Genomic DNA, 56,073 nt, shown 5'->3' on the forward strand with positions numbered 1-56,073 from the left:
CGGGCGGTCGCGATCGCCTTCGCCCGGGAGGGCGCCGACGTCGTGCTGGCCTACCTCGACGACGAGGACGCGGACGGGCGGCGGACCGCCGAACTCGTCGAGCGCGCCGGCCGACGGGCGGTGCGTATGCCCGGGGACATCCGGGAGGAGGAATTCTGCCGGCGGCTCGTGGACACGACGGTGTCCGAACTCGGCGGCATCGACATCCTCGTCAACAACGCGGCCTACCAGCATCTCGAACCCGGCGGCATCGGCGACATCTCCACCGAGCAGTTCGACCGCGTGATGAAGACGAACCTCTACGCTCTGTTCTGGTTGTCGAAGTTCGCGGTCGCCGCGATGCAGCCGGGTTCGACGATCGTCAACACCACGTCCATCCAGGCGGTGAGCCCGTCGCCCGGACTGCTCGACTACGCGACCACGAAGGCCGGCATCGTCGACTTCACCAAGGGCCTCGCCTCGGACGTGGCGAGCAAGGGAATCCGTGTCAATGCCGTTGCACCCGGACCGATCTGGACCCCCCTCATCCCTGCGACGATGCCGAAGGACGCCTACGGGCAGTTCGGCAAGGACACCCCGCTCGGACGTCCCGGCCAGCCCGCCGAACTCGCGCCCGCCTACGTCTTCCTCGCCTCCCAGGAGTCGAGTTACATCACCGGCGAGACCATCGCCGTCACCGGGGGCGTTCCGTTCACCTGAGGAGCGCTCGGGAGTTCACGGGTAGACGAATCCGGAAGTGCCGGACCATCCGGTCGGCCCGGACCCGGTGACAGGGTCCGAGCCGACGAGCCGGGACGGCGAGACTCGGCCGGTCGCGGAGGTCGCCTCGTGGGAGGACTCGGGCGAGTGCCGGCGCTGCAGGAGACCGACGTCGACGACGACGACGAGGAAGGCGAGCAGGCTCAGTCCGAGCAGCGGTACGTCACAGTGGGGATCACTTACGACTTCGCCGGGGCCCTTGGGTAACCCGCAGTGGCGGTGTCACCCGTACTCGGGTGCCGCCGAGTCGCCGGGGTCGCTAGGGCAACTCACTTCGCAGAAGTTCGGTCCCAGCAGCGAGCGCGATCATCTTGTCTCGTGCGACGCGTCGGCCCAGCGGCGCCATACCACAATTGGTACTCGGGTAGAGCTTCTCGGGGTCAACGAACGGGAGTGCGCGACGAAGGGTTGCGGCGACCTCTTCGGGCGTTTCGATGGTGTCGTTCGCCACATCGATCGCTCCCAGCATGACCTTCTTGCCCCGAAGCAGTTCGATCAGGTCGACAGGTACCCGCGAATTGTGACTCTCCAGCGACACGATGTCGATCGACGACTGTCGCAGCAGTGGAAACGACTCTTCGTACTGGCGCCACTCGGCCCCGAGCGTTGCCTTCCAGTCGGTGTTGGCCTTGATCCCATAGCCGTAACAGATGTGAACGGCGGTTTCGCAGCTCAGCCCTTCGGTTGCACGTTCGAGCGCCGCCACACCCCAGTCTTTCAGTTCGTCGAAGAACACATTGAATGCGGGCTCATCGATCTGGATGATGTCGACGCCGGCCGCTTCCAAGTCCTTTGCTTCCTGGTTCAGGATGGTCGCGAACTCCCATGCGAGTTTTTCGCGACTCTTGTAGTGGTCGTCGTAGAGCGTGTCGATCATTGTCATCGGTCCAGGCAGGGCCCATTTGATCGGCTGGTCGGTCGCCGCTCGAAGGCGCGTCGCATCCGCTGCGAACACTGACTTTTCGCGGCTCACCGTGCCGACAACCGTCGGGACACTCGCGTCGTAGCGGTTACGAATTCGCACGGTCTCGCGCCGGTCGAAGTCGACGCCACTGAGGTGCTCGATGAACGTGGTCACGAAATGCTGCCGCGTCTGTTCACCATCGCTGATGATGTCGAGCCCGGCACGACGCTGCTCATATGCTGCGAGCGTCTGGGCGTCGAGTTTCCCTTCGCGCAGTTCGTCGTCTCGCAACTTCCACGGCGACCAGAGCTTTTCTGGCTCCGAAAGCCACGAGGGCTTGGGCAGGCTACCGACGATCGAGGTGGGCAGGAGTGTGTTCATCTCTGGTACCTTTCGGTCTCGTATGGTCAGGCGTATTGCTTGGTAGCCCACTGTTCAAGAACAGCGCCATACGGTTTCATGAGATTCACCTCGGTGAACTTTCCCTGGGTGGTCGCGAGCCGAGCGCGCTCGACACGGTCGTAGCTCACTTGCGGAAATGAATAGTTGCCGTTGTCGAGACTCGGCCGGTACACCTCCGAGGCCGCGGTGTTCGCGTTGTAGATCTCGGGACGATAGATCTTCTGAAAGGTCTCCATCGTCGCGATCGTTCCCGCGAGTGCGAGAAACGAATAGTCGTTGAGCAGGTCACCGCGGTGGTAGAAGGCCAAGGGAGCGGCGGCCCCCTGAGGCATGAAGTAGCGAACCCGAAGCCTCATCTTCCCGAAGTACCGATCAGTGAGAGACTGCCCATCCGCTACGTACTCCACTCCGAGAATCGGGTGGTAGTTGGTGAGCCGGCGGTATGTCCTGGAGGTCGAAACGCTGATGCAGATGACCGGTGGCTGCGAGAACCGTTCGCGATACTCGTCCGATTCGAGAAAGCGCTGAAAGACCTGCCCGTGCAGATCGCCGAAGTCGCTGGGGATTCCCGTGTTCCCCGGGAGCCGAACGCTGAAATCGTAGTCGCGAATGTACGAGGAGAAGTTGTTTCCCACGATGCCTTCCGTGCGGCCACCGGTGGTGGTATCGACGATGTCGACGTCGAGCATTTCGATCACCGGAAATGTGGCGTCATCTTCGGCCGATGCGAGATGCAGGTCCACCGAGACGATGTCGAGTTCGAGTGCGTAACGGTCACCACGCGGATTGTCCCAGTGCACCAACTCGTTGACACGGGTGTTCATCATCGTCACCGCGTTGCGCAGATTCTGCCGACGACCCTCGCCGCGTGCGAGATTCGCGAAGTTCGTCGTGCTGCGCGAGTCGGTCGCCGGGGTGTAGTCCTCATCGAAGCGTGTCGTGTCGATGCTGAAGACACAGTCGTTCGTCATGCCGACCAGATGCCCCTAACCATGTGCGGTGAGTGCAGCGACAAGTGCGTCACCGCACAGTTCACTGCCTGAGATTTCGCAGCACTCCACACGAACACCCGATGGGCCAGGGCCGACCTTTCAGGTCGAGAACACCCGGGAGGCGTTCGTCCGAAGTGGCGTGGAAGTCAGTGTAAGTAGACCTGCTGCCATAGGGTAATTGCCGGACATGATGTCTGGGCATAGGTATTCCCTATGTCAGCAGATCGACTCCGAACCCCGAAACCACGTCGCGCATCTCCGCCACGAATCGCTGAGCCTGGGCGGTCAAAGACACCGAGGCGTGACCGATCCAACCGATCTCGATACGCTCGTCCACGTCGAGCGGCACGGCGACGATGGACGGATCGAGATCGTCCGAGACGATGCCGGTGGAGATGGTGTACCCACCCAGGCCGATCATGAGGTTGAAGATGGTCGCTCGATCACTCACCCGGATGTCCTGCTTCGATGAACGGGTGGAGAGGATCTCTTCTGCGAGGTAGAAGGAATTGTTCACACCCTGGTCGAACGTGAGCCGGGGCAGATCTTCGAGATCACTGAGCGTCACGCTCTTTCGCCCTGCGAGGGGGTTCGTGCGGGCGATGAAGATGTGCGGCGACGCCAGAAACAGTGGCGTGAACACCAGTCCTGCTTCGCGAATCAGCTTGTTGATCACGTTTTCGTTGAACTCGTTGCGATAGAGCACACCGAGCTCACTTCGCAGCGTGCGGACATCCTCGATGATGTCCCACGTGCGGGTCTCCCGAAGGCTGAACGCGTACTCCGCAGCCTCGGACGCTTTCACCATGCGGGCGAAGGCGTCGACGACGAATGAATAGTGCTGAGTCGATACGGCAAGGAGCCGGCGCGAGGGCCCGCGGCCCAGATATCGTTGTTCCAGAAGCTCCGCTTGCTCGACCACCTGGCGCGCGTAGCCGAGAAACTCCACCCCGTCTTCGGTGAGCGTCACCCCACGGGTCGAGCGAACGAAGAGCGTACGCCCCAAGCGACTTTCGAGGTCTTTCAGCGCGGCCGACAGGGTCGGTTGCGCGACGTAAAGAAGGTCCGCCGCAGCACTGATGGATCCTTCGGCGGCCACCTCTACGAAGTACCGCAACTGCTGAAGGGTGATTCCCCGCACCGTTCCCGCGATCTCCCGTGCCATTGCAAAAACCTATCGCACCTGTACACGTCGTCGACACGGCGGATGACCGGTGTGCCGTCCATGTGCGTGGCAGCGGCGACCTGCTCGAGGTCGCCCCGACGAGGACAGGACCCGCTCCGACTTTCGGTCGATCCGAGGGGCCGACCGCGGACGTGCCCATCCATGAAGTCCCCTTGGAGATGCAGCGAGGGCACGCGACCCGAGAGCCGGATGTCAGAGCATCTTGCGTTCGTGCTCGGTCGCTCCGCCCCACACGCCATGGTGCTCACCGGTGGCCAGTGCGTGGCTCAGACATTCGTGGCGCACCGGGCACGGTCGGCATATGAGCTTGGCGGCGTGTTCACGTCGTGCGCGTTGCCCACGGGTTTCGTCATCGGGCGCGAAGAACGGAGCAGGCCCGAAGAATCTGCATGCGGCGGCGTCCCACCAGTGCTCCGATGTCGTGTCTACCGACCCGACGGCGTCGATTTGCAGGGGCATGGTCGAGGTCCGGTTCGTCACTGCGGTGTTTCGGGCGTGTAGGGGACGGTAGTGGCGCGGTTCTCGTCGATGTCCAGGGCCCGGCCGGCTTGCGGGAAGGCGCGCTGGGCGCAGTCGCTGCGGTCGCAGACCTTGCAGCCTGCGCCGATCGGAACGGTCGTAGCGACGTCGTCGAGATTCAATCCTCGGGAATAGACGAGCTTGTGGGCGTGGGTCAGATCGCAGCCGAGTCCGATGGCGAAACTGCGCGGCTGCGACAGATGTCCTCCGGTCGGGTGTTCGTCTGTGGTGCGCGCGATCCACAGATACTTCCGCCCGTCGGGCATCTGCGCGACCTGGGTGCGGATCTTCCCGGGTGTGGAGAAGGTGTCGTGCACGATCCACAGCGGGCAGCTTCCACCCACTCGGGAGAAGTGGAATGCGGTGGCGGACTGTCGTTTCGAAATATTCCCGGCTTTGTCGGTGCGGACGAAGAAGAACGGCACCCCGCGTTGTCCGGGGCGTTGGAGGGTGGACAGGCGGTGGCAGACGGTTTCGAATCCGACCTCGAATGCGTTCCCGATCAGATCGATGTCGTAGTGCAGGCTTTCGGCCGTGCGCAAGAACTGCTTGTAGGGCAGGATGAGCGCACCGGCGAAGTAGTTGGCCAAACCGATTCGTGCGAGCGCTTTCGACTCCGCCGACAGATCGGAGGCCGCGGCGACGAGCGCATCGATCGTCCTCTTCTGGGTCAGGAAGGCCAGCTGGGTGGCCAGGTGGAAGGCGCGCTGGCCGTGGGTCAGTCGACGGGCCAGGGCGAGGGTCCTCGTGGTCGCGTCATAGCTGCGTTTCGGGCCGGGTGTGCCCGGAGCGTCGGTGCGGATCCGCACGGTGACGGAATGCTCGTCGCGAAGCAGACGCGCGAGTTGCAGGTCGAGGCCACCGAGGGACAGCTCCCGAGAGACGAACATCTCCTCGGCGGCATCGTCGAGTTCGGGGATGTGATTGCGGCGGTCGTAGAAGAAGTCCCGCACGTCCTCGTAGGGCATGGCGAGTTGCGATTCGGTGGCGGTGCCGTCGTGTGCCGGTGACAGTCTTTCGACCTGTTCGGTGGCGCCGCGCAGCCTCCGGTGCATCGCGACCAGGATCCGGGCTGCGGCCGGATGGCGGGTGACCAGGTCGTCGATCTCGGTCGCGGTGGTATCGACGGCGTCGGCATGGTCGGCGAACACGTCCTGCAGATCGGCGACCAGGCGGGCGTCGCTGTCGACGGCGAAGAAACCCATATCGAGGTCGAACGTCGAGTTCAGGCGCAACAGGACGGGGACGGTGAGCGGTCGCTGGTCGTTCTCGAGTTGGTTGACGTAACTGGTGGACAACTGCAGCATCCGCGCCAACGTGGTCTGGGTCAGTCCCCGTTCCTCACGCAGCCGGCGCAGTCGGGCGCCCGCATACAGCTTCTGCATGGGCCGAACCTAACAGGAACAATTTTCGCAACTTACACAGATTCGATGGTCGGCTTACACACAAATACTCCTGTGCAAGGCATTTCCACGCCGGGGCAGTGTGCATAGCGTGCGAATAGACAGCCGAGATCCTGTGGAAGGTCGTGTAGTGAAAACCCATCTCGTCCGTACCCATCGCTCCGCCGAAGAGTTCCCGAAGCACGAACACCTCGCCTGGAAGATCGCCGAGGTCGCCACCGATGCGGTCGACGTGCCGGGCGACACCGAGGAAATGATCGTCAACCGGATCATCGACAATGCCGCGGTCGCGGCGGCGTCGGTGACACGCCGTCCGGTCGCCAACGCCCGCGCCCAGGCGCTGGCCCATCCGTATACGCAGGGTTCCAGGGTGTTCGGCGTGGACGGTTCCTTCTCGCCGGAATGGGCGGCGTGGGCCAACGGAGTCGCCGTGCGAGAACTCGATTTCCACGACACCTTCCTCGCGGCGGAGTACTCGCACCCGGGCGACAACATCCCGTCGATCCTGGCGGTCGCGCAGCACACCGGCCGCAGTGGCGCGGACCTGATCCGCGGCCTGGCCACTGGCTACGAGATCCAGGTCGATCTCGTGCGTGCGATCTGCCTGCACGAGCACAAGATCGACCACGTCGCCCATCTCGGACCGTCGGCCGCTGCCGGCATCGGCACGCTCCTCGGCCTCGACACCGAGACCATCTACCAGGCGATCGGGCAGGCACTGCACACCACGACCGCGACGCGTCAGTCCCGCAAGGGCGAGATCTCGAGCTGGAAGGCGTACGCACCGGCCTTCGCAGGAAAGATGGCCGTCGAGGCCGTGGATCGAGCGTTGCGCGGCGAGGGCGCACCGTCGCCCATCTGGGAGGGCGAGGACGGGGTCATCGCCTGGCTGCTCGGCGGACCCGATGCGGAGTACCACGTGCCGCTGCCCGCCCCGGGGGAGGCCAAGCGCGCCATCCTCGATACCTATACCAAGGAGCACTCGGCCGAATATCAGAGCCAGGCACCGATCGATCTGGCCCGGCGCATGCGCGAGCGCATCGGAGATCTCGAGCAGATCGCGTCGATCGTGCTGCACACCAGTCACCACACCCACGTGGTGATCGGCACCGGCTCGAACGATCCGCAGAAGTTCGATCCGCAGGCCAGCCGGGAGACGCTCGACCACTCGGTCATGTACATCTTCGCGGTCGCGCTGCAGGACGGCACCTGGCATCACGAGCGGTCCTACGCCCCCGAGCGTGCGCAACGGCCGGACACCGTCGAACTGTGGCGCAAGATTTCCACCGCGGAGGATCCCGAGTGGACCCGCCGCTACCACTCGACCGATCCCGACGAGAAGGCGTTCGGCGCGCGCGCGGAGATCACCTTGAAGAGCGGCGAGGTGATCGTCGACGAACTGGCCATTGCCGATGCGCATCCGCTGGGCGCGCGTCCGTTCTCCCGCGAGCAGTACATCGCCAAGTTCCGCACCCTCGCCGAGGGCGTCGTGGACCCGGCCGAGCAGGACCGCTTCCTCGACGTCGCGCAACGCACCCCCGAACTGGCCGCCGGTGAGTTGAACCAGCTGACCTTCACCGTCTCGGGCGAGGTTCTCGCCCGCGCTCCGAAGTCGCCGAAGGGACTGTTCTGACATGACAGGTCTCATCGCCGCTGTCACTTCCGCAGCCGACAAGCGTGTCGCCCTCCGCGCCTCGCTGGCCTCCGAATCGATCACCAGACTCCCGGGTGCGATCAATCCGCTGACCGCCAAGCTGATCCAGGAGATCGGCTTCGAAGGGATCTACATCTCGGGAGGCGCGTTCTCGGCTGCACTCGGTCTACCGGACATCGGCCTGACCACCCTCACCGAGGTCGCTTCCCACAGCGCCCCGATCGCGCGCTGCACCGATCTACCGGTGCTGGTCGATGCGGACACCGGATTCGGCGAGCCGATGTCGGCAGCTCGCACCGTGACCGTCCTCGAAGACGCCGGGGTTGCCGGCCTGCACCTCGAGGACCAGGTCAACCCGAAGCGTTGCGGGCACCTCGACGGGAAGGCCATCGTGCCGACCGACGAGATGGTTCGCAGGGTGCGCGCCGCCGTCTCCGCGCGGCGGGACCCGAACTTCGTGATCTGTGCTCGCACGGACGCCGCCGGCATCGACGGTATCGATGCCGCGATCGAGCGTGCGAAGGCCTACGCGGACGCCGGAGCGGACCTGATCTTCACCGAGGCACTGCACACTCGTACCGACTTCGAGAAGTTCCGCGGCGCGGTGGACATCCCGCTGCTGGCGAACATGACCGAGTTCGGCAAGTCCCCACTCGTCCCGGCACAAGCGCTCGAGTCCATCGGTTACAACGCGGTGATCTACCCGGTCACCACTCTGCGGTTGGCGATGGGCGCGATCGAACGCGGACTGCGTGTCATCCACGAAGAAGGCACTCAGGAAACCCTGCTCGACGAGATGCAGACGCGTTCACGGCTGTACGAGTTGCTCGAGTACGAGCGCTACAACGAGTTCGATTCCGGAATCTTCGATTTCACTCTGTCGAGGAGCCAGTGATGATCGCTGCCCATCGCGGTTCGGGGACGACCGATTCTGCTGTCCCCACCATCTACAAGGGCCTGGCCGGTGTCGTTGTCGACACCACCGCCATTTCCGAGGTGGTACCCGAAACCAATTCGCTCACCTACCGCGGCTATGCGGTCCAGGACCTCGCGGCACACTGCTGCTTCGAGCAGGTCGCCTACCTGCTGTGGAACGGGGAACTTCCCGACGATCGGCAGCTCGAGCTGTTCTGCCAGCGTGAGCGGGCGAATCGGCGCGCCGACCGGTCGCTGCTGTCCCTGGTGGCGAAGATGCCCGAGAGCTGCCATCCGATGGATGTGGTGCGCACCGCGATCAGCTATCTCGGCGCCGAGGATCCCCAGGAATGGGACACCGATCCGAAGTCCAAGCGTGAGAAGGCTCTTCGTATGATGGCGTTGTTGCCGACGATCATCGCGGCCGACCACCGTCGGCGACGCGGCCTGGATCCGATCCCGCCGCACCATTCCCTCGGATTCGCCGAGAACTTCCTGAGCATGTGCTTCGGGGAGATTCCGCACCCGCAGATCGTCAAGGCATTCGAGGTTTCGCTGATCCTGTACGCGGAGCACAGCTTCAACGCCTCCACGTTCGCTGCGCGCGTGGTCACCTCCACGCTGTCGGATATCTACAGCGCCGTCACCGCCGCGATCGGCACTCTCAAGGGGCCGCTGCACGGTGGCGCCAACGAGGCCGTGATGCACGACATGCTCCAGATCGGGGAACCGGAACGGGCCGAGGAATGGTTGCGGGACAAGCTCACCCGCAAGGAGAAAGTGATGGGATTCGGGCACCGGGTGTACAAGAACGGCGACTCCCGGGTGCCGGCCATGAAGACGGCGTTCCTCGAGGTTGCCGCGCTCACCGGCGGCGAGAAGTGGGTGCAGATGTACGAGATCCTCGAGAAGACCATGGCCGAGGCCACCGGCATCGAGCCGAATCTGGACTTTCCCACCGGGCCGGCCTACCACCTGATGGGCTTCGACATCGAGGTGTTCACCCCGATCTTCGTCATGAGCCGTATCACCGGGTGGGCCGCGCACATCATCGAGCAGGGTGAGTCCAACGCACTCATCCGTCCGCTGAGCGAATACACAGGGGTGCCGCAGCGGCCGATCGTGGCCTGACACCCGCTCGAACGGCATCCCGGGGCATTTCCGTCACCGTCTCCTGTCCCCGGGATGCATTCGATCATGGCCCGCAGCACGAAAGCTGCGGGCCATGATCGTTCGTGGTGATGTCATCCGCAGCGTGTGTGCGCCAGTTCTGCTCCCTGGTCAAGGGATTCGAGTGTGCGATGGGCGGACATCGTCGAGGACCTCCTTCGTGGTGCGGTAGCTATCTGTTCAGCTCGGCACGCACGGTGGCGGCAGCGGCGACGAGATTCGCCAGTGAGGCCGTGACCTCCGTCGTACCGCGGGTCTTGAGCCCACAGTCCGGGTTGACCCACAGTCGGTCGGCGGGCACTGCCTGCAGAGCCGTGCGCAGCAGTGCTGTGATCTCGTCCTCGGTCGGCACCCGCGGCGAATGGATGTCGTACACGCCGGGGCCCACACCGAGGTCGAACCCGACGGTGTCGAGATCGTCGAGGACCTCCATGTGCGAGCGGGCCGCCTCGATGGACGTGACATCGGCGTCGAGTCCGGCGATCGCCTCGATCACCTCTCCGAACTCCGAATAGCACAGGTGGGTGTGGATCTGCGTGGAGTCGGCGACACCGGATGTCGCCAACCGGAATGCACCGACCGCCCACTTCAGGTAGTCGGGCTGTTCCGACGCGCGCAGCGGCAGGAGTTCACGAAGTGCAGGTTCGTCGACCTGGATGATGCGCACCCCGGCGGCCTGCAGGTCCACGGTCTCGTCGCGAATGGCGAGCGCGATCTGGTCGGCGGTCTCGGCGAGCGGCTGATCGTCGCGGACGAACGACCACGCCAGGATCGTGACGGGGCCCGTGAGCATGCCTTTGACCGGCTTGTCGGTGAGGGATTGGGCGTAGACGATCCACTCGACGGTCATCGGCGCGCGGCGTGCGACGTCACCGTAGAGGATCGGCGGCCGCACACACCGCGTGCCGTAGGACTGCACCCAGCCGTTGGCGGTGGCGAAGAACCCGTCGAGCTGCTCGGCGAAGTACTGCACCATGTCGTTGCGCTCCGGTTCGCCGTGCACCACAACGTCGAGTCCCAGTTCCTCCTGCAGCGCAACCACTTCGGAAATCTCGTCCCGCATCCGCCGCACATACTCGTCGTGGTCGATCTCGCCTGCGCGCAGCGCTGCGCGGGTCACCCGGATGCGGGTCGTCTGCGGGTACGAGCCGATCGTGGTCGTCGGCAACAACGGCAGATCGAGATGGCGACGCTGGATCTCGCGCCGACGGTCGGCGGGTGTGCGGGTGCGATCGGTGGAGATCGATGCGAGGACACCGCGCACCCGATCGTTGCGCAGGCGCGGATCCGAGGTCCGCACCTGTGCGGCGGTACGGGCAGCGTCGAGTTCGTCGGTGACGGCGTCGCGTCCCGTACGCAGAGCGGTGGCGAGAGTGACGATCTCCGAGACCTTCTCGTTGCCGAAGGCCAACCACGTGCGCAGCGACTCGTCGAGATCCGGTTCCGTATCGATCGTGTACGGCACGTGCAGTAGTGAGCACGACGACGACACCGCCACGGTCGCTGCGGAACCGAGAAGTGTGGCCAGCGTCGACAAGGCCTGTTCGAGGTCGGTGCGCCATACGTTCCTGCCGTCGACGACACCGGCGACCACGAGCTTGTCGGCGAGTTCGGGCAGACCTGCGATTCCGGTGGTGGTACCGGCGACCAGGTCGACGGCGAGGCCTTCGACTCCGGTGTGTGCGAGTCGCTCCAGCGCCGGCCCGAGGCTGCCGAAGTACGACGCGACCAGAATCGCCGGCCGCTTCTGTGCTTGCGCCAGGGCGTCGTACACCCGTCCGATCGCATCGAGAGCAGGTCTGTCGAGGTCGCGGACCAACGCCGGTTCGTCGAGCTGCACCCAGTCGACCCCTGTGTCGGCGATCTGCGCCAACAGGTCCAGATAGTGGGGAACGAGCTCGTCGACCCGATCGAGCAGCGGTCCTTGCCCGTCGACGGGCTTCGACAACAGTAGGAAGGTCAGTGGGCCCAGGACGACGGGGCGGGCCGGCACACCGAGCTCGCGTGCCTCCGCAATCTCACCCAGAATCTTTGTGGCGTCGAGTTCGAAGACGGTGCCGGGTCCGATCTCGGGGACGAGGTAGTGGTAGTTGGTGTCGAACCACTTGGTCATCTCGAGCGGGGCGATATCGTCGGTCCCGCGCGCTGCGGCGAAACAGCGGTCGAGGTCGTCGGCGATACCCGCGACCCGGGGAGGCAACGCCCCGAGCATGATTGCTGTGTCGAGGACGTGGTCGTAGTACGAGAACGTCCCGACCGGGATCGAGTCCAGCCCGGCCGTGTGCTGACGTGACCACGTGTCGGCGCGGAGTTGCGCGGCAACCGATTCCAGGCCGCCGCGGTCGAGGCGCCCGGCCCAGTAGGCCTCGGTGGCCTTCTTCAGTTCGCGGTTCGGTCCGATTCGCGCGGATCCGAGCACGGTGGCGGTGAACGGGGATGCTGTCGGAGCAGACATCAGGTTTTCTCCGGTGTTCGTCGTTGGTGGTCTACCGCCCGACGTACGCGCATCCCGAAACGAGCCCCGTGATCTCGACCCGTGGTCGAGGTGTTGCCGATCGGTGCACGCGCCCATTCCACGAGGCGGCATACCGCCGGGCACGGCGTGCCCGACACGATCGGCAGGTCTTCGGACTTGCAGGCACCCATCCCGACTCCGTCGAGATGGACCTAGTGGCCGTCGCTTCCCGGACTCGGTGTCCAGTGCTGGGTGACGGCGGTCGTTCCTGCATACCGCTGCGGGACAGTCCCGGATTCCCACCGGGTTCCCTCTCACACCCGATACCTGTCGGCATCGGGTGCTTCGGCGCGCACACGAGGTCTTCGGGGCTCCTCACGACGACATGCGGCGAACCGATCGCAGCGCCGACTATACAAGGGTCGTCCCCACTGTCGGGACGTGTGGACTCGACGACGACCTCCGAGACCGGAATGCAGTCTTCCGTGAATGAATCCGGAAGAGTCGGACCGCCGGGTCGGCTCGGACCCCGTGGCAGGGTCCGAGCCGACGAGCCGGGACGACGAGACTCAGCCGGTCGCGGAGGCCGCCTCGTGGGAGGACTCGGGCGAGCGTCGGCGCTGCAGGAGACCGACGACGACGTCGACGACGAGGAAAGCGAGCAGGCTCAGTCCGAGCAACGGGACGAACCAGCCGACGACTACTGTCGCAGTCACCACTGCGATTGCCGCGGCCGGAGGGACACGCCTCCACGCACCGCGCAGCGGGGGACGGGGGACCCGGCGCGATCCGCGCGCAGGGCGGCGCTCCCACCACATCAGATAGCCGTACACGACGACCGTGACCAAGGCGATCGCGAGACCGAGCAGCACCAGCTGATTGAGCAGGCCGAACAGAATGCCCATGTGCAGTCCGATACCCCAGGCGGTGAGTTTGGCGGCCAGGGGCCAGTCGGCGAACCGGTTCACGTCGGTCACCGCCCCGGTGGTGGGGTCGATCGCGATCGCGTCGGTGGCGAACTGCCAGGGCTGGCGTGTCTCGGTGACGGTGACGGCGGTGTGCTCATCGGCCGGGATGCTCATCTCGACTCGGCCGCCGACTTCGTTCTCGGCCGCGAGAATGAGCGCCGCGTCGAGGAAGTCGATGGTGCGGTCGAGTGTCCGAGGGTCGGCGGACGCGACGCCGTGTCCACCATGGTCGTCGTGTCCCCCCGACCCGGCGGCAGCGGAGGCACCGAGTGCGGCATCTGTGGACGGGGTGGTCCAACTCAACGTGGTGCGCAGCTCACCGATGTTCTCACCGGCGTACTTCGACCAGGTCAACCCGGTGGCGGAGAGGAAGATCAATCCGATGACGATCCACATGCCGGTAGCACCGTGCCGACCGAGAGTGCGCTTCCGTCCTTGCGCGTTGCGGTCGACGGTCAGCAGACGGGCAGATTCCATGTCCCGCATGCGCTGTGTCCGATAGCGCTGCACCCACAGATACATCCCGCCGAGGGCAACCACCCAGAGCCAGGATGCGGCGAGTTCGCTGTAGAGCCGGCCGGGCTCTCCCAGATGGAGATGCCGGTGCAGCTGGGAGATCCAGGTGCGTACCGGCAGTGCGCTGCTGCTGCCGTAGACCACCGATTCGCCCGTCGACGATGCGGTCACCGGGTCGATGAACACCGCGGTGCGTTCGGATTCCCCCAACGACGGGTCGGTGAACAACACCCGGGTCGTCTCACCGGCTTCGGAGGCCGGGCGCACCGCCGAGACGGTCAGATCCGGCCGTAGTTGTCGAGCTGCCCGTACCTGATCGGCGACCGGCAATGCCGGACCGGAGGTGTCCGCGTGCAGGAGGTCGCGGTAGAGCACCTGTTCGAGAGTCGGAGCGATCGCATAGAGGCCACCGCTGATCGTCGCGATGAGCAGGAACGGGGCGATCAGAACCCCGGCATAGAAGTGAAGTCGCATGATCAGCGGCCGCATGCTGCGAAGCGGCGGAGGGTTCTTCGTTGCAGGCCGGGCGTGTGCCGCGGCGGTGTCGTCCGCGGCGTCTGTACCGCGGTCGAGTTCGGGAACGGACATGAGTGTGTCTCGATTCGGCTGTCGTAAGGCGGTCGCCGTCTGCGCGTTTCCCGGGTGGGTTCACGTGGAAGTACGTGTGCCACGGGAGATGCGGTCGACGAAGCCGCCGTCAGGAAAGCGGGCATCGGGGGACTCGGGCAGATCGAATCCGGTGGACGCCGCTGAGGGCACGCACGCCCTGCGTTCGACCCTCCGGTGGAGGGCGGAGGCGGGACGGCGGAAAGAGAGTGAGGTCGGCCCTGCCGCCGGTGATCGCGTGTTCTCCCGCGCCGGTGACGGGCGCAGCAGAGTGATCGGGAGGGAAACCGACTACGCAGCGGTCGGCGGTCCGCGCGTACCGGCAGCGGTGCCGGCCGACAACCACAGCGACAGCGTCGCCCGATGGATCGGCGTCGCCGACCACACGACGGTCTGCACCGGCGGGACAGAAACGAGCACCAGCAGCACGCGGGTGAAGGCCGCCAGTACGTGCAGGCACGCACCTTCGACGGCGCGCACCAGAGCCGCGGAAACCGCAACAGCGGCAAGGTGGGTGGCGAACATCGCGGACGACAGTCCCAGATCGTGCGCGTGGTCGTCGACCACCGTGAGGGTGGTGTGCCCGACCACCTGTCCGGCGGTCAGCGCCGCGAGGAGAAACGTCCGGTTCCGGTCGCGCACGTCGAAGGCGGCGACCGCGGCACCGACACCCGCGCACGCGGCCAGCAGCAGCACCACTGCTGATTGGCTCGGCGGCATGCCGCCACCGGCCATGCCGTGGGCAGCGATACTCACCGCCCCCGACACCGACGCCACGGCAGCACCGCGCACCTGCGCAAGCACCGGCATCCGTGAGTCCACCCCGCGAGGATAACGGTGATGCCCCTCTGGTCTGTTCTCCGGTTCCGGACAGGGCATGGCGATGACGGCGGCCTCCCGCACCGCGGTGGTACCGACGACGAACAGGACACGACCGCTACGCCGTTCGAGTGGCGTTGCACCACCACCGACCTGCACCGCGTCCGGCTCCTACTTCGGCTACTTCGGCCGAGCCGGAAAATCGGGCATGGCCGGCTCCTGCTAGCCTCGGTGCGTCCATCGCAATGGGATTCGAGGAAGCCGGTGTGAATCCGGCGCGGTACCGCCACTGTGAGCGGCGCTTCGACAAGCGTCTGCGAGCCAGATACTCACCCCATTCGTACCTTTCGGCATCGGGGCGGCATACCCCGAGAAAGGCTGCGCGAAGCCGTGCACCCATCTCTCTCTCATTCTGTCTCCGCTGTGCCTCCTCGGCGTCCGGCTCCTGCCGGAGGGCGCGCCATCGCGAGCGCCCACGCACCGGGAATCGGTGATCGGGTCGCTGCGACCGGCCCCCTCCCTGCCTCGATGCTGCCCGAGTGCCGAGTCCCCCAGCACATCGAGAGGGAGGCCGCCGCGTGACTTCGCTGAACTGTCGGACACTGACCGTCGCCGCTGCATGTCTGACACTGATCAGCGTGAGCGCATGTAGCGCAGGCGAGAAGGAGAGCGCCGCGTCGGCCGACTCCATGACCGTCGAGAACTGCGGGATCGATGTCACCGTGGAAGCGCCACCGGAGCGCGTGTATGCCGCCTACCAGCCGGCCATCGAGATCGCGCATGCGCTGGGGATCAGCGATCGTCTGATCGAGACCGCCTTCCTCGACGCTCAGGTGCTGCCCGAGTACGCAGATGCCCAGGAGCAGGTGCCGTACGTCGAGAAGCTCCCCAGCCGTGAGGCGCTTCTGGCCACCGGGCCCGACTTCGTCCTGTCGGGCTACAACAACGTGTTCACCGAGGACGGCGCCGGCGACGAGAGCTTCGGCACGCGGGCGAGTCTGGCCCGGCTCGGCATTCAGAGCTGGATCCTCAGCCCGCTGTGCCCCAGCGCGGACGGACTGTCGGACGAGGCGATCGACCCCGCCACCGTGAGCGTCGAGACGATCTATGACGACCTGCGCGACCTCGGGGCCCTGTTCGACGTCGAGGAGCGCGCCGAGGAGGTCATTGCCGACCAACAGCAGCGCATCGCGGCGGTCGACCAGGTGCTGGCCGGGGCGGACCGCCCGAGCGTCGCGATCGTCCTGCTCGACGAGGGCGGTGGCATCCGAGTCGCCGGTGGCATCGACTTCGGTAACCGGATCATCGCGCAGGCAGGGGGTGTGAACGCCTTTGCCGACCTTGTCGAGCGACGCCACGTCGCGATCGACCTCGAAGAGCTGATCCGTCGCGACCCCGATGTCATCGTGACCAGCACCTGCTGCGATGCCTCCTATACCCGCCAGGACGGCGCCGAGGAGGCGCAGACGATCATGCAGAACCCGGCGCTCGCGGGCCTGTCGGCCGTGCGGAACGGTGCCGTGCATCCGTTCCTGTTCGCCGACCGCGCCGCCGGAGTCCGCATCGCCCATGCAATCGAGCTGCTGGCCTCGCTGCTGCATCCCGACCTGTTCCCGGCCGTCCCGGACGAGACCGGACAAGACGGGGGCGAGTGAGGTAGGCGGTGACGACGGCGGCAACGACCCCAGAGCGATCTGCGGGCGGTCCGGCCACGGCTGCCGGCGCGCCTGTCGTGCGTTCCGGCCTGCTGAGCGGCAACCGTACTCGTCTGCTCGGCCTCGCGGTGGCCACGATTGTCCTGGTGGCCGCGACCCTCGGCTCGGTCCTGTTCGGCACCCTGCCGGTCGGTGTCTCCGACGTGGCCGGGGCCGTGACAGGATCAGCGGACAGTGACGTCGAGCGTGTGGTGCGATATATCCGCATCCCGCGGACCGTGACCGGGCTGCTGGCCGGGATGGCGCTCGGTGTCGCCGGCGCGGTGATGCAAGGTCTGACCCGCAACCCCTTGGCGGGGCCCGGCCTGTTGGGCATCAACGCCGGTGCGGCACTGGCGGTGGTCTCGGCGATGGTCGGTCTCGGCATCATGAGCGCTGCCGGTTACGTGTGGTTCGCCTTCGCAGGAGCCGCGGTGGCCGCCGTGTTCGTCTACCTGCTCGGCTCGCTCGGGCCGGGTGGTGCCACACCGGTGAAGCTCGCGCTGGCCGGGTCGGCGTTCACCGCGCTCCTGGGCGCGGTCACCACGATGATCACGCTCCAGGACGCCTCCACGATGGAGGACTTCCGTTATTGGGTCGTGGGATCGTTGACCCGTTCGGACAGTGAAACTCTGGCCGCGGTGGCGCCGTTCATCGCTGCCGGCGTCGTCCTTGCCGTGGGCCTGACCCGCGCGCAGAATGCTCTGGCTCTGGGTGACGATCTCGCCCGCAGCCTCGGTGCCCGTATGTGGATCGACCGCACCGCAGGTGCTCTCGCCGTAGTCCTGCTTGCGGGTGGCGCCACCGCTATCGCGGGTCCGGTCGGGTTCATCGGGCTCGTGGTACCCCACATCGCACGGATGATCACGGGCCCGGACTACCGCTGGGTGCTCGCCTGGACCATCGTGCTCGCGCCCATGCTGCTGCTGATCGCCGACATCCTCGGACGCGTCCTGGTCCGGCCCGAACAGCTGCAGGTCGGAATCATCACCGGCCTGGTCGGCGCCCCGTTCTTCCTCTACCTGGTCCGCAACCGCAAGGTGGTCGGCACATGAGTTCGCCGGTGCGCCGCGGTCCGACCCGCGACACGCTCTCGGTGACCCCGCGAGGTACCTCGGTCTCCTTTCGGGTCAGCCGCTCCTCGGTGCTGCTCACCGTCCTCGCCGGCGTGGCCGCCGTTGCGGTCGCCACGGCTTCCTTGGTCCTCGGGGTGTACCCGATCTCGGTTTCCGACGCCCTCACCATCGTGGGCGGCGGAGGCACCCTCATCGAGCGCGAGGTCGTGCTGGGCGACCGCCTGCCCCGGGCACTGACCGGGCTCGGTGTCGGCGCGGCTTTTGCGCTCTCGGGGGCCATATTGCAGCGCATTGCCGCCAATCCGCTCGTCAGCCCCGACATCATCGGCATCAACTCCGGGGCCGCGATGGGCGCACTGACCGTGCTGCTCGTCGTGGGGGGCAGCGGTCTGCAGCTCGTGTTCGGTGCGCTGGCCGGCGCGCTTCTGGCTGCGTTGATGATCGTGCTCATCGCCTACCGTCGCGGTCTGCACGGCTTCCGGCTGGTGCTGGTCGGCATCGGTGTCGCAGCGATGCTCTCCTCGGCTGTCTCCTATCTGCTCACCCGTTCCGACATCCACCGAGCCATGAGTGCCGCCGCCTGGCTGACCGGCAGCCTGGCCGATCGCAGCGGGCTGCACGTGACCATCATCGTCATCGCGCTGGCGGCGACGGTCCCGGCCCTGATCGTGGGGTCGCGGCACCTGCGGCTGCTCGAGCTCGGCGACGACCTCACCCGTACCCTGAGCGGAGCCGGTCGAGGCCGCAAGGTGCTGTTGCTGCTGATTGCAGTAGTTCTCGCCGCGATGGCGACCGCAGCTGCCGGCCCCATCGGATTCGTCGCCCTGGTGGCGCCGCAGATCACCCGCCGCATCCTCGCCGAGCGGCAGGTCGGCCTTGCGCCCTCTGCTGCCGTCGGCGCCCTCCTGGTGGTCGGCGCCGATCTGGCCGGCCGCTCGATCTTCGCGCCGTCGGAGATGCCCGTCGGAGTCCTCACGGCGATCCTCGGAGCGCCGGTCCTGCTCTACCTCCTCGCCCGCGCCCACCGCATCGGAGCCGCCGGATGACACCGCAGCCAGCACACACGACCCGGTCGGTCTCGTTGACGACCGAGCAGCTCAGCCTTGGCTACGGCTCCTCGCTGATCGTCGACCAGGTGACCACGAGCCTGCCTGCCGGCCGTATCACAGCGATCGTCGGACCCAACGGGTGCGGCAAATCGACGCTGCTGCGGGGCCTGGCCCGTCTGCTGTCGCCGCAGCACGGCAGAGTCCTTCTGGACGGTACCGAGCTCACCGAGATGCCGGCGCGCACGCTGGCCCGCACCCTCGGTCTGCTGCCGCAGCAGCCCCTCGCCCCGGCCGGCATCACCGTCGCCGATCTCGTCGGCCGGGGCCGGCATCCCCATCAACGGTGGTTCCGTCAGTGGAGTGCCGAAGACGACCGGGCGGTGGCTGTCGCACTGGCGGCGACCGGCGTCGACCATCTGGCCGAGAGCCCGATCGACGAACTGTCGGGTGGCCAACGCCAGCGCGTGTGGATCGCGCTGGCGTTGGCCCAGGATCCCGAGATCATGCTGCTCGACGAGCCCACGACCTTCCTCGACCTGGCCCATCAGATCGAGGTGCTCGACCTGCTCGCTTCCCTCAACCACCGGCTCGGACGCACCATCGTGCTGGTGTTGCACGACCTCAACATGGCCAGTCGCTATGCCCATCACCTTGTGGCCATGCGAGCGGGGACGCTGGTGACCGCCGGACAGCCCAGCGACGTCATCACTCCCGAGATGGTGCGCGAGGTCTTCGGTGTGGAGGCCACCGTGATCACCGATCCCGTCGCAGGCACTCCGTTGGTCCTGCCCCACCGCTCGGTCGACATCGAGCCCGCCCGGTGACCGGGTGCGTTCCGGCCGGCATGTATCCGCGAGGTCGATGCCTGCGGGGAGCTGGAGGCCGCCGCAGCAGGAGCGGGCGCGCCTCTCATGTGTGCCGGAACCCCCTGCCTGTGCGGTCGCGCGGATCGGGGTCCAATCCCAGAAACTCCGCGCGGATGCGGTCCCACGCCTCGAGGTGTTCCCAGACCGGTTCCTCCGTCAGCTGCTGGGTGTTGGTGAGGAACGGGGTGGGCAGCATGATCGTGAGCATCTGCTCGTCCCGGCCGTTGAACATGCGCAGACCCCAGGAGGTGACGGTGTCGTCCCTGCCGATCCTGCGGTACAGCTCGGCGCGGCCGCAGCGGCGGATCCGGCCGAGTTCCGGCCCACTCGCGGTGTGTTCGCCGATGCACAGATGGAAATGCCACCGGCCGAAATCGACGGTGACGTACCCGTCGTACATGCCGATCTTCTTCGGCGCGTCGGGGGCCGCGACCTCCAGCGCCGAACCTTCGATGAGCAGACCGAACCACATGTCGTTCCAGTAGTTCTCGAACAACAGCCGGATCAGGCGCAGCAGGCTGTCCTCGTCGGTCGGCAGGGGCCAGCGCTGTTCGCGCCCGCCGTCCTCGGTATCGATGATCTCGGGATCGAAAACGACTGTCACGGAATCTCCTTCGAGCGGTCCTTCGGCGGGGTGGGAAAGACGCAGTCGCCGCACACCCCGCCGGTGGGCGTGCGGTAGTACAGGCAGCAGCTGCGACGTCGGCCGGTCGCCGGGTCGAGGGCTTCGGCGAGACGCGGATCGGACAGTGCAGCACCGACGAGAGGTTGTGCAGCCGAACCGATCACCCGTCCGGCGCCGATCAGGGCGGATGCCGTGTTGCCCCACAGCAGGCCGCCTGCCACCACGTCGCGCCACGCACGGACGAGGGGTTCGATCTGGCGGTCGAGGACTTCCGTCACGATGTCGTCGCCGAATCCGGGTTCGGTGATGTGCAGGTGCAGTCCGGCGTCGTTACGCCACAGGAGTTGCCCGGGATCGAGCCGGATGCATCGTCCGGAGTCGACGACGGAACCGATCGCCACCGACCACACGCGTGCGACGTATCCGAAGAAGAGGGTCGATGCGGCCACGCGCGGTTCGTCGGTGCCCATCCGCGCGGCAGTATCGGCCACCAGAGCGGCGCGGGTCGCGGGGTCGGCCAGATCTGCGGTGGGACGCCACCTGCCGTCGGCAGGTCCGGTACTCACGCGGAAGTACGGGCTCCATACGGCGATTCGCTCGAGAACCCCGATCGCATCAGACACGGCTGTCCTCCGCTTCCAGGTCGAACACCATCCTGCGAGGATCGAACCGCATGCGTCCGCGATCGAACGCCGCTCCGATACGGCCGGATTCGGCCAGGGCAACGGGGGTGCCGCATGTCAGTGTGCGGTCCGAGTCGAGCAGCCACATCCGGTCGGACACCCGTACTGCGAGTTCGAGTTCGTGGGTGGACATCACCACCGCGAGATTCTGCTCGCGCGCCAGGCGTCCGAGGACGTCGACGAGTTCGACCCGTGAGGGCACGTCGAGGAAGGAGGTGGGTTCGTCGAGCACGAGCAATGACGGATCCTGGGCCAGCGCCCGGGCGGTGAGGGCGCGTTGGCGCTGGCCGTCGGACAGTTCGGCGAACTGTCGCAAAGCCAGGGGCACGGCACCGACGGCGTCGAGGGCCCGGTCCACCGCGGCCCGGTCTTCGGGTGAGAGTCGGGCGCTGGCCGGCAGATGTGGGGTTCGGCCGAGGGCGACGAGTTCGCGCACGGTAAGCAGCCCCGGGTCGATGCGTTCGGTGAGGACCACCGAGATGCGGGTCGCCAGCTCGGCGGGGCGCACCGTCGCGAGATCGTCACCATCGATGAATACCTGCCCGCTCAACGGGGGTTGCAGTCCGCACAGGGTGCGCAGCAGAGTCGATTTGCCGGCGCCGTTGGGGCCGACGAGGGCTGTCAGTTCACCGCGGCGGGCGACGGCAGTGATGTTCGCGGCGATCGTCGTGACCGCGCTCAAGCGCAGGGCGCGGCGGCGGGTGTAGCCGATGGTCAGGTCGCGCAGTTCCACACCCGCGGGGGTCACAGCGCTGCTCCCAGTGCTCCGCGCCGGGATCGGATCAGCACCACGATCACCACGGGAGCACCCACGAGCGCCGTGACGGCGTTGAGCGGGAAGACGGTGTCGGTCCCCGGCATCTGGCTCACGATTCCGCAGATCACGGCCACCAGGCCTCCGAGCAGGGCTACCCCCGGCAGGAGTACCCGATGATCCGAGGTTCCGAATGCCATGCGGGCCAAGTGCGGAACGATGAGACCGAGAAAGCCGATCGGCCCGCAGAAGGCCGTGGTGGCCCCGGCGAGCAATGCTGCCGACACCACCGTCGTCAACCGGACGGTCCGGATGTCGATGCCCATCGAACGGGCGTATCCCTCACCGAGCAGCAACGCGTTGAGCGCACGCACCGTGAGCAGGGCGACGGCGATCCCGCCGACCACCACGGGGACCAACAGCCTCAAATCGGACCAGGTTGTAGCCGTGAAGCTGCCCAGGCCCCACACCAGGAACTGCTGGCTGCGCTGCGGATCCGCGTAGACCAGGAGGACGGACACGACGGCGGTGGTTGCCGAGCCGAGCATCACACCGATCAACAGCAAGGTCACAGCCGATTTCACCCACCGTGACAACAGCACGATCAACAGAAGTACCGCTGCCGCTCCGAGCGCGGCGGCGATCACCACCCCGGCACGTCCGAGGCCTGCCAGCCCGGCCGTGAATCCGCCGGCGCCGCCACCCCCGGCGACCACTACGACGGCGACGCCGAGGCTCGCGCCGGAGCTCGCGCCGAGGATGAACGGGTCGGCGAGGGCATTGCGGAAGAGCGTCTGCATCTGCAGGCCCGCGATCCCCAGGGCCGCACCCACCGCAAGCGCGGTGACGGTACGCGGCAGACGCAGATCACGAAGCACCATGTCCCACCGGGCGTCGGTCGCGACACCGCCGACCAGCACCCGCAGCGTCTCGTCGAGCGGAACGGTGACCGATCCGAGGATCACCGACAGCACTGCCGCGACCACGATCGCGGCCGCCAGTGCCACGAACGTGACGGTGACGCGACCCACCCGCACGGATGTTGCAGTTCGCTGATCGACCGTGACCTCCGAGGTGGTCAGCACCGACGTCATGCCGGTAGCTGCCGGTAGAACGTGAAGTCGTGGCCGGGAAGAAGATCGGGGTGCAGGATCGCGACGAGATCGGACAGGATCAGATCCGGGCGCAGCACACCGCGCTCGTAGAAGTCGTTGCCACCGTTCGGCCCGAGTGCCTTGTTGGCGTTCCAGACCCGGCCCGCAGCGGCCGCGGTCAGTGATCCGTAGCGTTCGTCGTCGGCGAGGGCATCACCGATCGAGTTCCAGCTGTTGTTCACTACGAGCCAGGTGGGGGCGTCGGAGGCCTCGGCGACCACGGCCTCGAAGTCGAGGGGAAGCGAACCGGTGGTCGTCACGTCCTGCCACGGCCACCGGGCACCGGCATCGCTGAACAGCCGGCCCATATAGCTACCGCCGGAGGACATGTACCAGGTGCCCTGCGACATTCCGCCCAGTAACACCGGCGCTGCCTCGACGTCGGCGGTCTTCGCTGCGACATCAAGGTACCGATCTCGGATGCTGTCGTAGACCTGCGTGGCCTGGGCCTCCTTACCGGTGAGCGCGGCCATCACCTTGATCCACTCGGCTCGTCCCAGCGGGGAAGCTTCGAGCCATTCGGCGTTGGCGACCACGCCGATCCCGGCCTCGCGCAGCTGCGTGTAGGCGGGGTCGTCGGTGCCGCCGGTCATCACCACGTCGGGCGCGGCCAGCACGACGGCTTCGGTGTCGATCGTGCCGCCCGCTGCGTATTCGGCGATGTCACCGGACTCGATGCGTTCGATCACAGCGGTGTCGGAGACATACGAACCGTTCGAGACGCCGGTGAGCACATCGAGCTCGTCGAGTTCGGTCACCAGTGGCAGATGGGTGGTCGAGCCGGAGTACAGGCTCGTGATCGGCACCTGGATCTGCTGGGCCGTGGCCAGATCGCCCGACAGCTCCGGGGCAGGTGCACCGCACTTGACCAGCACGTACGACTCGGGTTGTGCACCCGTGAACGGCTCGTCGACGGTAAGTACCTGGTAGCTCTTCTCGTAGGTGATCGAGAAGTTCTCGGCGTCGACGATCTCGGACTTGTCGGGAAAATAGTCGACCGAGGGGTCGAAGTCGGTGATACACCCGTCCGAGGCAGCGTTCTCGGTGTCGGATGTGGCCGGCGAACATCCGGCGAGCAGAAGACTTGCGGAGGTCAGCGCGACAAGGAGCGTCGGAAAGGCTGCGCGTATACGCATGGCGATGACACCCTCTCTCGGGGAAGTCCGCCCCGGGCAAGGAGGTACGGCGACGTGAGTATCTGGCTCCCGGAGATCGCTCTACCGGTCACAGTGGCGGGACCGCGCCGGAATCACACCGGCTTCCTCGTGCGTCGTCGCAATGACGGTGCCGAAATTAGCACACGGCACGAAGAGTCTTCACGGGCCGGTCGTCCGCACCTTCGTCCACCGCTGCGTGTCGGGGTCGAAGGAGACGAGTCCCGTCCGCTCGAATTCGTCGAGCCAGCCCCGCATCGGCCACCAGCCCCAACGCTGCTGGAACAGTGTGGCATTGACGAGAATGTCGTCGAGATGCTCGACCGGCGGAGTCGACACCGGGTGGTACTGGTGGAAGGCGTGGGCGCCCCCGACCCATGCCATGGGGACTCCGGCGCGCGCGGCCTTCTGACCGAAATCGGTGTCCTCCCCGCCGTACCCCCGGTACGCGGTGCAGAAGCCGCCGATACGGTCCCATACGAGTGGCCGGGCTGCGAACGAGAGCGACCAGAACATCTCGTGTGCGTCGTTCAGCACGATCTCGTCGTCGGGTGGAAACGGGCGGGCCGGGTGCGGATCGACGGAGTCACCGAGCCGGGCGAGGTCGTAGCCGCCGGGTCCCGGCTCGGGCAGGTAGGTGACGGGACCGCAGTGAAGCGCGGCGGGATGGCGCACGGCTGCGTCGATGTACCGTTCGAGCAGCTCGGGGGACGGGATGCAGTCGACGTCGAGAAAGACCAGCAGGTCGGACGACGCCGCGCGGGCTCCGAGATTCCGTGCTTCCGCGACCGGTAGGCGCCCGGAACCGACATCCATCGGCACCACCCGCGCCGGCGATTTCGCAGCAGCGACCACATCGGCGACCTCCTGATCACCCATCGCGACGACGATGTGCTCGTCGGGTGTTCGGGTGCTGCGCGCGAGGCCGTCGAGTTGCCGCCGCAGATGCGTGCTGCGACCGGCGGCGACGGTGACGACCGAGACGGTCACGGCGCCCCCGCGAGCTCGTCCAGGATTGCGGCGGCCCGCGCCGCAGCGCCATCGACCTGCCAGCGTTTCCACTCGATCGGGTCGAGACCGCGTGCCCATTCGATCAGTTCGGGCCAACGTCCGGGGCCGGGCCAGCCGTCGAGTCCCACTGCCAGGCCGGACTTCTCGAGAGCCTTTGCGGTGGAGTGCTGTTCGTCGAACGGACGGGGTTCGGCGATGACGACTGCAGGTCGTGCGGCGGCCGCGATGTCGGCGACGGTGTTCTGTCCCGCGTGCCCGATCACGACATCGGCTCCCGCGAGGACGGGCCACGGGTCGTCGACCCACGGACCCCCGGCGACCCCGAGACCTTCCCACGTGTACTCCGGGAAGCGGGCCGAGAAGCGGAGCAGATCATCGACCGTGATCGACGACCCGCCGCTGCCGCTCATCACGAGCACCCGCGGCTTCTCGGCGGACGGTCGGGTGGGTGCCGGACGACCGTCGAACCGGCTGATGCCCCCGACATACGATGTCCTGTCCATATACGGGCGCAGCCAGTGCGGGTCGTAGATCTCCTGTGCCCACGGCGCGACGATGTGGTCGGCGATGCGGTACGCGAGTGTGTGCGCGGTATCGGTGCGTTCGCCCGGCATCGCCAGCACCACCACGGGGATGCCGTACAGCCGGGCGAGGAGCGTCACTTCCACCGATACGTCCACCACCAGCAGGCTCGGCCGCGTCGCGGCGATCCACGAACCCAGCGCGTGCATGCGTTCGCGGAGACCGTCGTCATGGCTGGGAACCCAGTGCAGGACGTCGTGGGCCGTCGGGTCCTGTGCGGTGCCGACGGCGAGGTCGTCGCGGGGGAGCAGCACCACGTCGTCGAAGGCATCCGACGCGCTGCCGAGCGGTGCCGACGACAACGCCGTCACCGGCGCCTGCAGATGCGCGCAGATGCTGCTCGCACGGGTACGGTGCCCGTGCCCGTGATGATGGATGTAGTAGCCGATCATGCCGCTCCTGCGAGCTCCCGATACAGCGAGACGTACGCGTCGACCATCGTGCGTTCCGAACAGCGTTCCTCCGCGCGGGCCCGGGCGGAGGAACGGGAGAGGCCGACCGCGCAGGGCACCGCCGCAGCGAGGTCGTCGATGTCGTCCGGCGCGACGAGGCATCCGCTGCTCTCGTCCACCACCTCCGGGATCCCGCCGCGAGCGAAGGCCACCACGGGTGTCCCGCACGCGAGGGACTCGGCGACGACGAGCCCGTACGGCTCGTCCCACTGCGGGGTGATGAGAGACGCCGCCGAATTTCCCACCGCTGCAGCGAGATCGGGTTGGGACAGGTGACCGAGGTAGGTCACGTCGGGGCCGAGGAACGGTTCGACGTGTCGGGAGAAGTACTCGCGGTTGCTGATCGGCCCGGCGATCCGCACTCGGTAGCCGGCTCGCCGCGCGGCCTCGATCGCAAGGTGTGCACCCTTCTCCGGTACGAGGCGGCCGAACCAGATCAGGTCGTCACCCCCCGGGCCGACGGGCCATGCCCCGAGGTCGACGCCGTTGGGCACGACCGCGACCGGACCGGGGGTGGCGTGTTCCCACGCCGCCGCGGTGTGGCGGCTGACCGCGACGAATGTGCCCGGACATCCACCCGGTGTGGCCATCGCCGACTCGAGCCAGGGCGTCGGCGGCGTGTGCAGGGTGCACAGCAGCGGGGTACGCAGTGTCCGGGCCATCGCGATCGGCAGGTAGTGCAGGCTGTGGTTGTGCACGACGTCGAAGGCGTCGGCCGACGGCCCTGCGAGATCGAGCATCAGCGACAGGTAGGCGTGGTGGTCGCCGAGGAAACCGTCCGCCGGCGGCATCGACACGTCGCTTCGCGCGAGTTCGCCGACCTCGAACGAGGGCACTTCGAGGAACTCGGCCGGAAGTGTGGGGTCGGAGCCCGGTGCGGCGAAGAGCGTCACCTCGTGCCCGTCCTTGCCGAGCGCGTGCGCGAGGTGCCACACGTGTGCTTCGAGTCCGCCCGCGAAGGGCTGGCGAATCGGATATCTGTTGGACGCGATGAGGGCTACACGCAACGAGGGCGACGTCATCCGTTCCGCCCTCCCGTCGCGCGTAGGTAGATGTCGCGGTGCGCACGGGCGAGTGCACGACGCTCATCCATGCGTTGCGGCCAGGCAGCTCGCGGAAAATCCCTGGTCTCGTACAACTCACGCACGCAACGGTCGAGGGAGTCGGCGTCGAAGGTGTTCTCGTCGAAGGTGTACACGCCGCACCGGCGCTGCTCACCGTAGAAGCCGCAGCTCGGGGCGATCACCGCGGTGCCGAGGTCGTAGCACGCCTCGAGCCAGCCCGAGTGGGTGCCGAAGCGGTAGGGCAGCACCGACACCGACAGGTCCGAGAGGTACTGCCACAGTTCGTTGTCGGAGAAGTACGGATGAACACGCACGTCCACGTGGGGTTGCTCGCCGTACCGCAGGATGCGCGACCCGGCTTCCGGGTTGTACCAGTACGCGTTGTCGGGATCGAAGACCTCGTCGTGCACGTCGATCTGCAGTACGGCGCCCGGCAGGGATCGCATCGTCTCGGCGAGCGTGTCGAGTACGGGGAACAGATCCATGTTCGCCCGCAGGCTCTTCGCGTTGACCCCGACGACGAACGGTCCGTCGTTACGGCGCGGTCGCTCGAGCCAGGGCTGCTCGACGACGTGCGGGTGCGGCAGGACCGTCGCCTTCCGCCCCCAGCGCAGACGGATCTGCTCGGCGGCGCCCGGTGTGAGGGTGATCAGTTCGTCCGCAGCGGGAATCAGCACGTCGAGCTGCTTGTGGTGCTCGCCCGGCTCCGGGTGGTGCGGATTGCGCAGATCGTGGACTGTGTACACGAGTGGCTTGTGATGCTCGGCGAGTTCGGCGACGACGTCCTGCAATTGTTCCGCGCCGATCGCGTCGAAGCCGAAATGGACGTGGAAGACGTCGAATTCCTCGTGGTGGTCGCTCACCCAGCCCGGTTCGAGCATCAACGGCGGCCACCAGCCACCGGGCACCTTGCGGCCGTCGGCCGGAATCGGGTCCGCCAACCGGATCACGTCGTCACCCTCCGGGCACGCGAGGTGCCGGACGTAGACGTGCGACGCAGGTACCGACGCGACCCGAATCACCACAGCCGACCCCTCTTCTCCCTCGTGCGACATTCGCCGTACACGCCGAATGGCCGGGAACGCCGTCCCCGGCCATCGTCCGGTGCCCTGCGGCTACCCCCGCGGGATGGTCTTCACACGTCCCTGCCCGACTCGTCCGGTCTTCACTAGGGTGGCGGTTAGCAACGATCATCGAGCGAGAGGATTCGGTATGGGTGTGAGCTTGGCCAAGGGCGGCAACGTCTCGCTGTCGAAGGAGGCTCCGAACCTGACGGCGGTGACGGTGGGTCTCGGCTGGGACGTGCGCGCGACGACCGGCGCGGACTTCGATCTCGACGCCAGCGCACTGCTGACGAGCGAGAACGGCAAGGTCCTGTCCGACCAGCATTTCGTCTTCTACAACAACCTGCGTTCGCCCGACGGCTCGGTCGAGCACACCGGCGACAACCTCACCGGGGAGGGTGAGGGCGACGACGAGAGCGTGAACGTCGACCTCGTCGCCGTTCCGGCGGAGGTCAAGTCGATCGTCTTCCCGGTGTCGATCCACGATGCCGACGCGCGCGGCCAGTCGTTCGGCCAGGTGCGCAACGCGTTCATCCGCGTCGTCGACCGTGCCGACAACCGGGAGCTCGCCCGCTACGACCTCACCGAGGACGCGTCCACCGAGACCGCGATGGTCTTCGGCGAGCTGTACCGCCACGGTGGGGAGTGGAAGTTCCGCGCCATCGGCCAGGGCTACGCGTCGGGCCTGGCGGGCATCGCGCGGGATTACGGCGTGAACGTCGGCTGAGAAGGGTTCAGCGGACGAGCTTCCACTTCTTGTCGTGCCGGTAGAAGGTCGACCGCTTGAGGGCCCTGGGGTTCGCTACCCCGTCGCGGGTGACGACCGTGGCGGGGGAACCCAGCTGCATCGCCCGGCCCGTCAGCCACTTGTATCCGCCGAACCAGCGAGGCCGGTCGATCGCGGCCCGAAGACCGGGCATCGCCGGGGTGGGTTCGACGCGGATGCCGGGCACGGTGCCGGAGAACAGGCGGGTGTCGTCGACGTAGGCCTCTCCGACGAGCGCCTCGTCCTCGTCACCGCACAGCAACGCGCGGCCGACGAGGGCGATGCCGGCGTCGTCGCGGATGAGCGGCAGCGGTTTCGCGACGCCCTGGAGGGCGACGGTGGCGGCCTTGGACCCCGTCCGCAGTCCGTAGGCCTCGGTGGCGGGGGTGCGCTTCTCCGGGACGTACGCGATCTCCAGGTCGAGACGTTCGGTGCGCATCAGGCGGGTGACGGTCGCGGCGAAGGCCGCATCGTCGCCCACGAGGACCAGGCGGGGGTCCTCCACCGACTCGAGGTGGGCGAAGACGTCCTCGAAGTCGTCCTTCTCGGGGAGGGCAGGCGCAGAAAGTGCGGTCACGGGGGTCAGCGCCAACGGCAATGGCACGTCACCGCATCTGAGCACTACCGGGGTCAACGGGTCTCCTCGAGGGGTCGGGTTCGTCGGGCTCTCGGCTGCGTCCACTGTAATGGGAAGCCGGTGGCCGGGTGGGTCGGCGACCCGCCGCCGCGCGCCGCAGCTCCGGGCGGTTCTGCCGGACCGTCATCCGCGCTCGTCCGAGGGTGGACTACACTGTGGTCCCGGCTGCTGCCCGGTTGGGCAGGACCCTGCAGGCGAGACCGCCCGCACGTAGACACCTGCCTGAGGAGAGCGCGACATGCCGGCAATCGTCCTGATCGGAGCCCAGTGGGGCGACGAGGGCAAGGGCAAAGCTACCGATCTACTCGGCGGACGTCTGCAGTGGGTCGTGCGCTACCAGGGCGGCAACAACGCCGGTCATACGGTGGTGCTGCCCAACGGCGACAAGTTCGCCCTGCACCTGATCCCGTCGGGCATCCTGACGCCCGGCGTCAACAACGTCATCGGCAACGGTGTCGTGGTGGATCCGGGTGTGCTGCTCACCGAACTCGAAGGTCTCGAGAAGCGCGACGTGGACACCAGCCGTCTGCTGCTCTCGGCCGACGCGCACCTGATCATGCCGTACCACGTGGCCATCGACAAGGTCACCGAACGCTTCCTCGGCAAGAAGAAGATCGGCACCACCGGCCGCGGTATCGGCCCCTGCTACCAGGACAAGATCGCCCGTGTGGGCGTGCGGGTCGCCGACGTGCTCGACGAGAAGATCCTCACCCAGAAGGTCGAGGCCGCACTGGAATTCAAGAACCAGGTGCTCGTCAAGATCTACAACCGCAAGGCACTCGACCCGCAGCAGGTCGTCGACGAGGTGCTCGCGCAGGCGGAGAGCTTCACGCACCGCATCACCGACACCCGCCTCGAACTGAACAAGGCCCTCGATCGCGGCGACACGATCCTCCTCGAGGGTTCGCAGGGCACGCTCCTCGACGTCGACCACGGCACCTATCCGTACGTGACGTCGTCCAACCCCACCGCCGGCGGCGCCGCAGTCGGTTCGGGTATCGGCCCCGCCAGGATCACGACGGTGCTGGGCATCCTCAAGGCCTACACCACCCGCGTCGGCTCGGGCCCGTTCCCGACCGAACTGTTCGACGACCACGGCGCCTACCTCGCGAAGCAGGGCGGAGAGGTCGGTGTCACCACCGGCCGCGCACGCCGCACGGGATGGTTCGACGCCGTCATCGCCCGCTACGCGACCCGCGTCAACGGCATCACCGACTACTTCCTCACCAAGCTCGACGTGCTGTCGGGTCTCGACACCGTGCCGATCTGCGTCGGGTACGAGGTCGACGGTGTGCGTATCGACGAGATGCCGATGACGCAGACCGACGTGCACCACGCCAAGCCGATCTACGAGGAGATGCCGGGCTGGTGGGAGGACATCTCCCATGCCCGCACCTTCGAGGAGCTGCCGCAGAACGCGCAGAACTACGTGCTGCGTCTCGAGGAGCTCTCCGGCGCCTACATCTCCTGCATCGGTGTGGGGCCGGGTCGCGACGAGACCATCGTCCGGCGCGACGTCATCCGCTGACGGGGTAGCTTCACGCCGTTCCGATTTCGTCGTCGGACGGGCGCCCGGCCCTCACTGGCCGTTCACCGACGGTTCGCACGGATTGTGCACGCTCGTCCCGCACAATCCGTCGGACCCTGGAGAAGAAGCATGTACGTGTCCCGTCGAACCCTGCTGCGCACCGTCGCGCTCGGAGCCCTCGCGACTCCGGCGGTGGCATGCTCGTCGGGAAATTCCGGTGCGACGCCGAGCCTGGTCCGTGAGCGGCCGATCCTCACCCACGGTGTGGCCACCGGCGACGTGCGGGCCGACGGGGCGCTCGTGTGGGCGCGTTCGGATCGGCCTGCGCGGCTCGTCGTGGAGACTGCAGCCACCGAATCCTTTACCGACCCCGTGCGGCACGTGGGTGGTCTGCTGACCCCCGAGACGGACGGAACCGGCCGGCTGCGGCTGACGGGACTGCCGGCCGGCGAACAGGTGCATTACCGTGTCGTCCTCGAAGGTGAGGACGGTGCCACGTCCGAACCGGTGACGGGTCTGTTCCGCACCGCGCCGGCCGCCCCGGGCGACATCAGGCTGCAGTGGTCCGGCGACACCGCCGGTCAGGGCTTCGGCATCAATCCCGACCTCGGCGGGATGACGATCTTCGACACGATGGCCCGTCGCGACCCGCACCTGTTCGTACATTCCGGTGACGTCGTGTATGCCGACAATCCGCTGAAGGAGACCGTCGAACTATCGGACGGCCGGATCTGGCGCAACATCGTCACCGACGCCAAGAGTGCCGTGGCGCAGACCCTCGACGAGTACCGCGGCCAGTACGCCTACAACCTCATGGACGAGAACTACCGGCGGTTCAACTCCTCCGTCGCGCAGATCGTGCAGTGGGACGACCACGAGACCGTCAACAACTGGTACGCGGGAGAGATCCTGGATCTCGAGCAGTACACCGAGAAGAACGTGGACATCCTGGCGAAGCGGGCTTTCCGTGCGTTCCACGAGTGGCTTCCGCTCGACCCGGCGGAGGCCGTCGACGGGCGTATCCACCGGGTCGTGCGGTACGGACCGCTGCTCGACGTCTTCGTACTCGACATGCGGACCTACAAGGACGCCAACGGCACCAACGTCGGCGCGGCAGGGCAGGTACTCGGCAGCGCGCAGACGCAGTGGCTCATCGACGAACTCACCCGCTCGACCGCCACCTGAAAGATCATCGCCGCCGACCTCCCGATCGGCCTGGTCGTGCCTGACGGCGACACGGCCTTCGAAGGAATCGCGAACGGGGACAACGGCACTCCGTCGGGCCGGGAATCGGAGATCGCGCAGATCCTGTCGGCGGTCAAGGCGCGCAGCATCACCGGAACCGTGTGGTTGACCGCCGACGTGCACTACACGGCCGCGCATCACTATTCGCCGGAACGCGCATCGTTCACCGACTTCGACGAGTTCTGGGAGTTCGTCTCGGGACCGCTCAACGCGGGTGCTTTCGGACCCGACGAACTGGACGGGACGTTCGGGCCCGAGGCCGTCTTCGTGCACGCGCCTCCGGCGGCGAACACCTCACCGATGGACGGATATCAGCACTTCGGGGAGGTGTTCATCGACGGAGGGACGAGGCAGATGCGGGTCGAGTTGCTCGACTCGCGAGGGACGGTCCTGTTCCGTCAGGTGCTCGATCCACCGGCCTGATCCCGCCCGCGCGGCGCGGGGCATACTGGATCGATGATCACTCGAGCGATCGGAGCCGGTTCGCTCGTCCGCGACCTCGGCAACTGGCAGGATTCGGGGCAGTCGCATTCCCGTCGCTCCTCTCGCCCCGATCCTCGTCCTGCCTACCGGGCGCTCGCGGACAGCATCCGCCTGCTCGTGCACGACGGTCGTGTCCCGCTCGGGGTCGCCCTGCCCAGCGAGCGGGAGCTCGCCGCAGCCCTGTCGCTGAGCCGCACCACCGTCGCGTCCGCCTACGCGGCGCTACGGGAAGAGGGTTATCTGCGCAGTCGGCAGGGTGCCCGCAGCACCGTCGCGGTGCCCGCCCGCCGGGGACCCGAGAACACCGGGTCCCGGATGCCGGTCGGTCCGGCGATCGATCTGAGCAATGCCTCGCTACCCGCGCCGGCAACGGAGATCGAGGCGGCGTATGCGGCGGCGCTGCGGTCGATGTCGACCTATCTCGACTCGCACGGCATGGAACCGATCGGGGTGTCGGTGCTGCGCGAGGTCATCGCCCGTCGCTACCGCGAGCGTGGACTGCCCACCTCGCCCGATCAGATCATGGTCACCTCCGGGGCGCAGCACGCGATGCGCCTGCTGCTCGGTGTGTTCGACGATCCCGGCGACCGGGTGGTCGTCGACCACCCCACCTATCCCAATGCGCTCGAAGCGATCCGCCGATACGGCGCCCGTCCGGTGCCGGTTCCGGTGCGCCCGGAGAACGGCCCGCACGGCGGTTGGGATCTCGACGGTGTCGCCAGCGCCGTCCGGCAGACCGCCGCCCGCACCGCCTTCCTCGTCCCCGACTTCCACAACCCCACGGGCCTGTGCCTCGACGAGGACGGCCGTGCCGAACTGGCCCGCATCATGCGCGACACGCGGACCACGCTCGTCGTCGACGAGTCGATGGTCGATCTGTGGCTCGACGCCCCGCCGCCGCCGCCGGTCGCGGCGATGCCGGCCGGAGCGTCGGTGGTGACGGTGGGCTCGACGGCGAAGTCGCTGTGGGGCGGCCTGCGGGTGGGGTGGATCCGCGCCGACCGCGACACGATCGTCCGGCTGGCCGGAGCCCGGACTGCCGTCGACCTGGGCACCCCGGTGATGGAACAGCTCGCGGCCGCACATCTGCTCTCGGATGTCGACGAGCTGCTCGAACGCCGACGCGCCGGCTTGCGGGAGCGACGTCGTGCGCTGTGCGACGCCCTGGACCGGCGGTTACCCGACTGGGAGTACACACCGGGCCAGGGCGGGATGTCGCTGTGGGCGCGGATGCCCGAGCCGGTGTCGACCTCGCTGGCTGCGGCCGCACCGTCTCACGGCGTGCTGCTCTCGGCCGGCCCGCGTTTCGGCGTGCAGGGCGCGTTCGAGCACTTCGTACGCCTGCCGCATACGCAGGACGCGGAGGTCCTCGACGACGCCGTCGAGGCCATGGCCGCTGCCTACGACCAGGTGGCCTCCGGACGCACGCCCGACGAGGCGCGGCTCGTCGTCTGATCCTGTGCGCCAGGACGATCGTCGGAGCGTCGGCGGGCCCGGGCTGCCGGATCAGACCCAGAGGGTGTCGATGTCGGTGGCCTCGGCCGCCGGTGCCCCCGGCTCGCCGGCGGGTGTGCGGGAGAAGCGCGGCGCCGGTGCGTGCTGCACGGTGCCGTCGATCTCGATCAGTGATCCGCGGGCGACGAGATGCTCGTTCTTCTCCGCCTCGGCCCAGGTGAGGACCGGGGAGACGCAGGCATCGGTGCCGAGGAAGATCTCGGTCCACTCGTCGCGCGTCTTCGACAGGAACTTCTCGGTGAAGATCTTCTTCGTCTCCGCCCAGCGGGAGGTGTCGAGCTGGTGCGGCAGGTCGGCCGGATCGAGCTCGAGGCCCTGCAGCAGCAGTGCGTAGAACTGCGGTTCGATGGAGCCGACGGCCATGTACTTGCCGTCCTTGGTCTCGTAGACGTCGTAGAACGGTGCGCCGGTGTCGAGCAGGTTGACGCCGCGCTCGTCCGACCACACACCGCGGCCGCGGAACGCCCACATCATGTGCGAGAGCGCGAGGGCACCGTCGACCATCGCCGCGTCGACGACCTGGCCCTTGCCGGAGGTCTGCCGCTCGACGAGGGCGGAGAGGATGCCGAAGACGAGGAACATCGAACCGCCGCCGAAGTCGCCCACCATGTTCAGCGGCGGCACCGGACGCTCACCCTTACGGCCGATCGCGTGCAGCACACCGGTGAGCGAGATGTAGTTGATGTCGTGGCCGGCCGCGTTCGCGAGCGGGCCCTCCTGGCCCCAACCGGTCATGCGGCCGTAGACGATGCGCGGGTTGCGCTCGAGGACCACATCCGGTCCGAGGCCGAGCCGTTCGGTGACGCCGGGACGGAAACCCTCGATGAGGACGTCGGCGCGCTCGAGCAGACCCAGGACCTTCTCGATGTCGGCGGGATCCTTGAGGTCGGCCTCCACGACACGACGGTTGCGCTGAATCGGGTCGCGTTGTCCCGCCGGCGGGATCTCACCGGGGCGCTGCACGATGACGACATCGGCGCCGAGATCGGCGAGCAGCGTCGCGGCGTGCGGGCCGGGACCGAGCCCCTTGAACTCGACGACGCGGACACCCGCGAGCGGACCCTTCTTCTCAACAGCTTCAGCGGACACTCGACGAACCTCGCTCCGATGTGTAGGGACTGTCGCAACGGAGAGTACCTTAGCGAGCGTTCAGAATATGGTTCCGGTCACTGGGGTCCGGTCGTCGGGAGTGGCTCACTCCTCGTAGAGGTCGGCCTCGCTCAGTCCGGTCGCCTCGAAGGCCTCGCCGAGATCGGCGTGGCGGACGACGGTGACCACCTGGTCGTCGACCACCCGGAAGGCGATCGCCTCCTCACGAGGCCCCGGATCGGACGCCCAGGTCGCCGTCTCCTCGACCACCACGATTCCGTGGTGGACGAACAGGCGGCCCGGTTGCAGCGTGACCCCTGCCGTCGTCGCCCACTCGCGCAGTTCGTCGAGTCCTTGGTCGGGATCGTCGTCGGGGGTGGGGAGCACGATGTCGTCGCTCGACAACTGCACGAGCGTGTCGATGTCGTTGCTGTTCACAGCGTCGTGCCAGGCCAGGACCGTAGCGATCTCCGAGGTACTCATGATCGAGAGCCTAGTCGCCGGATCGCCGAGGTGGGGGCGTGAATCCGCCGAATCCGCTGTCGCACTCGGGCGCTCCGGAGCACAGTGGACGTATGACGATCACCGGCCAACTCGTGAGCTTCGTCCCGAGCACCGACCTCGACGTCTCGGAGATGTTCTACGTCGACACCCTGCGCTTCCGGAAGCTCTCCCGCGACCCCTTCGCGCTCGTCCTCGACGGAGGCGACGGCGCACCGGTCCGGGTGACCCTCGTGCAGTCGCGCGAGGAGACCGGCTACACCGTGCTGGGCTGGCGGGTATCCGATCTGGACGGCACCGTCGAACGACTGCGCGAGCACGGCGTGGAGTTCATCCGGTACAACGGCATGGATCAGGACGACCACGACGCGTGGACCGCACCCGACGGTATGCGGGTCGCGTGGTTCCGCGACCCGCACGGCAACGTCCTGTCGTTGCTCGAACACCGCACCTGACGCCGCCTCAGCTTGCGAAGGCACCCCACAGGAAGCCGGCGAACAGCACCGCGAAGCCACCCATCTCACCGACGATCAGCGCGGCCATCGCCGGACCCGTCCCGCGCACCGGATGCGCGAACTGATTCGTGGTGTCGCGCAGCGCACCGTGCACGACATAGCTCGCGATCGCACCGACGAAGAACACCACGATCACCGCGGCCGCGGCGAGGTTCACTGCGGTGGGCCACGCGCTGAGCTCGACGAACACCGCGACCAGCAGCGTCGCGAAGGAGTACATCAGGGCCGATCGGTGGGCGATGTCGACGTACGGGTGCGCGAGGTGGTCGTCGGACGTCGCCATCTGCCGGTACTTCCACACGCCGAGAGCGAGCGCGAGGAGGAAGACCGTACCTGCGGCCGTCAATGTCAGTTCGGTGTCGACTCCCAGGACCATCGCGCCAGTATGGACGCATCACCTCAGCTGCAGCCGCTGGTGTTCCCACAGGACGGGCAGGCGTGGCACGATCCGGCCCGTTGCATCTTCACCCCGCACTGCATGCAGTACGGCGCGTCCGGATTCGACGGTGACGGCGCGGCGAACCCACCCGGGGAGTCCGCATGCGTGCTGCGCCGTGCGGTCGCCGGCGGATCGGGCTCACGCACCGGCGGCGTGCTCGTGTACGGCGTGAGCGTGGGGGTGTCGGGCACCGAACGCTCGGCGACGGTCAGGATGCCCAGTTCGGCGCGCTCGTCGGGTTCGAGATAATCGACCGCCAGTCGCCGGAAGATGTAGTCGAGGATCGACGTGGCGATCCGCAGATCCGGATCGTCGGTGATCCCGGCCGGCTCGAAACGCGTACTCGTGAAGGCCCGGACGAAGGTGCGCAACGGAACCCCGTACTGCAGACCGTAACTGACCGACATCGAGAAGGCGTCCATGATGCCGGCGAGCGTCGAACCCTGTTTGGACACGCGCAGGAACATCTCGCCGGGACGCCCGTCGTCGTACTCGCCGATCGTGACGAAGCCCTTGCAGTCCGCCACCCGGAACTCGAACGTCCGCGAAGTGCGGGTGCGCGGGAGCCGCTCGCGGCGAGGCGCCGCGGACGACGCCGCCGCTTCTGCGACAGCAGGGCGCGACGACGTCGACAACGGTTGTCCCAGTTTGCAGTTGTCGCGGTAGATCGCGAGGGCCTTCACGCCCAGCCGCCACGCGTCGACATACATGTCGGCGATGTCGTCGACGGTCGCGGACTCGGGCAGGTTCACCGTCTTCGAGATCGCACCCGACAGGAAGGGCTGCACCGCGGCCATCATCGCGACGTGGCCGCGCGGCGAGATGACGTTGTCGCCCATGGAGGTCGCGAACACCGGTGCGTGCTCGCCGCGAACGTGCGGCGCGCCGGCGAGATCGTGGTGCAGATCGAGATGCGCGACGATGTCGGCGACCTCCGACGGGCCGTAACCCAGACGCGACAATGCGCGTGGCACACTGCGATTGACGATCGTGAGGCTGCCACCCCCGACGAGTTTCTTGGTCTTCACCAACGCCAGATCCGGTTCGATACCGGTGGTGTCGCAGTCCATCGCGAGTCCGATGGTGCCGGTGGGGGCGAGAACGCTGACCTGGCTGTTGCGCACGCCGTGGGCGGTGCCGTCGGTCACCGCGCGATCCCACGCCTGCCGCGCGGCTTCGAGCACGTCGGCCGGGGCGAGATCGGCGTCGATGTCGTCGAGTGCCCCTCGATGCTTGCCCAGCACGTCGAGCATCGGCGCGCGGTTCTCGTCGAACCCGTCGAACGGGCCGAGGCGCCGCGCCAGATCGGCCGAGACGGCGTAGGCGTGCCCGGTCATCAGCGCGGTGATCGCCGCCGCGGTCGCGCGGCCTCCCTCGCTGTCGTAGGGCAGGCCCGAAGCCATGAGCAGCGCACCGAGATTGGCGTAACCGAGTCCGAGCTGCCGGAACCGACGCGACGTCTCACCGATGCGCTCGGTGGGGTAGTCGGCGCGGCCGACGAGGATCTCCTGCGCGGTGAGCATCACCGCCACGGCGTGACGGAAACCGTCGACGTCGAAGGTGCCGTCCTCGCGGAGGAAGGTGAGCAGATTCAGGCTCGCGAGATTGCAGGCCGAATCGTCGAGATGCATGTACTCCGAGCAGGGATTCGACGCGTTGATCCGTCCGGTCGCGGAGGCGGTGTGCCAGGCGTTGATCGTCGTGTCGTACTGGATGCCGGGGTCGGCGCATTCCCAGGTGGCGGATGCTATGCGTTCCAACAACTCTCGCGCGCGCACCGTCCGGACGGTCTCGCCGGTCGTCACGGCGCGCAGGGGCCACTCGGCGTCGGCCACCACCGCGTGCATGAACTCGTCGGTCACGCGCACCGAATTGTTCGCGTTCTGGTACTGCACCGAATGGATGTCGGCGCCGTCGAGGTCCATGTCGAAACCGGCCTCGGCGAGCACCCGCGCCTTGCGTTCCTCGATCGCCTTGCAGTCGACGAACTCCTCGACGTCGGGATGGCCGACGTCGAGGATCACCATCTTGGCGGCCCGCCGGGTCTTGCCGCCGGACTTGATCGTGCCGGCCGACGCGTCGGCGCCGCGCATGAAGCTGACCGGACCGGATGCGCTTCCACCGCCGGTCAGCGGTTCGGCCGACGAGCGGATCCGGGAGAGGTTCACCCCGGCTCCCGACCCGCCCTTGAAGATCACCGCTTCCTGGCGGTACCACTCGAGGATCGAATCGATACTGTCGTCGACCGACAGGATGAAACACGCACTGGCCTGCTGCGGAGTGTTCGGCACCCCGATGTTGAACCAGACGGGACTGTTGAACGAGGCCCGCTGGTGGATCAGCAGACAGGTCAGTTCGGCGGCGAACGCCTCCGGGTCGTCGAGATGGCCGTCGGTGTGCCCCCAGGCGGTGATCGTGTCGACGATGCGCGCGATCACGTCGCGCAGCGAGTGTTCACGATCGGGGTGCCCGAGCTGCCCGCGGAAGTACTTCTGCGTGACGATGTCGGTGGCGTTCTGCGACCAGAAGGCAGGGAACTCCACATCCGTCTGCTCGAAGACGACGCGCCCGGTGCCGTGGTGCACGATCCGCGCGTCGCGTCGCTGCCACTCGACCGTCTCGGCGGGATCGACAGCGGGGGTCGTGAAGTACCGGACGTCGCCGCGCATCGCGGCGGAGCCGGCGTCCGATGCACTCTTCGGGCTGTGAGGCCTGGTACTGCTCATCGCGTCCTCCCGGGGGGGCGTGGACCGGTGGCACATATAGTCCCACCATGCTGCCACCGCGTCCCGGTACTCCGCTGTCTTCCGCCCGCTCGGCCCACCCGGTGGCGCCGTGAGTGCCGGGGGCGAACTGCTCGTCGGGCTGGCGATCCTCGTCGGCCTGCTCGGGATCGTGCTGCCGATCCTGCCCGGCGTCCTGCTGATCTTCGGGGCGATCGCAGTGTGGGCGTTCGTCACGGGAGGCACCACCGCGTGGGTCGTGCTCGGCGTGGCGACGGCGGCGTTGCTGGTCACCGGCATCGTGAAGTACACCTGGCCCGGGAAGCGACTGCAGCAGGCGGGCGTGCCGAACCGGTCGCTGATCCTCGCCGGGCTGCTCGGTATCGTCGGGTTCTTCGTCGTCCCCGTCGTCGGCCTGTTCCTGGGCTTCCTGCTCGGTATGTACCTGTCCGAGGTGCAGCGGCACCGCACTCATCGCGACGCGTGGGTCTCGACCGTGGCGGCCACCAAGGCCGTCGCGTTGTCGATCCTCGTCGAGTTGTTCGGCGGACTCGTCGCGGCCTCGGTGTGGCTGGGAGCGGTCCTGTTCACCTGAGCCCGGAATGCGAGGAGGGACCCGTCCGCACGGACGGGTCCCTCCTCGGTCGTCGGGCTCAGGCGCAGATCACGACTTGTGCGGCTCGCTCGCGCGGAACATGTCCTCGCGCTCGACGACCTTGACCCGCTCGCGACCCTCGGCCTCACCGAGGCTGCGCTCGTGCGCGTCGAGGCGGTACCAGCCCTGCCAGGTGGTGTACGGCAGCTGCTTGTCCTCGAGGAACTTCACGATCGCGTCCTCGGACGGATCCTCCGGGTCGTTCAGACGACCGGCGGCACGATCCTCGAGCAGGTTCGCGACGGTCTCGTTCGCGTCGCCCTTGGTGTGGCCGATCAGGCCCACGGGGCCGCGCTTGATCCAACCGGTGACGTAGGTGTACGGCAGGAACCGGTCCGGGCCCTCGGTCGCCTCGTCGGCGAGCACACGACCGGCCTCGTTGGGCACGGTGCCGGCCTGCTCGTCGAAGGGCAGCTTGGCGATGTTCTGCGACAGGTAGCCGACCGCGCGGTAGACGGCCTGGACGTCCCAATCGCGGAATTTTCCGGTGCCGCGGACGTTGCCGGTGCCGTCGAGTTCGGTGCGCTCGGTGCGCAGCCCGACGACCTTGCCGTCCTCACCGAGGATCTCGTGCGGGGACTCGAAGAAGTGCAGGAACAGTTTGTGCGGGCGGTCGCCCACGTCGCGGATCGCCCAGTCCTGCAGGGTGTTGGCGACCATGTCGACCTGCTTGGAGTTGCGGCGGGCCTGTTCGGAGGCCTCGTCGTAGTCGATGTCCTCGGGGTCGACGATGACCTCGATGGTCGGGGAGTGGTCGAGTTCGCGCAGCTCGAGCGGCGTGAACTTGGCCTGTGCCGGGCCACGGCGACCGAAGACGTGCACCTCGACGGCCTTGTTGTTCTTCAGGCCCTCGTAGACGTTCGGCGGGATCTCCGTCGGCAGCAGCTCGTCGCCGGTCTTGGCGAGCACGCGGGCGACGTCGAGAGCGACGTTGCCGACACCGAGGACGGCGACCTTCTCCGCCTCGAGCGGCCAGGTGCGCGGCACGTCGGGGTGACCGTCGTACCAGGACACGAAGTCGGCGGCGCCGTAGCTGCCGTCGAGGTCGATGCCGGGGATGTTCAGCGCGCGGTCCGCGTTCGCGCCGGTGGAGAAGATCACCGCATCGTAGAAACGCTGGAGGTCGTCGAGGGTGAAGTCGGTGCCGTAGTCGAGGTTGCCGAGCAACCGGATCTGCGGCTTGTCGAGCACCTTGTGCAGGGCGGTGATGATGCCCTTGATGCGCGGATGATCGGGAGCGACACCGTAACGGATCAGACCGAACGGTGCCGGCATGCGCTCGAACAGGTCGATGCTGACCCCGGGATCCTGCGCAGTGTCGGACTTCATGAGCGCATCGGCGGCGTAGATACCGGCGGGACCGGCACCGACGATCGCGACGCGAAGGGGACGAGTCTGATCGGTCATCAGGGGATCAACTACCTCTTCGGTGTGCGGACGGACATATCCAGCTTAAATTAAGGCTGCCCTCAGTGGGCCGGGCGCAGGTCGCGCGGGGATGACGGCGAAAGAGGATGAATCGAGCCGTCGAACGAATCGCTTCAGCGACAACACATGTGGGCACCCATACGACACAGGTCGACGGCGAGGCGTCGAACGAGCTGCGTGGTGGCCATGCCCCAATTCCTACCTCGAGAGGGTTTTCAGGGCAAATGTGGTCGTGACAGGCAGTGATCTCGTTCCCACTAGGATCGAGCGCATGGCCAAGCGCGGAGCCCCCGAACCCGATCCCGATCCCGATCCCGGTCCGGATCCCGACGGTCCCACCAGTAGCAGCACAGGGCCCTTCCTGGGAGCCCTCGCGGTCCTGGTGGTGCTCGTCCTCGTCGTCTTCGGCGCCCAGATGTTCTCCCCGCCGGGCGCCGACCTCACGGAGGACGAGATGGTGCGCCGCGCCGTCACCGACTACGTCTCCGCTCACAACGAGAACGACGGGCCGATCCTCGACCGGCTGCGGTGCAGCGAACTGTCCCCCGACGATGCGCCGCTCGCGGACGTCGAGGGGCGTGTCGAGCTGCAGGCCGCGCAGAACATCTCCGTGGACGGCGATCGGGCCACCGTGGACGTCCGGACCGGCCTCGACGGGCAGACGCAGACCGAGACGTGGCAGGTCGTCCGCATCGACGACGTGTGGAGGATCTGCCGATTCTGAATCGGTGCCCGTGCGTATACGAAGCGATGCCCGCGTGTACGTCCCAGCGCGAACTGTGAAAACATGTCCGGGTGAGCTACGCAGGTGATATAACGCCGCGGCAGGCATGGGACCTGCTGCACGGTGATCCGGATGCCGTGCTCGTCGATGTGCGGACCGAAGCCGAGTGGAAATACGTCGGGGTCCCCGAAACCTCGTCGCTCGGTCGCCGGACCGTGTTCGTCGAGTGGGTTCGTTACCCCGACGGCGCCCCGAATCCGACCTTCGTCGAGGATCTGCGGGCAGCGGGTATCGGCGGCGGGCCGGTGATCTTCCTGTGTCGCTCGGGTCAGCGCTCGATCGGTGCGGCCGAAGCCGCCACCGCCGCGGGCCTGACCCCCGCCTACAACGTTCTCGAAGGATTCGAAGGCGCTCTCGACGGCGAAGGCCATCGAGGTGCCGAGGGCTGGCGGGCCGCGGGCCTGCCGTGGAGGCAGTCGTGAGTTCCATCCCCCAGGGCGGCGCGTTCAGCAAATCGCTGCCCGACACCGTTCGTCCCGCCACACTCGGCGTGCGCGGCGGCACCCTCCGATCCGGTTTCGAGGAGACCTCCGAGGCCCTTTACCTCAACTCCGGGTTCGTCTACGAGTCGGCCGAGGCCGCCGAGGCCGCTTTCACCGGCGACGTCGACCATTTCGTCTACTCCCGCTACGGCAACCCCACGGTGAAGATGTTCGAGGAGCGCCTGCGCCTGCTCGACGGTGCCGAGGGGGCGTACGCCACCGCGTCCGGCATGTCCGCGGTGTTCACCGCGCTCGCCGCGCTGCTCGGCAAGGGCGACCGCCTCGTCGCGGCACGCAGCCTCTTCGGTTCGTGCTTCGTCGTGTGCAACGAGATCCTGCCCCGCTGGGGCGTCGAGACGGTGTTCGTCGACGGCGAGGATCTCGACCAGTGGGAGAAGGCACTGTCGGTGCCCACCACCGCGGTCTTCTTCGAGACCCCCTCGAACCCCATGCAGACCCTCGTCGACGTGCGTCGCGTCTCCGAGATGGCGCATGCGGCGGGCGCGAAGGTGGTGCTGGACAACGTCTTCGCCACCCCGCTGCTGCAGCGCAGCCTCGATCTCGGTGCCGACGTCGTCGTGTACTCCGGCACCAAGCACATCGACGGCCAGGGCCGTGTGCTCGGCGGTGCGATCCTCGGACCCGCCGACTACATCGACGGGCCGGTGCAGAAGCTCATCCGCCACACCGGGCCGTCGCTGAGCCCGTTCAACGCGTGGACGCTGCTCAAGGGTCTCGAGACCATGCCGGTGCGGTTGCGGGCCTCGGTCGATTCGACGCTGCGCATCGCGCAGTTCCTCGAATCGCAGGAGGCAGTGCGGTGGGTCAAGTACCCCTATCTCGAATCGCACCCGCAGTACGAACTCGCGAAGTCGCAGATGAGCGGCGGCGGCACGATCATCACGTTCGAACTCGACGCCCCGGAGGGCGAGGGCAAGAAACGCGCCTTCGAGCTGCTGAACAAGCTGCGTATCGTCGACATCTCGAACAATCTCGGCGACGCCAAGTCGCTCGTCACCCACCCGGCGACCACCACCCACCGGGCGATGGGACCCGAGGGCCGGGCCGCGATCGGCCTGTCCGACGGTGTGGTGCGACTGTCCGTCGGCCTCGAGGATCCCGAGGATCTTCTCGAAGATCTCCAGCAGGCGCTGTCCTGACCTGCGAAGCCGTGAGCTACGCTGCGGGTGTCCTGCCGATCCGGTAGGGCACCCGCTGCGTTTTCGGTGAAGCCGGTGAGAATCCGGCGCTGTCCCGCAACTGTGAGTCCCGATACGGGGTGAGCCAGGTCGGCCGGCGCGGAGGGTCCGTACGTACTGGTCCTCGGACGAAGGACGGTGGCGTGCCGCAACCGCCTGTTGCAGCCGTGCTGTTTTCGTCCTCCGAACAACGGAGGATGGCTGTGCCCCTCGACAACTCCCGACGGCTGTTCGCCGCCGGACTGACCGCCTTCGCTCTCCTCGCCGCGGGGTGCTCGAACAGCGACGACTCGTCGCCGGCCGGTGACACCGGCACCGCTTCCGCCGATGCTCCGCAGGCCATCGTCTCCCTGAGCCCCACCAGCACCGAGATGCTCTACGCCATCGGTGCCGGTGACCAGGTGGTCGCGGTCGACGACCGATCCGACTACCCGGCCGACGCGCCCGTCACCGACTTGTCGGGCTACACCCCGAACGTCGAGGCGATCCTCGGTTACGAACCCGACCTGGTCGTCGCCAACGCCGACACCGCCGATCTCGTCGCGGGACTCGAACAGGCCGGTGTCGAGACGTTGATCCTTCCCGCCGCCGGGAAGCTGGACGACACCTATGCCCAGATCGAGCAGCTGGGAGCCGCCACCGGACACGTCGGTGACGCCGCCGAACTCGTCGCGCAGATGAAGACGGACATCGACGGGATTCTCGCGGGCCTCCCGGAGCGTGAGACCCCGCTGACCTACTACCACGAGCTCGACAACACCTTCTACACCGTCACCGACGACACCTATATCGGCGATATCTACTCGATGCTGGGCCTGACCTCGATCGCGACCGGCGGCAACGGTTACCCGCAGCTGTCCGCCGAGTACGTCCTCGAACAGAACCCCGACGTGATCTTCCTGGCCGACGGACAGTGCTGCGGCGTCACGCCCGAGGTCGTCGCACAGCGTGCGGGTTGGAACGAGCTCAGCGCCGTCCGTGACGGTCACGTCTACGTCCTCGACGAGGACATCGCGAGTCGCTGGGGTCCGCGCGTCGTGGACCTGATGCGCGAGATCGCCCGGATCGTCGGCGCCATCCCCGCGGCCCAGCCCACGCCTTGATCTCTCTGTCGCGCCGCAGTACCCGCGCCCTGCCACCCGGTGGTGCGCGGGTACTGCCGCGCAACGCGCTCGTGCTGACCGGCGCGGTGCTCGTCCTGTTCGCCGCGATGCTGGTCGGGATCCTCGTCGGACCGGCCGGTCTCACCCCGGGAGGGGTGCTGCTCGACATCGCCGACCGCCTGCCGTTCGTCGACGTCGATTCGGGACTGAGCACGCGTCAGCAGGCCATCCTGTGGAACATCCGGATGCCGCGTGTGGTGCTCGGCGTGCTGGTCGGTGCGATGCTGGCCATCGCCGGCGCGGCCTACCAGGGTGTCTTCCGCAACCCGCTCGCCGATCCCTACCTGCTCGGGGTGTCCAGTGGCGCCGGTCTCGGCGCGACCCTCGCCATCGTCGTGGGCGGCGCGGCCGGGTTCGCCGGGGTCCCCGTCGCAGCGTTCGCGGGTGGATTGCTCGCCGTCGGCGCAACCTACTCGCTGGGCCGCACCGTCGGCGGAAGCCGCTCGGAAGTCGTCATCATCCTCGCCGGGGTCGCCGTCGCAGCCTTCGCCAACGCGATCCAGACGTTCTTCATGCAGCTGCACGACGACACGCTGCGGCAGGTGTACTCGTGGATGCTCGGCCGCCTGTCCACCGACGGATGGTCCGATGTCGTCGTGGTCCTGCCGTACGTCGTGGTCACCGTCGCGATCATCGTGCTGCACCGGCGCACACTCGATGTCATGGCGGTCGGCGACGTCGAAGCCGCGAGCCTCGGGATCGACCCGGCGCGCGTGCGGCTGTTGCTCGTGTGCGTCGCGACGCTCGGAACTGCGGCCGTCGTCTCGGCGAGCGGTCTCATCGGCTTCGTCGGCATCGTCGTGCCCCACGCGGTACGGCTGCTCGCCGGACCCGGCCACCGACTCCTGCTGCCGCTGTCCCTGCTGGTGGGCGCATCCTTCCTCGTCCTCGCGGACGTCCTGGCCCGTACCGTCATGTCGCCCGCCGAACTGCCGATCGGTGTCGTGACCGCGGCGATCGGGGCGCCCTTCTTCCTCGTCGTGCTCAGACGTAGCCGAGGTGTCCGATGAAAAGCGATGTTCTCCCCACCGGGACCGTGACGGTGTCGTGCCGGCAGCTCGGCGCCGAACGCGGCGGCATCGAGGTGCTGCACCGCGTCGACCTGAACGTCACCGCCGGCTCCTGGGTGTCGCTGGTCGGACCCAACGGGTCGGGCAAGACCACCCTGCTGCACGTCCTCGCCGGGCTCGTGCCGGCCACCGGTCACCTGCAGGTCGCCGACATCGTGCCGGGGCGCGCCGGACGTCGGGACATGGCACGCGCGGTCGCGCTGATGCCGCAACGCCCCGTGGTGCCGGAAGGTGTCACCGTCAGGGAACTGATCCACCTCGGCCGCACCCCGCACATCCCGCGCTTCGGATCCGAGACCGCGCACGACCGCGAGGTGGTGGACCGGGTCGTCGAACGGCTCGAGCTCGAAGCGTTCGCACCGCGACTCGCGACCGAACTGTCCGGTGGGGAGCTGCAGCGGGTCGTGCTCGCGCGCGCTCTCGCCCAGCAACCCCGGGTGCTGCTCCTCGACGAACCCACCAGCGCCCTCGACATCGGGCACCAACAGCAGGTGCTCGAACTCGTCGACTCGATGCGCACCGAGGGCGACCTCACCGTCATCGCCGCGATGCACGACCTGACCTCCGCCGCCCAGTACGGGGAACGGCTCGTGCTGCTCGATCGCGGGCACGTCGTCGCCGACGGAGTGCCCGACGACGTGCTCACCGCCGAACGCATCGCGCAGGTCTACGGCGCCCGCGTCGAGATCCTCGACCGCCCGGCGGGTCGTGCCGTTCTCCCGCTCCGCGACACCTCGAAGGACTGCTGATGGAGGTCGTACTCCTGGGGACCGGTGCGGCGGACGGATGGCCGAATCCGTTCTGCACGTGTGAATCCTGTGCGGACGCCGCACGTCGCGGCGAGATACGCGGGCAGACCGCGGCGCTCGTCGACGACGTGCTGCTGCTCGACTGCGGTCCGGAGGCGCCCGGTGCGGCGGTGCGGCACGGCAGGTCGCTGGCGACGGTGCGGCACATTCTCCTGACACACGCGCACGCCGATCATCTCGGGCCGCAGGCGTTGCTGTTCCGATCATGGGTCGCGGGCGGCGACGAGCTCGACGTGATCGGCCCCGCCGACGCCCTCGACACCTGCAGACCGTGGGTGGGCCCCGACGACCCGGTGCGCTTCGTGCCGGTCGAGGCCGGGGATTCGCTTGCCGTCGGTGAGTACGCGGTGCGTGTTCTCCCCGCGCGGCACACGGTGTTCCGTGACGGTGACGCAGTGCTGTACGACCTGTCGGGTCCCGGCGGGTCGCGGCTGCTGTGGGCGTGCGACACCGGGATGTGGCCTCCCGAGTGGTTCGAGGCCGTGCGCGACGCGCGGTTCGACGCGGTGTTTCTCGAGGAGACCTTCGGCGACCGCTCCGAACTGTCCGAGGGTCACCTCGGCCTTCCGGAATTCGGCACCCTGGTGGACGGCCTGCGCGGTGCCGGTGCCGTCACTCCGGACACCGATGTGGTCGCCGTGCATCTGGGCCACCACAATCCACCCGCCGACATACTTCGGAAACGTCTGCAGCAGGTGGATGCTCGTCCCGGTCGTGATGGTGAGGTGGTCCACGTGGGTGAAGGGACTCCGGTCGTGCCGCATCGAACGCTGGTTCTCGGGGGAGTGCGGTCGGGCAAGTCGCGGCACGCCGAGGAGTTGCTCGCGTCCTGCCCGTCCGTCACCTACGTCGCCACCGGCGGGACACGAGAGGGTGACGCGGAGTGGGCGGAACGTGTTGCACTGCACCGGGAAAGGCGTCCCGGTTCATGGTCGACGGTGGAGACGGTCGATGTCGCCGAGGTTCTGTGCACCGCTACGGAACCGCTGCTGATCGATTGTCTCGGAACGTGGTTGACGGCACGGCTCGATATCCACGGTGTCTGGGATGGTGGCGACCTCGACCCTGTCCACTCCGATGTGGACGAGTTGATCGCGGCGTGGCGGAAATGTGCGGTGCCGGTGGTCGCCGTGAGCAACGAGGTCGGTAGCGGAGTGGTGCCCGCGACCTCTTCGGGCCGATTGTTCCGCGATATGCTGGGCCGGCTCAATGCGCGGGTCGCGGAGGCCAGTGAAGCAGCGACTCTCGTGGTGGCAGGAATTCCTGTTTCGTTGAAGCGGAATTGATTTCGAAGCATCAGCCTTCCGATCCGTCGTCGGCCGGCTCGCCCACAGGAGCATCGTCGCTCGGGGTCGGCGCAGGTTCGGGCGGCGTCTCCTCTGGGACCGGTGAAGGAGCAGGCTCGCCGGTCGGTGCAGGTTCAGGAGCAGGAGCAGGCGGGGGAGCCGGGAGCGGATCGACCACCGCGCTCCTCACCCACGAACCCGAAGCCCTACTGATCACCCATTCCCCCGAACTTCCGGTGATGCGTAGCTCGTCCGTCTCGGCGGCCCAGGCCAGTCCATCACCCTCCGAGGCGCCGGTGCGGTACTCCTCGCTGCCCGTCGCAGCAGTGATGACGGCGTACGTTCCGGCCTCGGATCGGACGAGCCGAGCGGAGTACAGGCCGGACGGTGAGCGGAGCGCGGAGACAATTTCCGTTTCTGTCGGTGCAGACGGTGACCCGGACGTGCTGGGACTCCCCTCGGTGGTCGTCGGACCGAGGGAGGTCGATGTCCCCGGACTTGCGGTCGGGGAGGACGTCGTCGACGTCGTGGTGGTGGAAGCAGAGGATTGCGGCAGTGAGCGTGCTCCTGTCGCTGGTGCCGAGCAGGTGACGCCCGTCGTCGACGTCGTGTCGAGCCTGTACGCGACGAAACCTGTGGAATACGAATCTCCTTGGATCGAGCGGATCTCGGCGTCAGCGGTATTCGCGGTGATGAGAGCGGTGTCGAGGTTGGTCCGGGCGATCCTGGCGGTCACCGGTTGCCCCGCGGCCGTCGGGGTGGTGGTCACCGTGGTGACGTAAGCGAAATTTCCGTCCGACGGATTGCGAACGGTGACCTGGTAAGTCACACCCGTGCCGACGTGGGGCCACGTCAATGTCGCTGCGGTGGCACTTCCTGTGCCGGTCGTGGAGCATGCGACGGAAGCCGGGGGTGCCACATACGCCGGGGTCCCGTCACGTTCCCCGCTCGGGCTGCAGTTGAGGTCCTGGTTGTGGCTGATCAAGGACACTGGTTGGGAGACGAGGCGGCCCCTCCATGCTGCCGACACCGTGCCTCCCGGCAACATCGTGTGTATTTCCGCGTTGTACCGCCAGATGAGGCTGCGGCGAGGAAGACCTGTGCCGTACAGGTCGTACGAGATGGTGCCGCCCGTCGCGGCGGTGATGTCGGTGATGTCGACGGTCCGCCAGACACGACCGTCCATATCTCGCAGAATGATCCGGTATTGATAGGGCGACCCCAGATGCGTCCAGTTCAACGTGACAGGATCGGGTTGGTCGAGAATGAGTTTGCTGTTGCAGCCGACCGTTCCTGCAATTTGTGGTACGTACTCGCTCTTCGAGGCGAACGCTCCGCTTCGCGCGGTCGCGTTGTCGACGAAGGCCGCATCGGTCCCCGGCGTGTGTGAGAGGCCGACCGCAGACACGACGACGAGGACTGCCAGAGGAGTCACGGGGGCCTGGGCGTTCCGGAGGGGCGATCCGTCGGGACGCACCGCGATCCGGATGAGGGCGGCGGCGAGTATCGCCAGCACGACGAGGCCGGGAACGGTCCGGAGCCAGGCGGCAAGGTAGCCGAGGCCGTCGACATGGAAGAGCACCCGTTCGGCCGAGCTCACTCCGTAACTGCGGGGATCGGGTTCCGGATTCGCATCTCCTTGCAGCCGGAGGAGGGCCGTGTTTCCGGCGAACGACTGGACTTCCACGATCCGATGGGTGATGCGACTGCCTTGATCGTTGATCACACTCACCACGTCACCGGACCGAAGGTCGGCTGCGGGGACGGTGTGCGCTATCGCGAGGGAGCCCGAAGGAATCGCGGGTGCCATGGAACCCGAGCGGAAGATCAACGGCGTCAGGCCGAACAGGGCCGATACCGCCGCGACGAGAATGCACAGGCTGCCGAGTACTGCACCGATCGTCAGGAGGGTGTCCCACCCTCTGCGTGGGGGCCGTGCCTGGTGTGCGTGTTCGGTCATTGTCGCCTCACACCGTCGTCTGCGCCGTGAAGGTGAACACGAGGGCGGACACGCTCTGGTTCTGTGTGGGGAGCGGCGTCGACGTGGGCAACGTGACGACCATGCACAGTGTCTCCCTACCGGTCGTGGCCGCCAAGGGGCGAGCAGAAGTGACGATCGGCGCAGCGCCTCCCGCGATCAGGTTCGTCTGTCCGATCTGTGTTCCCGTGCATGTTCCCTTGCGGAGACCGCCGGCAGTGAGGTTCGACGGGGTTCCGTTGCTGAAGACCCGGAGTTGCAGGTTGTTCGCGAGGGCCGGACTTCCGGCGGGTGTCGCGACATTCACCGTGTACGTGACGTCCATCGTCGAGCGTGTGTTCTGCACCTGCAGACTCGCCGCTCGACTCTCGCCCGGCATCATGGAGGACGAGGTCAGGTCGGAGAACGTATAGGACTTCACGTCGTTCGCTCGCAGATCGACCGTGCCGGTGCTGAACGTCCCCGTCGCTACCGCCGAATTCGCCCACGCGGCGAAGGTTCCCACCGCGCCGAGTGCGAGGACCGTTCCGAGCGACAGTAGTGCGCGCACCCGGACGGTGAAGAATGAAGGCGCTTTTCGTAGGTACTTGCGAAGGTGATCGAGGACTTCATCGCCGCGCATCGCTGCCTCCGCCGGTTCGTGCTGCGTCCCGCTCACGTCTGCCATCCCTGATACCGCTGGTGAACAGCACGGTGGCGTAGCCGAACAGTGCGATCGCGATGATCCCGACGGTCCACGAACGCTGTTGCCCCGTCAGCCAGTTGTTCACGTAGCCCAGGTAGGGGATCGAATACCAGACGCGTCCCCGAATCTGTTCGTAGAGAACCGGTTTCTCGTCGGGCACAGTGTTGGCGTCGCCCTGGGTGATGTACGTGCGTTGCCCCTTCGCGGATTGGGCGGACGCGATGATCCGATGCGTCACCACAGTGGGATCCCCCGAACGCAACTGGTACGTCACGGGCATTCCGATCGCGAGTTCGTCGGGTTCGACGGGCTCGACGACGATGAGGGTGCCGGGTGGGTAGGTGGGGTCCATCGATCCGGTGAGCACGGTGAAGCGTTCGCCGCCGGCCACGGCCGGGATCAGGATGGTGACTGCCAGCAGGGTGAGCATGGCGAACAGCAGGGCCCAGGTGAGCATCGAGCCCATCCACCAGAGCAGCCCTGTCCGGTCGTCTTCTTCCCGGGATTCGGTCATATCTGTTGCTCCACTCGAAATTCGAGCGCAAGGGTGGTCGACCTGCCTTGTTCTGCCGCGGCTCCGACGGTCGCCCGGAGACACCACACCTCCGTGGTGCCCGGAGCGGCCGACCGTCCTTCCCCTGGAGCCGGAAAGGCCGTCCAAGGACCGCCGATCGTCGACGTCGGTGTAGCCACCGCTGCACCGGATGACGTCGGGCATGCGTCGGCGGAACCGACGATCCACGCTGTCACCGCGATCGGCAGCCGGGTCGAGCTCTGACGTACCGCTTGCAATCGGTAACGTGCGTGGGCGTCACCCCGAATGCTGACCGTCAACGGCTGTTGCACCACGGATCCCTGCGCCAGGTTGGTACCGCCGAAGTTCGTCCATGTGTAGTCCTGGGAGCCCTGGGCCATGATGGTCAGGCTCCCCGAGATGATCGTGCCGCCCCTGAGTTGTGTGCTGTCGCGCCACAGTGCGCCGGTCTGCTGTGTGGACCAGAGGGTCACGAGCAGAACCGACGCGACTGCGGCGATCCAGGCCCATCTCCGCTTCATGTCCTCACGCGGGAGCGGGGTTCGTGTTCTGCTGCAGATTCAGGCTCAGATTGCCGAGATCGACGGTCTCGTTCTGTCCGGTCGTCCCCGATGTGGCCGGATCGAACGTGATGGTGATGTCGACCGAAATATCCTGAGGCGCACCGCCGTTTGCCACGACCTGAACACCGTCGGCTCCACCGGTGAACGACTGGCCGGCGTACTCGCCGTCGATGGTGGTGATCAGGGCGTTTCGCAAGTCGGTATTTCCCGTGACGCCATCCAGATTCGCGGTGAGTGTGGCTTCCAGATTGTCGCCCTGGGCGGTGAGCGTGGAGGCGCAGGTGTAGCGCACCGTGTCGCCCGGGACGATTCGGAACGATGAAATGTCGCCGATCGTCGCTCCACCATTGCCGACATCGGTCCACGTGCCGCCGCCGGCGCACTCCCCGAGCGTCAGCTGACCGGATGTGATGGTACCGGCGTCACCGTCGGTCTGATCGTTCCAGAACGCGAGGCTGCCCAGTCCGCCCAGGAGCAGGATGGCTCCGGCCCCTGCGGCGATGGCCCCTTTGGTCTGCTTCTTCATACGATTGCTCCCCTCGAAGGTCGTGCTCCCGACCTTCGTCAGGTACCCGTTGTGATCGGCTCCATACCAACCATCTGGTATTTCTGTGACGGGTGTTGCCCCTGGGGCGATAGGAGACGATTTCGTTACCGCCGGGAAGAAAAGACCGGGTCAGAACAACAGCCGGTACAGCCCGATCAGGCCGACAACGACGATGACGATCCGCAACGCGACCGGCGACAGGCGCCGGCCGTAGTGGGAACCGAGATAGCCACCGATCAAGGAACCCACCGCGATCAGTGCGGCCACGGTCCAGTCGATCCGGTCGAAGGCCACCAGGATGTACGCGCAGGCGGCCACGACGTTCACGACCAGCGACAGCAGATTCTTCGCGGCGTTCTGTCGCTGGATGTGGTCGTGCAGCAACGCGCCGAACAAACCCATGAGCAGAATGCCCTGCGCCGCCGTGAAATAGCCGCCGTAGATGCCGACGGCGAAGGTTCCGACGACGAGCAGCGTCATCCGTATCGGTCCGAGACGGCCGTCGGCGTCGCCACCCGTTCTGCGCGCCACCCACGCCTGGATCTTCGGCTGCAGCACGACGAGCGTGAGTGCCAGGACGAGCAGGATCGGCACCACCGTCTCGAAGACGGTCTCCGGTAGGTGGAGCAGGAGCCATGCTCCGACCAGTGCCCCGCAGAACGACGCCGGGATCTGCCATCGCAACCGCTCCCACTGCCCACGCAGCTCGCGCCGATAGCCCCAGGTGCCCGATACGCCACCCGCAACGAGGCCGATCGCGTTCGACATCGTCGCAGTCACCGGGGGTACACCGAATGCGACGAGCGTCGGGAAGGTGATGAGAGTGCCGGATCCGACGAGGGAGTTGATCGCTCCGGCGCCGAGCCCGGCCAATGCGACGAGGAAGAGTTCGAGCGGAGTCACCGAGGCGAGTCTACGGCGTGCCGAAACCGGCCTTGTCGTCGATGCCGGGCCACCGCGTCGACATCGACATCGGTCTCGACGAGGAACGGATTTCCGTCACAGTGAGAGAAAGCCTTTCCGCGGCGTGCCGCACTCCGTAGCTTGAAGCGCGACCATCCAGAGCGACCGAGAGACCTGGCTCTACGACGTCGCAGCAACCCCCCGTACGCGGGTGCGGGTGCTACCGCCGGGATCGATGGAGGAACGAGCATGACCCGCTGGACCGAGCGCGCCTCGTGGTGCCGCCTGCACATCGACCTGTGCCGCGGTACTTCGCAGCGGTGTCACGGCGGTACTCCGCACCGGTGTCATAGCGGTACTTCGCACCGGTGTCGTCGCTGAGCCGAACCGCTCGCCGAACCTCCCGTCGTTCTTCGCCGCGTGAGTCCCGGCCCGTCCGCAGGGGGACGGGCCGGGACCCACGTCTGCACCCTCGCTTTCCCACACCCCGCATTCCCGAAAGGCCCATTCCGATGGCTCCCGCCCACAGGACGTCGCCGTGAGCACGTCCACCGATCTCCGCATTCCCGACGCCCCCGCCGACCACACCGACGACGAGAACCTGGTCGTCGCCCGGAAACGGCATCCGTGGCGCTGGGTGATCAGCGCCGCCGTGTTGATCCTCGTTGCCCAGTTCGTGCACGGCCTAGTACTGCAACGACAGTTTGTGATGTCGTCGTTTGTAGTGACTGGCGCGTGCTCTGGCTTGGCTGATGCGCCGCCAGTTCGACCAGTGCCACAGGTGGGCGAAGGCGTGCCGCACGGGACAGGCGATACGATTGAACAGTCCTCGAATCTCGTTGATGGTCAGAGGAATCGACTTACTGGGACCAGCTGAAGATCCCCCTTTTGGGCGTCTCGACGCAGGATCGTCAAGAACGCGGCCGCGGCCATCGACAAGGTGATGTGCCGGTACCAGGCGGTGTAACCCCGGACTTGGTAGTGGTCGAGTCCGGTCTCGTTCTTCGCGGTCTGGAAGCACTCCTCGATCGACCACCGGCTGCCGGCGACCCGAACGAGTTCGGCAAGCGGGGTGTCGGCCGGCCCGTAGCAGATGTAGTAGGCGATCTGCTCCGGGTCGGTGATCGAGCGGCGGGCCAGCAGCCAGTGACCCCGGCCGGCCTCGCGTAACGGCCGGATGTCCACCACCGCCCAGTCATAAACCCGCGGTCCGTGGGCGCCGTCGCCGCACGACAGCCGTTGCCACGCCGACGCGTCGAGTTCGCTGATCACGGCGTGGGCGCGTCGGCGCTGCAGCTTCATCGATACCACCATCTGCGATTTCGGCACTGCAAGTACATGGTTTACCCCGCGGGATTCGAGCCACATCCGCAGCTGGCCGACCTGCCCGTAGGCCTCGTCGGCGGTGACCCACCCGAACGGAATGCCGGCATCGAGAGCACGATCTATCATCGATTGCGCCAGTTCGGGTTTGGTCGCAAACTCGATGCTGTCGTCGATGCCGGCATCGCGACACCGATCGCGGTCCTCGGTCCACGACTTGGGTAGATACAACTCTCGATCGATCAACGCCCGACCCGTCGGCGAGGCGTAGGCCAGGAACACCCCGATCTGGGAGTTCTCGATCCGCCCGGCAGTACCGGAGTACTGCCGCGCCACGCCCGCGGATCTGTTGCCTTTCTTCAGAAAACCGGTCTCGTCGACGATCAATACCCCGGTCTGCTCGTCGCCGATCGCCTCGACGACCACGTCTCGCACGTCATTGCGCAGCCCGTCGCAGTCCCAGGTGTAGAAGTTCAGCAGTCGTTGCATGCCTTCCGGGCCGGTGTCCCCGGCGGCCTCGGCCAGCGTCCAGCCGTTCTTGCGTTCGACCTCCGCGAGCAGGCCGCGCACGTAGGCACCCATCCGCCGCCGTGACTCCACCCGCGAGAACCGGTGCGCGAACCGACTGCAGAATGCCGTAAACCCCGCTGACCATTCCAGCACCTCCGACTGCACAAATGATCAATTACCACACGTGCACCGGTGGTCACAAACTGTCGTTGCAGT

At 67.1% G+C, this 56,073-nt stretch carries 50 protein-coding genes, 3 pseudogenes and 5 riboswitches (1 of these 58 only partly in view); of the genes and pseudogenes, 23 read left to right on the forward strand and 30 right to left on the reverse strand.

The features are described 5' to 3' along the window. Both PV766_RS05925 and PV766_RS05930 read left to right on the forward strand, forming a co-directional pair. Nucleotides 1-699, forward strand: the 3' portion of a protein-coding gene (locus PV766_RS05925; RefSeq protein WP_421096637.1) for an SDR family oxidoreductase. Its footprint begins 204 nt before the window's first position; only the last 699 of its 903 coding nucleotides appear in the window; the start codon falls outside the window, past its left edge; it ends in the stop codon at nt 697-699. A 129-nt stretch (nt 700-828) separates the two neighbouring features. Then, on the forward strand, nt 829-966 hold the full coding sequence (locus tag PV766_RS05930) for a hypothetical protein (RefSeq protein WP_421096638.1): 138 nt from the start codon (nt 829-831) through the stop codon (nt 964-966). 52 nt (nt 967-1,018) lie between these two features. Here PV766_RS05930 and PV766_RS05935 read toward each other — a convergent pair whose 3' ends face one another. The 5 genes from PV766_RS05935 to PV766_RS05955 all read right to left on the reverse strand — a co-directional run bounded on the left by PV766_RS05935 (nt 1,019) and on the right by PV766_RS05955 (nt 6,147). After that, entirely contained in the window at nt 1,019-2,044 is a 1,026-nt protein-coding gene (locus PV766_RS05935; RefSeq protein WP_129977539.1) for a methionine synthase, read from the reverse strand. Between the two features lie 26 nt (nt 2,045-2,070). After that, nucleotides 2,071-3,036, reverse strand: coding sequence for a putative oxygenase MesX (locus PV766_RS05940; RefSeq protein WP_129977538.1), 966 nt, complete (start codon nt 3,034-3,036; stop codon nt 2,071-2,073). A 232-nt stretch (nt 3,037-3,268) separates the two neighbouring features. Then, nucleotides 3,269-4,222, reverse strand: a complete 954-nt coding sequence (locus PV766_RS05945; protein ID WP_421096639.1) for a LysR family transcriptional regulator — start codon at nt 4,220-4,222, stop codon at nt 3,269-3,271. 213 nt (nt 4,223-4,435) lie between these two features. Further along, on the reverse strand, nt 4,436-4,702 hold the full coding sequence (locus tag PV766_RS05950) for a WhiB family transcriptional regulator (RefSeq protein ID WP_207213572.1): 267 nt from the start codon (nt 4,700-4,702) through the stop codon (nt 4,436-4,438). A 17-nt stretch (nt 4,703-4,719) separates the two neighbouring features. Next, nucleotides 4,720-6,147: a short-chain fatty acyl-CoA regulator family protein gene (locus PV766_RS05955; protein WP_421096640.1), complete on the reverse strand. Its 1,428-nt coding sequence runs from the start codon at nt 6,145-6,147 to the stop codon at nt 4,720-4,722. Nucleotides 6,148-6,295: 148 nt separating this feature from the next. On the opposite strand from PV766_RS05955, the gene prpD reads away from it, so the two are divergent. Genes prpD through PV766_RS05970 form a run of 3 tightly spaced genes read left to right on the forward strand, consistent with a single transcriptional unit; the run spans nt 6,296 to nt 9,865 of the window. Beyond that, nucleotides 6,296-7,798 (forward strand): 2-methylcitrate dehydratase PrpD, encoded by a 1,503-nt coding sequence (gene prpD, locus PV766_RS05960; RefSeq protein WP_421096641.1) that lies wholly within the window; start codon nt 6,296-6,298, stop codon nt 7,796-7,798. A 1-nt stretch (nt 7,799) separates the two neighbouring features. Continuing rightward, nucleotides 7,800-8,714, forward strand: a complete 915-nt coding sequence (gene prpB, locus PV766_RS05965) for a methylisocitrate lyase (RefSeq protein WP_421096642.1) — start codon at nt 7,800-7,802, stop codon at nt 8,712-8,714. After that, complete coding sequence (locus PV766_RS05970) at nt 8,714-9,865, forward strand: bifunctional 2-methylcitrate synthase/citrate synthase (RefSeq protein ID WP_421096643.1); 1,152 nt, start codon at nt 8,714-8,716, stop codon at nt 9,863-9,865. Before prpB ends, PV766_RS05970 begins: the two co-directional genes overlap by 1 nt. A gap of 211 nt (nt 9,866-10,076) precedes the next feature. Here the strand turns inward: PV766_RS05970 and metE are convergent, their stop codons facing one another. The 3 genes from metE to PV766_RS05985 all read right to left on the reverse strand — a co-directional run bounded on the left by metE (nt 10,077) and on the right by PV766_RS05985 (nt 15,259). Then, on the reverse strand, nt 10,077-12,359 hold the full coding sequence (gene metE, locus PV766_RS05975; RefSeq protein WP_421096644.1) for a 5-methyltetrahydropteroyltriglutamate--homocysteine S-methyltransferase: 2,283 nt from the start codon (nt 12,357-12,359) through the stop codon (nt 10,077-10,079). Nucleotides 12,360-12,503: 144 nt separating this feature from the next. After that, a riboswitch (cobalamin riboswitch) is annotated at nt 12,504-12,705 on the reverse strand. 223 nt (nt 12,706-12,928) lie between these two features. After that, nucleotides 12,929-14,431 (reverse strand): PepSY-associated TM helix domain-containing protein, encoded by a 1,503-nt coding sequence (locus PV766_RS05980; RefSeq protein WP_421096645.1) that lies wholly within the window; start codon nt 14,429-14,431, stop codon nt 12,929-12,931. Nucleotides 14,432-14,740: 309 nt separating this feature from the next. Further along, nucleotides 14,741-15,259: a hypothetical protein gene (locus PV766_RS05985; protein ID WP_084421442.1), complete on the reverse strand. Its 519-nt coding sequence runs from the start codon at nt 15,257-15,259 to the stop codon at nt 14,741-14,743. A gap of 221 nt (nt 15,260-15,480) precedes the next feature. Beyond that, nucleotides 15,481-15,620: riboswitch (cobalamin riboswitch) on the forward strand. Between the two features lie 286 nt (nt 15,621-15,906). Here PV766_RS05985 and PV766_RS05990 point away from each other — a divergent pair. Genes PV766_RS05990 through PV766_RS06005 form a run of 4 tightly spaced genes read left to right on the forward strand, consistent with a single transcriptional unit; the run spans nt 15,907 to nt 19,911 of the window. After that, nucleotides 15,907-16,923 (forward strand): ABC transporter substrate-binding protein, encoded by a 1,017-nt coding sequence (locus PV766_RS05990; RefSeq protein WP_242496789.1) that lies wholly within the window; start codon nt 15,907-15,909, stop codon nt 16,921-16,923. 8 nt (nt 16,924-16,931) lie between these two features. Next, nucleotides 16,932-18,017 carry a FecCD family ABC transporter permease gene (locus PV766_RS05995; RefSeq protein WP_421096646.1) on the forward strand — a complete coding sequence of 362 codons (1,086 nt, stop codon included), beginning with the start codon at nt 16,932-16,934 and terminating at the stop codon, nt 18,015-18,017. Next, entirely contained in the window at nt 18,014-19,084 is a 1,071-nt protein-coding gene (locus tag PV766_RS06000) for a FecCD family ABC transporter permease (RefSeq protein ID WP_421096647.1), read from the forward strand. Before PV766_RS05995 ends, PV766_RS06000 begins: the two co-directional genes overlap by 4 nt. Beyond that, on the forward strand, nt 19,081-19,911 hold the full coding sequence (locus tag PV766_RS06005; RefSeq protein WP_421096648.1) for an ABC transporter ATP-binding protein: 831 nt from the start codon (nt 19,081-19,083) through the stop codon (nt 19,909-19,911). The genes PV766_RS06000 and PV766_RS06005 overlap by 4 nt, the downstream gene beginning before the upstream one ends. Before the next feature lie 85 nt (nt 19,912-19,996). On the opposite strand, the gene PV766_RS06010 is transcribed toward PV766_RS06005, so the two are convergent. From PV766_RS06010 to PV766_RS06050, 9 genes are all read right to left on the reverse strand, one after another. Next, on the reverse strand, nt 19,997-20,557 hold the full coding sequence (locus PV766_RS06010) for a DUF7676 family protein (RefSeq protein WP_129977526.1): 561 nt from the start codon (nt 20,555-20,557) through the stop codon (nt 19,997-19,999). Next, nucleotides 20,554-21,201 carry a (2Fe-2S)-binding protein gene (locus PV766_RS06015; protein ID WP_421096649.1) on the reverse strand — a complete coding sequence of 216 codons (648 nt, stop codon included), beginning with the start codon at nt 21,199-21,201 and terminating at the stop codon, nt 20,554-20,556. The genes PV766_RS06010 and PV766_RS06015 overlap by 4 nt, the downstream gene beginning before the upstream one ends. Further along, nucleotides 21,194-22,009, reverse strand: a complete 816-nt coding sequence (locus tag PV766_RS06020) for an ABC transporter ATP-binding protein (protein ID WP_421096650.1) — start codon at nt 22,007-22,009, stop codon at nt 21,194-21,196. The genes PV766_RS06015 and PV766_RS06020 overlap by 8 nt, the downstream gene beginning before the upstream one ends. Beyond that, complete coding sequence (locus PV766_RS06025; RefSeq protein ID WP_138844189.1) at nt 22,006-23,109, reverse strand: FecCD family ABC transporter permease; 1,104 nt, start codon at nt 23,107-23,109, stop codon at nt 22,006-22,008. Before PV766_RS06025 ends, PV766_RS06020 begins: the two co-directional genes overlap by 4 nt. After that, nucleotides 23,106-24,305, reverse strand: coding sequence for an ABC transporter substrate-binding protein (locus PV766_RS06030; protein WP_421096651.1), 1,200 nt, complete (start codon nt 24,303-24,305; stop codon nt 23,106-23,108). The genes PV766_RS06025 and PV766_RS06030 overlap by 4 nt, the downstream gene beginning before the upstream one ends. A gap of 35 nt (nt 24,306-24,340) precedes the next feature. Next, nucleotides 24,341-24,468: riboswitch (cobalamin riboswitch) on the reverse strand. A gap of 17 nt (nt 24,469-24,485) precedes the next feature. Further along, nucleotides 24,486-25,313: a glycosyltransferase family 2 protein gene (locus tag PV766_RS06035; protein WP_421096652.1), complete on the reverse strand. Its 828-nt coding sequence runs from the start codon at nt 25,311-25,313 to the stop codon at nt 24,486-24,488. Then, nucleotides 25,310-26,308: a glycosyltransferase gene (locus PV766_RS06040; protein ID WP_421096653.1), complete on the reverse strand. Its 999-nt coding sequence runs from the start codon at nt 26,306-26,308 to the stop codon at nt 25,310-25,312. Before PV766_RS06040 ends, PV766_RS06035 begins: the two co-directional genes overlap by 4 nt. Further along, on the reverse strand, nt 26,305-27,390 hold the full coding sequence (locus PV766_RS06045) for a glycosyltransferase family 4 protein (RefSeq protein WP_129977519.1): 1,086 nt from the start codon (nt 27,388-27,390) through the stop codon (nt 26,305-26,307). Before PV766_RS06045 ends, PV766_RS06040 begins: the two co-directional genes overlap by 4 nt. Next, nucleotides 27,387-28,454, reverse strand: coding sequence for a glycosyltransferase family 1 protein (locus PV766_RS06050; RefSeq protein ID WP_421096664.1), 1,068 nt, complete (start codon nt 28,452-28,454; stop codon nt 27,387-27,389). Before PV766_RS06050 ends, PV766_RS06045 begins: the two co-directional genes overlap by 4 nt. Before the next feature lie 190 nt (nt 28,455-28,644). Here PV766_RS06050 and PV766_RS06055 point away from each other — a divergent pair, with 190 nt between their 5' ends. Further along, complete coding sequence (locus PV766_RS06055) at nt 28,645-29,223, forward strand: TerD family protein (RefSeq protein ID WP_255161556.1); 579 nt, start codon at nt 28,645-28,647, stop codon at nt 29,221-29,223. A gap of 7 nt (nt 29,224-29,230) precedes the next feature. Here PV766_RS06055 and PV766_RS06060 read toward each other — a convergent pair whose 3' ends face one another. After that, complete coding sequence (locus PV766_RS06060) at nt 29,231-29,884, reverse strand: hypothetical protein (RefSeq protein ID WP_026003325.1); 654 nt, start codon at nt 29,882-29,884, stop codon at nt 29,231-29,233. Nucleotides 29,885-30,137: 253 nt separating this feature from the next. Here PV766_RS06060 and PV766_RS06065 point away from each other — a divergent pair, with 253 nt between their 5' ends. From PV766_RS06065 to PV766_RS06075, 3 genes and pseudogenes are all read left to right on the forward strand, one after another. Further along, nucleotides 30,138-31,427: an adenylosuccinate synthase gene (locus tag PV766_RS06065; protein WP_016934311.1), complete on the forward strand. Its 1,290-nt coding sequence runs from the start codon at nt 30,138-30,140 to the stop codon at nt 31,425-31,427. A 129-nt stretch (nt 31,428-31,556) separates the two neighbouring features. Next, nucleotides 31,557-33,095: pseudogene (locus PV766_RS06070) on the forward strand (alkaline phosphatase D family protein). Between the two features lie 33 nt (nt 33,096-33,128). Next, entirely contained in the window at nt 33,129-34,610 is a 1,482-nt protein-coding gene (locus tag PV766_RS06075) for a PLP-dependent aminotransferase family protein (RefSeq protein WP_421096654.1), read from the forward strand. 51 nt (nt 34,611-34,661) lie between these two features. On the opposite strand, the gene PV766_RS06080 is transcribed toward PV766_RS06075, so the two are convergent. Then, complete coding sequence (locus PV766_RS06080; RefSeq protein WP_129977516.1) at nt 34,662-35,759, reverse strand: CaiB/BaiF CoA transferase family protein; 1,098 nt, start codon at nt 35,757-35,759, stop codon at nt 34,662-34,664. 105 nt (nt 35,760-35,864) lie between these two features. Then, nucleotides 35,865-36,242 (reverse strand): nuclear transport factor 2 family protein, encoded by a 378-nt coding sequence (locus tag PV766_RS06085; RefSeq protein ID WP_016933751.1) that lies wholly within the window; start codon nt 36,240-36,242, stop codon nt 35,865-35,867. Between the two features lie 92 nt (nt 36,243-36,334). Between PV766_RS06085 and PV766_RS06090 the strand changes: the two genes are divergently transcribed. Beyond that, nucleotides 36,335-36,715: a VOC family protein gene (locus PV766_RS06090; protein ID WP_026003201.1), complete on the forward strand. Its 381-nt coding sequence runs from the start codon at nt 36,335-36,337 to the stop codon at nt 36,713-36,715. A 7-nt stretch (nt 36,716-36,722) separates the two neighbouring features. Here PV766_RS06090 and PV766_RS06095 read toward each other — a convergent pair whose 3' ends face one another. Beyond that, nucleotides 36,723-37,151, reverse strand: a complete 429-nt coding sequence (locus PV766_RS06095) for a hypothetical protein (protein ID WP_255161552.1) — start codon at nt 37,149-37,151, stop codon at nt 36,723-36,725. Between the two features lie 23 nt (nt 37,152-37,174). Continuing rightward, nucleotides 37,175-39,883: a vitamin B12-dependent ribonucleotide reductase gene (locus PV766_RS06100; RefSeq protein ID WP_421096665.1), complete on the reverse strand. Its 2,709-nt coding sequence runs from the start codon at nt 39,881-39,883 to the stop codon at nt 37,175-37,177. A 166-nt stretch (nt 39,884-40,049) separates the two neighbouring features. Here PV766_RS06100 and PV766_RS06105 point away from each other — a divergent pair, with 166 nt between their 5' ends. After that, nucleotides 40,050-40,532, forward strand: a complete 483-nt coding sequence (locus PV766_RS06105) for a DUF456 domain-containing protein (RefSeq protein WP_129977514.1) — start codon at nt 40,050-40,052, stop codon at nt 40,530-40,532. A 69-nt stretch (nt 40,533-40,601) separates the two neighbouring features. Here the strand turns inward: PV766_RS06105 and PV766_RS06110 are convergent, their stop codons facing one another. Beyond that, a complete protein-coding gene (locus PV766_RS06110; protein WP_016935369.1) occupies nt 40,602-41,999 on the reverse strand; it encodes an FAD-dependent oxidoreductase in 1,398 nt (465 codons plus the stop codon). Between the two features lie 292 nt (nt 42,000-42,291). Between PV766_RS06110 and PV766_RS06115 the strand changes: the two genes are divergently transcribed. From PV766_RS06115 to cobU, 7 genes are all read left to right on the forward strand, one after another. Then, a complete protein-coding gene (locus tag PV766_RS06115) occupies nt 42,292-42,744 on the forward strand; it encodes a hypothetical protein (protein ID WP_421096655.1) in 453 nt (150 codons plus the stop codon). A gap of 71 nt (nt 42,745-42,815) precedes the next feature. Continuing rightward, entirely contained in the window at nt 42,816-43,226 is a 411-nt protein-coding gene (locus PV766_RS06120; RefSeq protein ID WP_026003257.1) for a rhodanese-like domain-containing protein, read from the forward strand. Further along, the gene (locus tag PV766_RS06125) at nt 43,223-44,446 is read left to right on the forward strand and encodes an O-succinylhomoserine sulfhydrylase (protein ID WP_026003258.1); all 1,224 of its coding nucleotides are present in this window, start codon (nt 43,223-43,225) and stop codon (nt 44,444-44,446) included. Before PV766_RS06120 ends, PV766_RS06125 begins: the two co-directional genes overlap by 4 nt. 19 nt (nt 44,447-44,465) lie before the next feature. Continuing rightward, nucleotides 44,466-44,595, forward strand: a riboswitch (cobalamin riboswitch). Nucleotides 44,596-44,682: 87 nt separating this feature from the next. Next, a complete protein-coding gene (locus PV766_RS06130) occupies nt 44,683-45,588 on the forward strand; it encodes an ABC transporter substrate-binding protein (RefSeq protein ID WP_172506058.1) in 906 nt (301 codons plus the stop codon). 107 nt (nt 45,589-45,695) lie between these two features. Continuing rightward, nucleotides 45,696-46,658 (forward strand): FecCD family ABC transporter permease, encoded by a 963-nt coding sequence (locus PV766_RS06135; protein ID WP_242496795.1) that lies wholly within the window; start codon nt 45,696-45,698, stop codon nt 46,656-46,658. Beyond that, nucleotides 46,655-47,467 (forward strand): ABC transporter ATP-binding protein, encoded by an 813-nt coding sequence (locus tag PV766_RS06140; RefSeq protein ID WP_064062689.1) that lies wholly within the window; start codon nt 46,655-46,657, stop codon nt 47,465-47,467. Before PV766_RS06135 ends, PV766_RS06140 begins: the two co-directional genes overlap by 4 nt. Next, nucleotides 47,467-48,813: a bifunctional adenosylcobinamide kinase/adenosylcobinamide-phosphate guanylyltransferase gene (gene cobU, locus PV766_RS06145; RefSeq protein ID WP_421096656.1), complete on the forward strand. Its 1,347-nt coding sequence runs from the start codon at nt 47,467-47,469 to the stop codon at nt 48,811-48,813. Before PV766_RS06140 ends, cobU begins: the two co-directional genes overlap by 1 nt. A 10-nt stretch (nt 48,814-48,823) precedes the next feature. On the opposite strand, the gene PV766_RS06150 is transcribed toward cobU, so the two are convergent. The 6 genes from PV766_RS06150 to PV766_RS06175 all read right to left on the reverse strand — a co-directional run bounded on the left by PV766_RS06150 (nt 48,824) and on the right by PV766_RS06175 (nt 54,024). Beyond that, on the reverse strand, nt 48,824-50,773 hold the full coding sequence (locus tag PV766_RS06150) for a signal peptidase I (RefSeq protein ID WP_421096657.1): 1,950 nt from the start codon (nt 50,771-50,773) through the stop codon (nt 48,824-48,826). A gap of 7 nt (nt 50,774-50,780) precedes the next feature. Next, entirely contained in the window at nt 50,781-51,413 is a 633-nt protein-coding gene (locus tag PV766_RS06155; RefSeq protein WP_129977593.1) for a SipW-dependent-type signal peptide-containing protein, read from the reverse strand. Then, the gene (locus PV766_RS06160) at nt 51,400-51,990 is read right to left on the reverse strand and encodes a signal peptidase I (RefSeq protein WP_129977509.1); all 591 of its coding nucleotides are present in this window, start codon (nt 51,988-51,990) and stop codon (nt 51,400-51,402) included. The genes PV766_RS06155 and PV766_RS06160 overlap by 14 nt, the downstream gene beginning before the upstream one ends. After that, entirely contained in the window at nt 51,987-52,532 is a 546-nt protein-coding gene (locus PV766_RS06165) for a hypothetical protein (protein WP_064062684.1), read from the reverse strand. The genes PV766_RS06160 and PV766_RS06165 overlap by 4 nt, the downstream gene beginning before the upstream one ends. Nucleotides 52,533-52,536: 4 nt before the next feature. Then, entirely contained in the window at nt 52,537-53,100 is a 564-nt protein-coding gene (locus tag PV766_RS06170) for an alternate-type signal peptide domain-containing protein (RefSeq protein ID WP_064062683.1), read from the reverse strand. A gap of 150 nt (nt 53,101-53,250) precedes the next feature. Beyond that, a complete protein-coding gene (locus tag PV766_RS06175) occupies nt 53,251-54,024 on the reverse strand; it encodes a sulfite exporter TauE/SafE family protein (protein ID WP_413766930.1) in 774 nt (257 codons plus the stop codon). A 149-nt stretch (nt 54,025-54,173) separates the two neighbouring features. Beyond that, nucleotides 54,174-54,266, forward strand: a riboswitch (SAM riboswitch). A 296-nt stretch (nt 54,267-54,562) separates the two neighbouring features. Between PV766_RS06175 and PV766_RS06180 the strand changes: the two are divergent. Then, a pseudogene (locus PV766_RS06180) lies at nt 54,563-54,712 on the forward strand (amino acid ABC transporter permease); the annotation flags it as partial. A gap of 176 nt (nt 54,713-54,888) precedes the next feature. On the opposite strand, the pseudogene PV766_RS06185 reads toward PV766_RS06180, so the two are convergent. Next, nucleotides 54,889-56,022: pseudogene (locus tag PV766_RS06185) on the reverse strand (IS701 family transposase); the annotation flags it as partial. Nucleotides 56,023-56,073 lie beyond the last annotated feature (51 nt).

The sequence above is a fragment of the Rhodococcus sp. As11 genome, assembly GCF_048957735.1.
In the GTDB taxonomy this organism is placed as follows: Bacteria; Actinomycetota; Actinomycetes; order Mycobacteriales; family Mycobacteriaceae; genus Rhodococcus; species Rhodococcus gordoniae.

Bases quoted from the DNA above. Each gene is read 5' to 3' on its own strand.
- PV766_RS05935 (WP_129977539.1), bottom strand. From the start codon at position 2,044: ATGAACACACTCCTGCCCACCTCGATCGTCGGTAGCCTGCCCAAGCCC.
- PV766_RS05940 (WP_129977538.1), bottom strand. From the start codon at position 3,036: ATGACGAACGACTGTGTCTTCAGCATCGACACGACACGCTTCGATGAG.
- PV766_RS05945 (WP_421096639.1), bottom strand. From the start codon at position 4,222: ATGGCACGGGAGATCGCGGGAACGGTGCGGGGAATCACCCTTCAGCAG.
- PV766_RS05950 (WP_207213572.1), bottom strand. From the start codon at position 4,702: ATGCCCCTGCAAATCGACGCCGTCGGGTCGGTAGACACGACATCGGAG.
- PV766_RS05955 (WP_421096640.1), bottom strand. From the start codon at position 6,147: ATGCAGAAGCTGTATGCGGGCGCCCGACTGCGCCGGCTGCGTGAGGAA.
- prpB (WP_421096642.1), top strand. From the start codon at position 7,800: ATGACAGGTCTCATCGCCGCTGTCACTTCCGCAGCCGACAAGCGTGTC.
- PV766_RS05970 (WP_421096643.1), top strand. From the start codon at position 8,714: ATGATCGCTGCCCATCGCGGTTCGGGGACGACCGATTCTGCTGTCCCC.
- metE (WP_421096644.1), bottom strand. From the start codon at position 12,359: ATGTCTGCTCCGACAGCATCCCCGTTCACCGCCACCGTGCTCGGATCC.
- PV766_RS05980 (WP_421096645.1), bottom strand. From the start codon at position 14,431: ATGTCCGTTCCCGAACTCGACCGCGGTACAGACGCCGCGGACGACACC.
- PV766_RS05985 (WP_084421442.1), bottom strand. From the start codon at position 15,259: ATGCCGGTGCTTGCGCAGGTGCGCGGTGCTGCCGTGGCGTCGGTGTCG.
- PV766_RS06000 (WP_421096647.1), top strand. From the start codon at position 18,014: ATGAGTTCGCCGGTGCGCCGCGGTCCGACCCGCGACACGCTCTCGGTG.
- PV766_RS06005 (WP_421096648.1), top strand. From the start codon at position 19,081: ATGACACCGCAGCCAGCACACACGACCCGGTCGGTCTCGTTGACGACC.
- PV766_RS06025 (WP_138844189.1), bottom strand. From the start codon at position 23,109: ATGACGTCGGTGCTGACCACCTCGGAGGTCACGGTCGATCAGCGAACT.
- PV766_RS06030 (WP_421096651.1), bottom strand. From the start codon at position 24,305: ATGCGTATACGCGCAGCCTTTCCGACGCTCCTTGTCGCGCTGACCTCC.
- PV766_RS06040 (WP_421096653.1), bottom strand. From the start codon at position 26,308: ATGATCGGCTACTACATCCATCATCACGGGCACGGGCACCGTACCCGT.
- PV766_RS06045 (WP_129977519.1), bottom strand. From the start codon at position 27,390: ATGACGTCGCCCTCGTTGCGTGTAGCCCTCATCGCGTCCAACAGATAT.
- PV766_RS06055 (WP_255161556.1), top strand. From the start codon at position 28,645: ATGGGTGTGAGCTTGGCCAAGGGCGGCAACGTCTCGCTGTCGAAGGAG.
- PV766_RS06065 (WP_016934311.1), top strand. From the start codon at position 30,138: ATGCCGGCAATCGTCCTGATCGGAGCCCAGTGGGGCGACGAGGGCAAG.
- PV766_RS06075 (WP_421096654.1), top strand. From the start codon at position 33,129: ATGATCACTCGAGCGATCGGAGCCGGTTCGCTCGTCCGCGACCTCGGC.
- PV766_RS06085 (WP_016933751.1), bottom strand. From the start codon at position 36,242: ATGAGTACCTCGGAGATCGCTACGGTCCTGGCCTGGCACGACGCTGTG.
- PV766_RS06090 (WP_026003201.1), top strand. From the start codon at position 36,335: ATGACGATCACCGGCCAACTCGTGAGCTTCGTCCCGAGCACCGACCTC.
- PV766_RS06095 (WP_255161552.1), bottom strand. From the start codon at position 37,151: ATGGTCCTGGGAGTCGACACCGAACTGACATTGACGGCCGCAGGTACG.
- PV766_RS06100 (WP_421096665.1), bottom strand. From the start codon at position 39,883: ATGCGCGGCGACGTCCGGTACTTCACGACCCCCGCTGTCGATCCCGCC.
- PV766_RS06110 (WP_016935369.1), bottom strand. From the start codon at position 41,999: ATGACCGATCAGACTCGTCCCCTTCGCGTCGCGATCGTCGGTGCCGGT.
- PV766_RS06115 (WP_421096655.1), top strand. From the start codon at position 42,292: ATGGCCAAGCGCGGAGCCCCCGAACCCGATCCCGATCCCGATCCCGGT.
- PV766_RS06130 (WP_172506058.1), top strand. From the start codon at position 44,683: ATGGCTGTGCCCCTCGACAACTCCCGACGGCTGTTCGCCGCCGGACTG.
- PV766_RS06135 (WP_242496795.1), top strand. From the start codon at position 45,696: ATGCTGGTCGGGATCCTCGTCGGACCGGCCGGTCTCACCCCGGGAGGG.
- PV766_RS06140 (WP_064062689.1), top strand. From the start codon at position 46,655: ATGAAAAGCGATGTTCTCCCCACCGGGACCGTGACGGTGTCGTGCCGG.
- cobU (WP_421096656.1), top strand. From the start codon at position 47,467: ATGGAGGTCGTACTCCTGGGGACCGGTGCGGCGGACGGATGGCCGAAT.
- PV766_RS06150 (WP_421096657.1), bottom strand. From the start codon at position 50,773: ATGACCGAACACGCACACCAGGCACGGCCCCCACGCAGAGGGTGGGAC.
- PV766_RS06155 (WP_129977593.1), bottom strand. From the start codon at position 51,413: ATGCGCGGCGATGAAGTCCTCGATCACCTTCGCAAGTACCTACGAAAA.
- PV766_RS06160 (WP_129977509.1), bottom strand. From the start codon at position 51,990: ATGACCGAATCCCGGGAAGAAGACGACCGGACAGGGCTGCTCTGGTGG.
- PV766_RS06165 (WP_064062684.1), bottom strand. From the start codon at position 52,532: ATGAAGCGGAGATGGGCCTGGATCGCCGCAGTCGCGTCGGTTCTGCTC.
- PV766_RS06170 (WP_064062683.1), bottom strand. From the start codon at position 53,100: ATGAAGAAGCAGACCAAAGGGGCCATCGCCGCAGGGGCCGGAGCCATC.